Origin of the sequence: Actinomadura sp. WAC 06369, from assembly GCF_003947565.1 — a bacterium.
GTDB lineage: Bacteria > Actinomycetota > Actinomycetes > Streptosporangiales > Streptosporangiaceae > Spirillospora > Spirillospora rifamycini.
This window is the reverse complement of sequence record NZ_QHJN01000007.1, coordinates 54,491-111,325: the sequence shown is the minus strand read 5'-3', so window position 1 is coordinate 111,325 and position 56,835 is coordinate 54,491. Positions and strand designations below refer to the sequence as shown.

At 74.1% G+C, this 56,835-nt stretch carries 51 protein-coding genes (1 of these 51 running past the window's edge); 29 read left to right on the top strand and 22 right to left on the bottom strand.

The features are described from left to right. On the bottom strand, positions 1–851 hold an 851-nt coding region (locus DMH08_RS03535), incomplete at its 3' end, for a DUF3097 domain-containing protein (RefSeq protein WP_148108578.1). 213 nt (positions 852–1,064) lie between these two features. Between DMH08_RS03535 and hrcA the strand changes: the two genes are divergently transcribed. From hrcA to DMH08_RS03520, 3 genes are all read left to right on the top strand, one after another. After that, a complete protein-coding gene (gene hrcA, locus DMH08_RS03530; protein ID WP_026405568.1) occupies positions 1,065–2,078 on the top strand; it encodes a heat-inducible transcriptional repressor HrcA in 1,014 nt (337 codons plus the stop codon). Between the two features lies 1 nt (position 2,079). Continuing rightward, positions 2,080–3,216, top strand: coding sequence for a molecular chaperone DnaJ (gene dnaJ, locus DMH08_RS03525; RefSeq protein ID WP_125611666.1), 1,137 nt, complete (start codon positions 2,080–2,082; stop codon positions 3,214–3,216). Between the two features lie 101 nt (positions 3,217–3,317). Beyond that, positions 3,318–4,049, top strand: a complete 732-nt coding sequence (locus DMH08_RS03520; RefSeq protein ID WP_125611664.1) for a 16S rRNA (uracil(1498)-N(3))-methyltransferase — start codon at positions 3,318–3,320, stop codon at positions 4,047–4,049. Between the two features lie 24 nt (positions 4,050–4,073). On the opposite strand, the gene DMH08_RS03515 is transcribed toward DMH08_RS03520, so the two are convergent. Both DMH08_RS03515 and DMH08_RS03510 read right to left on the bottom strand, forming a co-directional pair. Next, positions 4,074–4,790, bottom strand: a complete 717-nt coding sequence (locus DMH08_RS03515; RefSeq protein ID WP_125611662.1) for a hypothetical protein — start codon at positions 4,788–4,790, stop codon at positions 4,074–4,076. Then, entirely contained in the window at positions 4,787–5,329 is a 543-nt protein-coding gene (locus DMH08_RS03510) for a SigE family RNA polymerase sigma factor (RefSeq protein WP_051301494.1), read from the bottom strand. The genes DMH08_RS03515 and DMH08_RS03510 overlap by 4 nt, the downstream gene beginning before the upstream one ends. Positions 5,330–5,672: 343 nt before the next feature. Here DMH08_RS03510 and DMH08_RS03505 point away from each other — a divergent pair, with 343 nt between their 5' ends. The 4 genes from DMH08_RS03505 to DMH08_RS03490 all read left to right on the top strand — a co-directional run bounded on the left by DMH08_RS03505 (position 5,673) and on the right by DMH08_RS03490 (position 9,064). Beyond that, a complete protein-coding gene (locus DMH08_RS03505) occupies positions 5,673–6,017 on the top strand; it encodes a histidine triad nucleotide-binding protein (protein WP_026405572.1) in 345 nt (114 codons plus the stop codon). Between the two features lie 181 nt (positions 6,018–6,198). Then, complete coding sequence (locus tag DMH08_RS03500; RefSeq protein WP_034521270.1) at positions 6,199–7,254, top strand: PhoH family protein; 1,056 nt, start codon at positions 6,199–6,201, stop codon at positions 7,252–7,254. Further along, positions 7,251–7,730: an rRNA maturation RNase YbeY gene (gene ybeY, locus DMH08_RS03495; protein WP_026405573.1), complete on the top strand. Its 480-nt coding sequence runs from the start codon at positions 7,251–7,253 to the stop codon at positions 7,728–7,730. The genes DMH08_RS03500 and ybeY overlap by 4 nt, the downstream gene beginning before the upstream one ends. Next, entirely contained in the window at positions 7,727–9,064 is a 1,338-nt protein-coding gene (locus DMH08_RS03490; protein ID WP_199747594.1) for a hemolysin family protein, read from the top strand. Before ybeY ends, DMH08_RS03490 begins: the two co-directional genes overlap by 4 nt. A gap of 63 nt (positions 9,065–9,127) precedes the next feature. Here DMH08_RS03490 and DMH08_RS03485 read toward each other — a convergent pair whose 3' ends face one another. After that, positions 9,128–9,460, bottom strand: coding sequence for a cytidine deaminase (locus DMH08_RS03485; RefSeq protein ID WP_026405574.1), 333 nt, complete (start codon positions 9,458–9,460; stop codon positions 9,128–9,130). 152 nt (positions 9,461–9,612) lie between these two features. On the opposite strand from DMH08_RS03485, the gene DMH08_RS03480 reads away from it, so the two are divergent. The 3 genes from DMH08_RS03480 (at position 9,613) to era (ending at position 16,192) form a co-directional block, all read left to right on the top strand. After that, positions 9,613–11,751 carry an MMPL family transporter gene (locus tag DMH08_RS03480; protein WP_125611660.1) on the top strand — a complete coding sequence of 713 codons (2,139 nt, stop codon included), beginning with the start codon at positions 9,613–9,615 and terminating at the stop codon, positions 11,749–11,751. 47 nt (positions 11,752–11,798) lie between these two features. Next, positions 11,799–15,188 (top strand): BTAD domain-containing putative transcriptional regulator, encoded by a 3,390-nt coding sequence (locus tag DMH08_RS03475; protein ID WP_125611658.1) that lies wholly within the window; start codon positions 11,799–11,801, stop codon positions 15,186–15,188. 68 nt (positions 15,189–15,256) lie between these two features. Next, complete coding sequence (gene era / locus DMH08_RS03470; RefSeq protein WP_084551159.1) at positions 15,257–16,192, top strand: GTPase Era; 936 nt, start codon at positions 15,257–15,259, stop codon at positions 16,190–16,192. Positions 16,193–16,198: 6 nt separating this feature from the next. Here era and DMH08_RS03465 read toward each other — a convergent pair whose 3' ends face one another. Then, positions 16,199–17,035 carry a hypothetical protein gene (locus DMH08_RS03465; protein WP_125611656.1) on the bottom strand — a complete coding sequence of 279 codons (837 nt, stop codon included), beginning with the start codon at positions 17,033–17,035 and terminating at the stop codon, positions 16,199–16,201. A gap of 275 nt (positions 17,036–17,310) precedes the next feature. Here DMH08_RS03465 and leuA point away from each other — a divergent pair, with 275 nt between their 5' ends. Further along, a complete protein-coding gene (gene leuA, locus DMH08_RS03460; RefSeq protein ID WP_125611654.1) occupies positions 17,311–19,014 on the top strand; it encodes a 2-isopropylmalate synthase in 1,704 nt (567 codons plus the stop codon). 126 nt (positions 19,015–19,140) lie between these two features. On the opposite strand, the gene DMH08_RS03455 is transcribed toward leuA, so the two are convergent. Both DMH08_RS03455 and DMH08_RS03450 read right to left on the bottom strand, forming a co-directional pair. After that, on the bottom strand, positions 19,141–19,395 hold the full coding sequence (locus tag DMH08_RS03455) for a protealysin inhibitor emfourin (RefSeq protein WP_026405580.1): 255 nt from the start codon (positions 19,393–19,395) through the stop codon (positions 19,141–19,143). A 3-nt stretch (positions 19,396–19,398) separates the two neighbouring features. Next, a complete protein-coding gene (locus DMH08_RS03450) occupies positions 19,399–20,451 on the bottom strand; it encodes a M4 family metallopeptidase (RefSeq protein ID WP_125611652.1) in 1,053 nt (350 codons plus the stop codon). A 182-nt stretch (positions 20,452–20,633) separates the two neighbouring features. Here DMH08_RS03450 and recO point away from each other — a divergent pair, with 182 nt between their 5' ends. Both recO and DMH08_RS03440 read left to right on the top strand, forming a co-directional pair. Then, positions 20,634–21,422, top strand: a complete 789-nt coding sequence (recO, locus tag DMH08_RS03445; RefSeq protein WP_051301496.1) for a DNA repair protein RecO — start codon at positions 20,634–20,636, stop codon at positions 21,420–21,422. Then, a complete protein-coding gene (locus DMH08_RS03440) occupies positions 21,419–22,216 on the top strand; it encodes an isoprenyl transferase (protein ID WP_026405581.1) in 798 nt (265 codons plus the stop codon). The genes recO and DMH08_RS03440 overlap by 4 nt, the downstream gene beginning before the upstream one ends. Before the next feature lie 96 nt (positions 22,217–22,312). On the opposite strand, the gene DMH08_RS03435 is transcribed toward DMH08_RS03440, so the two are convergent. Further along, positions 22,313–22,738, bottom strand: coding sequence for an OsmC family protein (locus DMH08_RS03435; protein ID WP_026405582.1), 426 nt, complete (start codon positions 22,736–22,738; stop codon positions 22,313–22,315). Between the two features lie 147 nt (positions 22,739–22,885). On the opposite strand from DMH08_RS03435, the gene DMH08_RS03430 reads away from it, so the two are divergent. Further along, a complete protein-coding gene (locus DMH08_RS03430) occupies positions 22,886–23,869 on the top strand; it encodes a hypothetical protein (protein WP_125611651.1) in 984 nt (327 codons plus the stop codon). 81 nt (positions 23,870–23,950) lie between these two features. Here the strand turns inward: DMH08_RS03430 and DMH08_RS03425 are convergent, their stop codons facing one another. Genes DMH08_RS03425 through DMH08_RS03405 form a run of 5 tightly spaced genes read right to left on the bottom strand, consistent with a single transcriptional unit; the run spans position 23,951 to position 27,252 of the window. Next, positions 23,951–24,331, bottom strand: a complete 381-nt coding sequence (locus tag DMH08_RS03425; protein WP_026405583.1) for a Fur family transcriptional regulator — start codon at positions 24,329–24,331, stop codon at positions 23,951–23,953. Beyond that, on the bottom strand, positions 24,328–25,218 hold the full coding sequence (locus tag DMH08_RS03420) for a metal ABC transporter permease (protein WP_026405584.1): 891 nt from the start codon (positions 25,216–25,218) through the stop codon (positions 24,328–24,330). Before DMH08_RS03420 ends, DMH08_RS03425 begins: the two co-directional genes overlap by 4 nt. After that, the gene (locus DMH08_RS03415) at positions 25,215–25,925 is read right to left on the bottom strand and encodes a metal ABC transporter ATP-binding protein (RefSeq protein WP_442778623.1); all 711 of its coding nucleotides are present in this window, start codon (positions 25,923–25,925) and stop codon (positions 25,215–25,217) included. The genes DMH08_RS03420 and DMH08_RS03415 overlap by 4 nt, the downstream gene beginning before the upstream one ends. Continuing rightward, entirely contained in the window at positions 25,922–26,908 is a 987-nt protein-coding gene (locus tag DMH08_RS03410; protein ID WP_125611650.1) for a metal ABC transporter substrate-binding protein, read from the bottom strand. The genes DMH08_RS03415 and DMH08_RS03410 overlap by 4 nt, the downstream gene beginning before the upstream one ends. Positions 26,909–26,940: 32 nt before the next feature. Further along, positions 26,941–27,252, bottom strand: coding sequence for a DUF6703 family protein (locus DMH08_RS03405; RefSeq protein WP_125611649.1), 312 nt, complete (start codon positions 27,250–27,252; stop codon positions 26,941–26,943). A gap of 46 nt (positions 27,253–27,298) precedes the next feature. On the opposite strand from DMH08_RS03405, the gene DMH08_RS03400 reads away from it, so the two are divergent. From DMH08_RS03400 to DMH08_RS03390, 3 genes are all read left to right on the top strand, one after another. After that, entirely contained in the window at positions 27,299–27,583 is a 285-nt protein-coding gene (locus DMH08_RS03400; RefSeq protein WP_026405586.1) for an antibiotic biosynthesis monooxygenase family protein, read from the top strand. A 218-nt stretch (positions 27,584–27,801) separates the two neighbouring features. After that, on the top strand, positions 27,802–29,133 hold the full coding sequence (locus DMH08_RS03395) for a DUF1906 domain-containing protein (protein WP_125611647.1): 1,332 nt from the start codon (positions 27,802–27,804) through the stop codon (positions 29,131–29,133). Positions 29,134–29,370: 237 nt separating this feature from the next. Beyond that, positions 29,371–30,738, top strand: a complete 1,368-nt coding sequence (locus DMH08_RS03390; protein WP_026405587.1) for a glycine--tRNA ligase — start codon at positions 29,371–29,373, stop codon at positions 30,736–30,738. 135 nt (positions 30,739–30,873) lie between these two features. Here the strand turns inward: DMH08_RS03390 and DMH08_RS03385 are convergent, their stop codons facing one another. Further along, on the bottom strand, positions 30,874–31,548 hold the full coding sequence (locus tag DMH08_RS03385; protein ID WP_125611645.1) for a hypothetical protein: 675 nt from the start codon (positions 31,546–31,548) through the stop codon (positions 30,874–30,876). Positions 31,549–31,837: 289 nt separating this feature from the next. On the opposite strand from DMH08_RS03385, the gene DMH08_RS03380 reads away from it, so the two are divergent. Both DMH08_RS03380 and secD read left to right on the top strand, forming a co-directional pair. Further along, complete coding sequence (locus tag DMH08_RS03380) at positions 31,838–32,335, top strand: hypothetical protein (protein WP_125611642.1); 498 nt, start codon at positions 31,838–31,840, stop codon at positions 32,333–32,335. A 61-nt stretch (positions 32,336–32,396) separates the two neighbouring features. Continuing rightward, positions 32,397–34,673, top strand: a complete 2,277-nt coding sequence (gene secD / locus DMH08_RS03375; protein ID WP_026405590.1) for a protein translocase subunit SecD — start codon at positions 32,397–32,399, stop codon at positions 34,671–34,673. A 67-nt stretch (positions 34,674–34,740) separates the two neighbouring features. Here secD and DMH08_RS03370 read toward each other — a convergent pair whose 3' ends face one another. The 5 genes from DMH08_RS03370 to DMH08_RS03345 form a co-directional block, all read right to left on the bottom strand. Continuing rightward, positions 34,741–35,493 (bottom strand): septum formation family protein, encoded by a 753-nt coding sequence (locus tag DMH08_RS03370; protein WP_125611640.1) that lies wholly within the window; start codon positions 35,491–35,493, stop codon positions 34,741–34,743. Between the two features lie 413 nt (positions 35,494–35,906). After that, complete coding sequence (locus DMH08_RS03365) at positions 35,907–37,148, bottom strand: DUF4190 domain-containing protein (RefSeq protein WP_158642243.1); 1,242 nt, start codon at positions 37,146–37,148, stop codon at positions 35,907–35,909. Between the two features lie 80 nt (positions 37,149–37,228). Next, positions 37,229–38,356: a hypothetical protein gene (locus DMH08_RS03355; RefSeq protein WP_125611634.1), complete on the bottom strand. Its 1,128-nt coding sequence runs from the start codon at positions 38,354–38,356 to the stop codon at positions 37,229–37,231. Between the two features lie 88 nt (positions 38,357–38,444). Then, positions 38,445–39,734, bottom strand: a complete 1,290-nt coding sequence (locus DMH08_RS03350) for a septum formation family protein (RefSeq protein WP_125611632.1) — start codon at positions 39,732–39,734, stop codon at positions 38,445–38,447. A gap of 129 nt (positions 39,735–39,863) precedes the next feature. Next, the gene (locus DMH08_RS03345) at positions 39,864–41,750 is read right to left on the bottom strand and encodes a glycoside hydrolase family 15 protein (RefSeq protein ID WP_026405595.1); all 1,887 of its coding nucleotides are present in this window, start codon (positions 41,748–41,750) and stop codon (positions 39,864–39,866) included. Between the two features lie 330 nt (positions 41,751–42,080). Here DMH08_RS03345 and ppdK point away from each other — a divergent pair, with 330 nt between their 5' ends. The 8 genes from ppdK to DMH08_RS03305 all read left to right on the top strand — a co-directional run bounded on the left by ppdK (position 42,081) and on the right by DMH08_RS03305 (position 51,495). Continuing rightward, positions 42,081–44,771 carry a pyruvate, phosphate dikinase gene (gene ppdK / locus DMH08_RS03340; protein WP_125611630.1) on the top strand — a complete coding sequence of 897 codons (2,691 nt, stop codon included), beginning with the start codon at positions 42,081–42,083 and terminating at the stop codon, positions 44,769–44,771. A gap of 219 nt (positions 44,772–44,990) precedes the next feature. Further along, positions 44,991–45,674, top strand: coding sequence for a YdcF family protein (locus DMH08_RS03335; RefSeq protein ID WP_233617372.1), 684 nt, complete (start codon positions 44,991–44,993; stop codon positions 45,672–45,674). A 61-nt stretch (positions 45,675–45,735) separates the two neighbouring features. Continuing rightward, positions 45,736–47,010, top strand: coding sequence for a deoxyguanosinetriphosphate triphosphohydrolase (locus tag DMH08_RS03330; protein ID WP_125611626.1), 1,275 nt, complete (start codon positions 45,736–45,738; stop codon positions 47,008–47,010). A 111-nt stretch (positions 47,011–47,121) separates the two neighbouring features. After that, positions 47,122–48,348, top strand: a complete 1,227-nt coding sequence (locus tag DMH08_RS03325; protein ID WP_125611624.1) for an NAD(P)/FAD-dependent oxidoreductase — start codon at positions 47,122–47,124, stop codon at positions 48,346–48,348. Positions 48,349–48,407: 59 nt separating this feature from the next. Beyond that, positions 48,408–49,598, top strand: coding sequence for an MFS transporter (locus DMH08_RS03320; RefSeq protein ID WP_026405599.1), 1,191 nt, complete (start codon positions 48,408–48,410; stop codon positions 49,596–49,598). A 60-nt stretch (positions 49,599–49,658) separates the two neighbouring features. Beyond that, entirely contained in the window at positions 49,659–50,120 is a 462-nt protein-coding gene (locus DMH08_RS03315) for a GtrA family protein (protein WP_026405600.1), read from the top strand. 1 nt (position 50,121) lies between these two features. Continuing rightward, on the top strand, positions 50,122–50,985 hold the full coding sequence (gene sigJ / locus DMH08_RS03310) for an RNA polymerase sigma factor SigJ (protein WP_125611621.1): 864 nt from the start codon (positions 50,122–50,124) through the stop codon (positions 50,983–50,985). Between the two features lie 69 nt (positions 50,986–51,054). Continuing rightward, complete coding sequence (locus DMH08_RS03305; RefSeq protein ID WP_125611619.1) at positions 51,055–51,495, top strand: carboxymuconolactone decarboxylase family protein; 441 nt, start codon at positions 51,055–51,057, stop codon at positions 51,493–51,495. 105 nt (positions 51,496–51,600) lie between these two features. On the opposite strand, the gene DMH08_RS03300 is transcribed toward DMH08_RS03305, so the two are convergent. The 3 genes from DMH08_RS03300 to DMH08_RS03290 form a co-directional block, all read right to left on the bottom strand. Then, the gene (locus DMH08_RS03300; RefSeq protein ID WP_125611617.1) at positions 51,601–52,470 is read right to left on the bottom strand and encodes an LLM class F420-dependent oxidoreductase; all 870 of its coding nucleotides are present in this window, start codon (positions 52,468–52,470) and stop codon (positions 51,601–51,603) included. Positions 52,471–52,659: 189 nt separating this feature from the next. Then, positions 52,660–53,070 carry a hypothetical protein gene (locus DMH08_RS03295; RefSeq protein WP_199747592.1) on the bottom strand — a complete coding sequence of 137 codons (411 nt, stop codon included), beginning with the start codon at positions 53,068–53,070 and terminating at the stop codon, positions 52,660–52,662. Beyond that, the gene (locus tag DMH08_RS03290; protein ID WP_125611615.1) at positions 53,061–53,666 is read right to left on the bottom strand and encodes a TIGR03086 family metal-binding protein; all 606 of its coding nucleotides are present in this window, start codon (positions 53,664–53,666) and stop codon (positions 53,061–53,063) included. The genes DMH08_RS03295 and DMH08_RS03290 overlap by 10 nt, the downstream gene beginning before the upstream one ends. 80 nt (positions 53,667–53,746) lie before the next feature. On the opposite strand from DMH08_RS03290, the gene pdxR reads away from it, so the two are divergent. Together pdxR and DMH08_RS03280 are read left to right on the top strand one after the other, a co-directional pair. Further along, a complete protein-coding gene (pdxR, locus tag DMH08_RS03285; protein ID WP_125611613.1) occupies positions 53,747–55,153 on the top strand; it encodes a MocR-like pyridoxine biosynthesis transcription factor PdxR in 1,407 nt (468 codons plus the stop codon). 240 nt (positions 55,154–55,393) lie between these two features. Continuing rightward, on the top strand, positions 55,394–56,835 hold the 5' portion of the coding sequence (locus tag DMH08_RS03280) for a flavin monoamine oxidase family protein (RefSeq protein ID WP_233617371.1). Its footprint extends 73 nt past the window's final position; only the first 1,442 of its 1,515 coding nucleotides appear in the window; it begins with the start codon at positions 55,394–55,396; the stop codon falls past the right edge of the window.

Genomic DNA, 56,835 nt, shown 5'->3' with positions numbered 1-56,835 from the left:
GTGCTGACGGGCGGGCGGGCGATCAGGGGGGCGGTCACGAAGTCGATCAGTTCCTCGACGCGGCCCAGGAGGGCGGGTTCGAGGTCGGTGTAGGCGGTGACGGAGCCGAGGATGCGCTTCCCGGCGGCGCCCGTGTCGGGGGCCCAGCCGAGGGCGTCCAGGACGCCCTCCTTCCACGGGACGCCGCGGGGGACGCGGGGCCAGGCGGGGATGCCGACGGCGGCGGGCTTGACGGCCTCCCACACGTCGACGAACGGGTGGCCGGTGACCAGGACGTGCGGGGACGAGACCCGCGCGGCGATGCGGCTCTCCTTGGAGCCCTCGACGAGGTGGTCGACGAGGACGCCGAGGCGGCGGCCCTCCGCGGGGCCGAACTCGTCGACGATCGCGGGGAGGTCGTCCACGCCCTCCAGGTACTCGACGACGACGCCCTCGACGCGGAGGTCGTGGCCCCAGATCTTCTCGACCAGTTCCGCGTCGTGCACGCCCTCGACGTAGATGCGGCTCTCCTTGGCGACCTGCGCGCGCAGGCCCCGGACGGCGACGGAGCCGGATGCCGAGCGCGCCGGGCGGCGCGGGGCCGCCTCGGGGCGGACGAGCGTGACCGGGGCGCCGTCGATCAGGAAGCCCGCCTTGGTGAGCGGGAACACGCGCCGCTTGCCGAAGCGGTCCTCCAGGGTGACGCCGAACTTGTCGCAGGCCACGACGGCGCCGCAGAATCCGCTGTCCGGATCCTCGGCGACCAGCCCCGGCTCGGCCGGGATCTCGGGCACGAGGCCCTTGCGGGGCCTGCGCCAGTCGCCGGACAGCACGTCGTTGCCGTAGTCCTTACTCCGCACAGGTCCGCACATTAACCGGAGGGCGGCCGCGGGCGGCGTCGTCCCCGGTCGCTCGGCGTGGCGCCGATCCGGATAGGATCGCGCCGCCGCCGGGGCCGGGACCCTCCAGAAGAGCCCCCGCGGGTCGTACACTTGGCACTCAGGAGTAAGGAGTGCCAGCGGCACGGGGCCGGACGGCGCCGGTTGATCGGGGGGCCAGTGGCAGCGCACGAGGGAGGTGACAACGTGCTGGACGACCGGAAGCTCGCGGTCCTGCGCGCCATCGTCGAGGACTTCGTGTCCACGAACGAACCCGTGGGCTCCAAGTCCTTGGCGGACCGGCACAACCTCGGCGTGTCCCCCGCCACGATCCGGAACGACATGGCGGTTCTGGAGGAGCAGGGGTACATCGCGCAGCCGCACACGAGTGCGGGCCGCGTCCCCACCGACAAGGGGTACCGGCTGTTCGTCGACCGGCTGTCGACGATCAAGCCGCTGTCGGCGCCGGAGCGGCGCGCGATCGAGACGTTCCTGTCCGGCGCGTACGACCTCGACGACGTCGTCGGCCGGACGGTGAAGCTGCTCGCGCAGCTGACCCGGCAGGTCGCGGTGGTGCAGTACCCGTCGCTGACGCGGTCGACGGTGCGGCACGTCGAGCTGGTGCGGGTGGCCGAGAGCCGGCTGCTGCTCGTCCTGATCACCGACACCGGACGGGTGGAGCAGCGGGTCATCGAGACGCCCGGCGAGATCTCCGAGGAATCGATCGGGCACCTGCGGGCGTTGCTCAACACGTGCCTGGACGGGCTCGGGCTCGGCGAGGTGCCGACCGCCGTCGCGGACCTGCCGGACAAGGTCGGGCCGGACGAGCGGCCGGTGGCGGCCGCGGTGCTGTCGGTGCTGCTGGAGACGCTCGTCGAACGGCACGAGGAGAAGATCGTCTTCGCTGGCGCGGCGAACCTCGCGGCGGTGGACTTCTCGCAGAGCCTGCGGGAGGTGCTGGTCGCGCTGGAGGAGCAGGTGGTGCTGATGCGGCTGCTCGGCGAGTCCGGCGACTCCTCTACTGTTACGGTGCGGATCGGCACCGAGAACCCCGAATTGGGGCTCCGATCGACCTCGGTCGTCGCCGCCGACTACGGCGTCGGCGACCTCACGCTGGCCCGGCTGGGAGTGCTCGGGCCTACACGCATGGATTACCCCAGCACGATGGGAGCGGTACGGGCAGTGGCACGCTACGTGGGACAGATCCTGGCGGGGTCGTAAGGTGGCCAACGACTACTACGCGACCCTGGGGGTCGGGCGGAACGCGACCGCCGACGAGGTCAAGAAGGCCTACCGCCGGCTCGCGCGGGAACTCCACCCGGACGTCAACCCCGACCCGGATACCCAGGAGAAGTTCAAGGAGATCACCCAGGCGTACGAGGTGCTCTCCGACCCGAAGAAGCGGGAGATGTACGACCTGGGCGCGGACCCGTTCGCGCCCGGCGGCGGCGGGGGCGGCGCCGGCGGGTTCGGCGGCGCCGGGTTCCCCTTCAGCGACATCATGGACGCGTTCTTCGGGACGTCGGCGTCGCGCGGCCCCCGGTCGCGGGCGCGGCGCGGGCGCAACGCGACGCTGCGGGTCGAGCTCGACCTGTCGGAGACCGCGTTCGGCACCACCCGGGAGCTGACCGTGGACACCGCGGTCGCGTGCTCGGCGTGCGAGGCGACGGGCTGCGCGCCCGGCACCCACCCGGACACCTGCGACACCTGCCACGGGCGCGGCGAGGTGCAGCAGGTGCAGCGCTCGTTCCTGGGCCAGGTCATGACGGCCCGGCCCTGCCCGGCGTGCGGCGGCTTCGGCTCGGTGATCCGCACGCCGTGCACCGAGTGCTCCGGGGACGGGCGCGTCCGCACCCGGCGCACCGTCAAGGTCAAGATCCCGGCGGGCGTGGAGAACGGCATCCACATCCAGCTCGCCGGCGAGGGCGAGGTCGGCCCCGGCGGCGGCCCGCCCGGCGACCTGTTCCTGGAGATCGTGGAGCGCGCGCACCCGATCTTCGAGCGGGAGGGCGACGACCTGCACTGCACGGTCGAGATCCCGATGACGGCGGCGGCGCTCGGCACCAGCGTCACGATCGAGACGCTCGACGCGGCGGAGGAGATCGACATCAAGCCGGGCACGCAGTCCGGCCAGGTGATCACCCTCTACAACCGGGGCGTGCGGCACCTCAACGAGAGCGGACGCGGCGACCTGATGATCCACGTGAACGTGGAGACGCCCGGCAAGCTCGACGAGGAGCAGGAGGAGCTGCTGCGGCGGCTCGCCTCGCTGCGCGGCGAGGAGCGCCCGCCCGGCAAGTTCGCGCCGGGGCAGCGCGGGATGTTCTCCCGCCTGCGGGACGTGTTCAACCAGCACTGAAGAGAGACGGTGACGGCCTACCGGGAAGGCCGTGACGGTGCCGATGAGGACCCCGGGGACGCGCCCGCGCCCCCGGGGTCCGGTGACGTTGGGGGAGTGCGATGAGTCCGCCGGTGTTCCTCGCCGGGACGGCCGCGCTGGAACGCGACCGCGTCGTCCTGGACGGCCCCGAGGGGCGGCACGCCGCGACCGTGCGGCGGCTGCGGCCGGGGGAGCGCGTCGACCTCACCGACGGGGCGGGGCTGCTCGCGGAGTGCGTCGTCACGGCGGCCGACCGGGCGTCCCTCACGCTGGAGGTCGCGGCCCGGCACCGCGAGCCGCCGCCGGAGCCCCGCCTGGTCGTCGTGCAGGCGCTGCCGAAGGGCGACCGGGGCGAGCTGGCGGTGGAGACGATGACCGAGGCGGGCGTGGACGAGATCGTCCCGTGGGCCGCCGCCCGGTGCGTCACCCAGTGGCGTCCCGAGCGCCGCGAGAAGGCCCTGGCCCGCTGGCGGAACGCCGCCCGGGAGGCCGGCAAGCAGGCCCGGCGGAGCCGCCTGCCGCACGTGCCCGCGCTCGCGTCGACCGCCGACGTCGCGCGGCGGCTCGCGGACGCGTCCGCCGCGCTCGTCCTGCACGAGGGGGCCGCCGAGCCGCTCAGCGGCGTCCGTCCGCCCGCGTCGGGGGAGGTCGTCCTGGTGGTCGGGCCCGAGGGCGGGATCTCCGAGGACGAGGTGGCCGCGTTCGGCGCGGCCGGGGGACGCCCGGTGCGGCTCGGCCCGACGGTGCTGCGCACCTCGACGGCCGGGGTCGCGGCGGCCGCCGTCCTGCAGGCCGCGACCGGCCGCTGGTGACGCGCCGCCGGGGCGGCCGCCCGGTCAGGGACCGGCCTGCCCGGCGTCCTGCTGCTTCGTGGTCGACGGGGTGTCGCTGGGCGTCGGCGTCTGCTCGTCGCTCGGCTCCGGCGAGGGGTCGGGCGGGGTGGGCGTCGACGGCGGCGGGTCGGTGGGCGACGTGGTGGGCGTATGGCCGCCCGGGCACTGCGTCCCGCCGGACGGGGCGGACGTCGGCGTCGTGTCCGGCGACGGTGTGCCGGACGGGGCCGTGCCGCCGCGCGGGATGACGCACGAGGACAGCCCGGGCGACGACGACGGCTCCCCGGCCTCCTCGGACGTGCTCGGCGCGGTGGACGTCGTCGGCGCGGGCGACGACGGGTCCCCGGGGACGACGGGCGGCGGGTTCGCGCCGGTGCGGTCGCCGTCGGTGTCGTCGCCGCCGCCGCGGGACGGGCCGTCGCCGTTGACGGTGTGCTGGATCAGGTCGATCGTCTGCGGGCCCGCCGTGACGCCGAACCCGGCGATCGCGACGGCCGCGGCGACGGCGAGCACGGGGCGCGCCCAGCCCACGGTGAGGCCCGCCGGCCCGAACCGGGCGGGCCCGAACCGGCCGGGAAACCTGCGGCGGCGCCCGCCTTCGGCCGCGATCCGGGCCCGGATGCGCTCCAGGCCGTCGTCGGAGGGGGTGACCGATTCCGCCTCCGCGTTCAGAACCCGGCGAAGGATCTCGCCGTGGTCGTCGTGGGGGTCGGTGGTCATGAGAACTGCTCCAGGACGTTGCGTAGGGCGGTCATGCCGCGTGCGGTATGACTCTTGACCGCGCCGCGGGAGATCCCCATGGCGTTCGCGATCTCGGCTTCCGAGAGGTCACCGTAGTAGCGCAGGACGAGCGCCTCCCGCTGGCGCGGTGGGAGCCGGGAGAGCGCGTCGATCACCGCCGAACGCTCCAGCTCCCCGATGGCCCCGGCCTCCGCGCTCGGCATGTCCGGGAGCCCCTTGGGAGCGTACTTCTCGACGACGGCGCGGTGGCGCAGCACCGACCGGGACCGGTTCACCACCGACTGCCGCAGGTACGACAGGGCCTTGTCGGGGTCCCGGAGGCGCCGCCAGCCGCCGTGCATCGCGACGAACGCGTCCTGGACGACTTCCTCGGCCGTTCCCGCGTCCCGCACGAGCATCGCGGCGAGCCGCACCAGCGAGCGGTAGTTGGCGCTGTAGAGGGCGGTCACCGCCTGGTCGGCGTCCCAGGCGACGGCGACGGCGCCGGCCGCGCCCCTGGCCACGAGGGTCTCGGTCACGTCTGTGGGACGCCCGCCCTCCTCGTCCGGTTTACGAAAGGGCATCTTCTGGTCTGCCTCGGTCACCTATCCGCCGCCTTTGCCGTCCCCCGGCCGTCCTTTCGGTCGGCCACCCCGAGAGCGGCATGAATCGGGCGTTCCCGACCGAACCGAGGCGCGCCGCATGCCTGCGATCCGGGGGGTACGCCTTGAATTGACAACCCTAACCAGTGGCCGGTCGGAAACGGCTCGACAACCGGAGATCGATTCCGGAAAACCTTAGCGGCGGGGGGCGCCGCGGAGCACGGCGGCGCGGGTCTCGATAGGATTCCGATCGCGGTCGCCGCCGCGGGAGGGGAGACAGATGACCGACTGCCTGTTCTGCAAGATCGTGTCCGGGGACGTGCCGGCGAAGACGGTGCGCTCGTCCGACCGGGCCGTCGCGTTCCGCGACATCAACCCGCAGGCGCCCACGCACGTCCTGGTCATCCCCAAGGACCACCACCCGACGGTGGGCGAGCTCGCCGCGGCCGACGCCGAGCTGCTCGCCGAGGTGCTCCGCGAGGCCCACCAGGTCGCCGTCGACGAGGGCATCGCCGACACCGGCTACCGGATCGTCTTCAACACCGGCGCGCAGGCCGGGCAGACCGTCTTCCACGTGCACGCGCACGTGCTGGGCGGCCGCGGCCTGAACTGGCCGCCCGGCTGAGCCCGGCCGACCCGGGCCGGCGGGACGGGGCGGGGCGCGCCGTTTCGCGGGCCGCGGCCGGGCCGCGGCGAGCGGAAATACGGCGGCGCGCCGACGAGGGCGGTCGGTACCATGGAACCGACACACCTTGCACACCCGGAGCAGACAGAAGGCAGGTCTGAGAGGCCGCAAGGCCCGGCTGATGGTCGAATCAACTCACACGGGGCGCGACGGCCGCGCCCAGATCAAGATCGTGGTGCCGGACGACCATTCGATGGTGAGCCTGCTGGGCTCCCGGGACGAGTTGCTCCACGCGGTCGAGCGCGCGTTCGGCGACGGCATCGACATCCACGTCCGCGGCAACGAGATCACCGTGACCGGGTCCGAGACGGACACCGGCCTGGTCTCGCGCCTCTTCACCGAGATGCTCGAGCTGCTCAAGGGCGGCACCCAGCTGACGCCCGACGCGGTCGAGCGGAGCCTGGCGATGCTGCGCGGCGAGAGCGACGCCCGCCCGGCCGAGGTGCTCAACCTGAACGTGCTGTCGGGCCGCGGCCGGACGATCCGCCCGAAGACGCTCAACCAGAAGCGGTACGTCGACGCGATCGACAAGCACACGATCGTGTTCGGCATCGGGCCGGCGGGCACCGGCAAGACGTACCTGGCGATGGCCAAGGCCGTCCGCGCGCTGCAGGAGAAGCAGGTCAACCGCATCATCCTGACGCGCCCGGCGGTGGAGGCGGGGGAGCGGCTCGGGTTCCTGCCCGGCACGCTCTACGAGAAGATCGACCCGTACCTGCGGCCGCTGTACGACGCGCTGCACGACATGGTCGACCCCGACTCGATCCCGCGGCTGATGGCCGCCGGCACCATCGAGGTCGCGCCCCTGGCCTACATGCGCGGCCGCAGCTTGAACGACTCCTTCATCATCCTGGACGAGGCGCAGAACACCTCGCCCGAGCAGATGAAGATGTTCCTCACCCGGCTCGGGTTCGGCTCCAAGGTCGTGGTGACCGGCGACGTGACGCAGGTCGACCTCCCGAACGGGACACAGAGCGGGCTGCGCGTCGTCCAGGACATCCTGCAGGACGTCGAGGACATCTACTTCTCCCGGCTGTCCAGCCAGGACGTCGTCCGGCACAAGCTGGTCACCGACATCGTGGACGCCTACAACCGGTACGACGAGGCGCGGGTGCCCGAGTTCAAGAAGGACGCGGCGCGCGGCGGCGGGCCCGGTCGCAAGCGGGGTTCCCGGTGAGCATCGAGGTGCTGAACGAGTCGGGCGCGGCGGTCGACGAGAACGGCTTGGCGGAGCTGTCCCGGCACGTGCTGGACGGGCTCCGCGTGCATCCGCTCGCGGAGCTGTCGGTCCTGCTGGTCGACGAGGACGCGATGACCGAGCTGCACGTCAAGTGGATGGACGAGCCGGGCCCGACCGACGTGCTGTCGTTCCCGATGGACGAGCTGCGCCCCGGGCACCTGTCGGGCGGCGCCGACGAGGACGACGAGGTCGACCCGGGCCTGCTCGGCGACGTCGTCCTGTGCCCGTCGGTCGCCGAGCGGCAGGCCCGCACCGCCGGGCACAGCACCGGGGACGAGCTGGAGCTGCTGTGCACGCACGGCATCCTGCACCTCCTCGGGTACGACCACGCCGAGCCGGAGGAGCACAAGGAGATGTTCGGCCTGCAGGCCGAACTGCTCACCTCCTGGCGGGAGAAACGCGGCCGGCGGTGACCACGGCGCAGGCGTGGCTGGCGGGGCTGGCGGCCCTGCTGGTGGTGCTCGCGGGCCTGCTGGCCAGCACCGAGACGGCGCTCGCGCGCGTCTCGCGGGTGACCGTCGAGGAGTTCGCCAAGGAGCGGCGGCGCGGCTCGAAGAAGCTCGCGGAGGTCGTCGCCGACCCGGCCCGCTACGTGAACATGGTGCTGCTGCTGCGGATCGGCTGCGAGCTGGTCGCCACCGTGATCGTCGCGGACCTGTGCATCTCGTGGCTGGACGAGACGTGGCCCGCCTACGTCGTCGCCGCCACGTTGATGATCGTGGTGAGCTACGTGGCGGTCGGGGTCGCGCCCCGCACCCTCGGCATCCAGCACGCCGACCGGATCGCGCTCGCGGGCGCGGCCGCCCTGCACCCGGTGACCCGGGTGTTCGGGCCGCTGCCGCGGCTGCTGATCCTGCTCGGCAACGCGCTGACGCCCGGCAAGGGCTTCCGCGAGGGGCCGTTCGCGTCGGAGGCGGAGCTGCGCGACCTGGTCGACCTGGCCGAGCAGCGCAGCCTCATCGAGCCGGACGAGCGCGAGATGATCCACTCGGTGTTCGAGCTCGGCGACACGCTCGTCCGCGAGGTGATGGTGCCGCGCACCGACATCGTGTTCATCGAGCGGGACAAGACGCTGCGGCAGGCGATGTCGCTGGGGCTGCGCAGCGGCTTCTCCCGCATCCCGGTCGTCGGGGAGAACGAGGACGACGTCGTCGGCATCGCCTACCTCAAGGACGTCGTGCGCCGCAGCCACGAGCACCACGAGGCCGAGTCGGTCGAGACGGTCGACTCGGTGATGCGCTCGGCGACGTTCGTGCCCGACAGCAAGCCGATCGACGAGCTGCTGCGGGAGATGCAGGCCCGCCGGATCCACGTCGCGATCGTCATCGACGAGTACGGCGGCACCGCGGGCCTCGTCACCATCGAGGACATCCTGGAGGAGATCGTCGGGGAGATCACCGACGAGTACGACCGGGAGATCCCGCCGGTGACGTGGCTGGACGGCGGCGCCGCCCGCGTCACGGCCCGGCTGCCGGTGGACGACCTCGCCGAGCTGTTCGGCGTCGAGATCGACGCCGAGGACGTCGACACGGTCGGCGGGCTGCTGGCGCACGCCCTCGGCCGGGTCCCGATCGAGGGCTCGACGGCGGAGGTGGGCTCCGCGCCGCGCGGCCCGGACGACGATGACGACGACGTCCCGGGCGGGGCCGTCCTGTCGCTGAAGGCGGAGACGATCGCGGGCCGCCGCAACCGGATCGGCACCGTCGTCGTGCGCCGCCTCGACACCCGCCCGGGCGGGGCGGTCTGACGGGCGCCGGACGGACGGCGCCGGGCGCGGGACGCCGGCCGGAGGGGGTCGGTCCGAGGGCGGTCAGAGGGTGTCGCGGAGGGCCCCGTCGGGTCCGGCGACCAGGACGGGCGCCTTGGGGCCGAGGTCGCGGACCGCGGTGACGTCGGACGGGTCGGGCGCGTCGGCGGCGGTGACGACGGCGGCGGCCTCGAGGTCCTCGGCGCCGCTGGACACCGCCATCGCGACCGCGACCTTGAGCGCCGAGAGCCGCAGCGACGGCAGGTCCACGCTCGTCGCCGCGTAGGTGCGGCCGGTCTCGTCGCGCACGGCGGCGCCCTCGGCGGCCCCGGTGCGGGCCCGGGACGACCGCGCCAGGGTGATGATCTTCGCGTCCTCGGCGTTCAGCTCGCTCACGTCCCCGATCGTACGGGGCGGCCGCGGGGCGTGCGCGACCGGTCCCGGCGGGCGGCGGGCGCGCGGAGCGGGGCGGCAAGTCGGCGCCAAGTGGACGCCAAGCGGGGCGCGGCACCCTCAGAGTCTCGAATCCGGATCTCTGGGGGAACGTGATGTCCCGTCTGCTGTACCGCCTGGGCAGGGCCGCCGCCCTGCGCCCGTGGCGGTTCGTCGTCGTGTGGCTGGCGCTCGTCGCCGCGGTGGGAGGAGCCGCGGCGGCCGGCGGAGGCTCGCTGCAGGACGACTACACCCTCGAGGGGACCGGGTCGCAGCAGGCCACCGAGCTGCTGCGGGACCGGTTCCCGGCGCTGGCGGGCGCCGACGCCCGCGTCGTCGTGCACGCCCGGGACGGCCGCGTCGACCCGGCCGCGCTCGCCGCCGCGGGCGGCGAGCTGCGCGCGCTGCCGCACGTCGGCGCCGTCGACCCGCCGCTGCCCAGTCCGGACGGCCGCACGGCGCTGATCACCGTCCGGTACGCGGTGCCGGTGACCGACCTGGAGCCCGGACCGACGCTCGACGCCCTCCGCGACGCGACCGGCGGCCTCGAGGACGCCGGCCACCGGGTGGAGTTCGGCGGCCAGGTGCCCGAGAACATCACCGCGCCCGGCGGGGTCGCGGAGGCGGTCGGCGTGGTGGCCGCCCTGGTGATCCTCCTGCTGGCGTTCGGGTCGGTGGTCGCGGCGGGGCTGCCGCTGGTGGTCGCGCTGGCCGGCCTGGGCGCGGGCGTGTCGGGGATCACGCTGCTGGCGGCCGTGACGAACGTGGCGACGACCGCGCCGACGCTCGCGGTGATGGTGGGCCTCGGCGTCGGCATCGACTACGCGCTGTTCATCCTCACCCGGCACCGCGAGGGACTCGCCGCCGGGCTGGACGTGCCCGAGTCGGTGGGCCGCGCCATCGCCACCGCCGGGCAGTCGGTGCTCTTCGCCGGGTTCACGGTGCTGCTGGCGCTGTGCGGGCTGGTGGTCTCGCGGATCCCGGTGTTCATGACGATGGGGTTCGCGACCGGGCTGGTGGTGGCGGCGACGGTGGCGAGCGCGCTCACGCTGCTGCCCGCGGTGCTCGGGCTGGCCGGGCACCGGGTGCTGCGCCGCCGCGACCGCGCGTCCGGCGCGGCGCCCGCCGCCGACTCGCCGCGCATCCGCCGCTGGGCGCTGCACGTGGGGCGCCGCCCGTGGCCGTGGCTGCTGGCCGGGCTGGTGCTGATGCTCACGCTGGCCGGCCCGGCGCTCGGCATGCGGACGTGGCCGAGCGACGCGGGCAGCGAACCGTCGTCCAACACGGTCCGGCAGGCGTACGACCTGGTCGCCGAGGCGTACGGCCCGGGCGCGAACGGCCCGCTGCTGGTGGCCGTGGACCTGGCGGAGGCGGACCCGGCGGCGCTGCCGGGCCTGCGCGACCGGCTCGCCGCCGTCGAGGGCGTCGCGTCCGTCGCGCCGCCCCGGCTGTCGGACGCCCGCGACGCGGCGGTGCTCGTGGTGACGCCCGAGTACGGGCCGCAGGACGAGCGCGTCACGCCGCTCGTCGACGGGATCCGCGCGGACGTCCTGCCGCCGGGCGCGGAGGTCACCGGCATGACGGCCGCCTACGTGGACCTGTCGCGGCTGCTGTCCGAGCGGCTGTGGCCGGTGATCGGCGTGGTCGTGGCGACCTCGTTCGTCATGCTGGTGATCGTCTTCCGGTCGGTCCTGGCGCCGCTGAAGGCCGCCGCCATGAACCTGCTGTCGATCGGCGCCGCGTACGGGGTGCTCACCGCCGTGTTCCAGTGGGGGTGGGGCGCGGAGCTGCTCGGCCTGCCGCACAGCGTCCCGGTGTCCAGCTTCATCCTGCTGCTGATGTTCGCGGTGCTGTTCGGGGTGTCGATGGACTACGAGGTGTTCCTGCTGTCGCGCGTCCGGGAGGAGTGGCTGCGGACCGGGGACGCGCGCGGCTCGGTGTCGGCGGGCCTCGCGGCGACCGGCCGGGTGATCACCAGCGCGGCGCTGATCATGGTGGCGGTGTTCCTCGGGTTCGCCGCCGACCCCGGCCTGGTGATCAAGCAGATGGGCGTGGGCCTCGCGGTCGCCGTCGCGCTGGACGCGACGGTCGTCCGGCTCGTGCTGGTCCCGGCGGCGATGGCGCTGCTCGGCCGCGGCAACTGGTGGCTGCCCGGGCCGCTCGGCCGGATCCTGCCGGACGTCGACCTGCACGGCGGTTCGGTGCCCGCTGCGGCGGGCGCCGAGCCCCCGGCCAGGGAGCCCAGCCGCGCCTAGGGAGGCGATCACGGCGGTCGACGCGCCCCGGTTAGTCTGATCGGGACATGTCGACTGTTGTGGACGCGCCCGTCGTCAGCGTGCTCGGCGCCTTCGGCGCGACGGTGGACGGCGCGCCCGCCGACCTCGGCGGGCGCCGCCGCCGGTCGGTGCTGGCCCGGCTCGCCGCCGCGCACGGCCGGATGGTCCCGGCCGACACCCTCGTCGAGGACCTGTGGGCCGGGACGGCCCCGCCCCGCGCGGGCGCGGGGCTGCAGTCGTTCGTGTCGCACCTGCGGCGCGCCCTGGAGCCGCGCCGCCCGCCCCGCACGCCCGCCCGCGTCCTGGTCACGGCGCCGCCCGGCTACGCGCTGCGGCTCCCGGACGGCAATGTGGACGCGTGGCGGTTCGACGCGCTCGTCGACGAGGCGGGCGCGCTGCTCGCCGCGGGCGACCCGGCCGCCGCCCGCGGCCGCGCCGCGGACGCCCTCGCCCGCTGGGGCGGCCCCGCCTACGCCGAGTTCGCCGACCTGCCGTGGGCGGCCGCCGAGGCCGCCCGGCTGGACGAGCGCCGCCGGCTCGCCGTCGAGCGCCGCGCCGAGGCCCTGCTCGGGCTCGGGGGCGCCGCCGAGGCCGTCCCCGACCTGGAGGAGCACGCCGCCGCGAACCCGCTGCGCGAGGACGCGTGGCGGCTGCTGGCCCTCGCCCTGTACCGGGCGGGACGGCAGGGGGACGCGCTCGCCGCGCTCCGCCGGGTCCGCGCCGCGCTCGGCGCGGAACTCGGCGTCGACCCGGGGCCCGCGCTGCGCGGCCTGGAGGCCGACATCCTCGCCCAGGCCCCCGAGCTGGGCGAACCGCCGGCCGCGGTCCGTCCCGTGCCCCTGCGGCCGCCCCCGCCCCCGCCCCCGGCGGCGCGGCCGGAGCCGCCGGGGGCGTTCGTCGGACGGGAGGGCGAGCTGGCGCTGCTGGACGGCGCGGCCGGCCGGGGCGGCGTGGTCCTCGTCGGCGGCGACGCGGGCATGGGCAAGACGGCGCTCGCCGAACGGTTCGCGCGGCGGCTCGGCGACCGCGGCTGGACGTGCGCGTGGGGCCGCGCGCAGGAGACCGGCGGGGCGCCCGCCGCGTGGCCGTGGGCGGAGCTGCTGCGCGACCTCGCCGCCGCCCTCCCGCCGGACGCCGCCCTGGCCGCCCGGCTCGCCGCCCTCCTCGACGACGCCGCCCCCGGCCCCGCTCCCGCCGCCGGGCGCGGCGGCGCCGACGTCGCCACCGGGCGGTTCCGGCTGCACCTCGCCGTCGGCGACTACCTCGCCGGGATCACCGCGCGCTCCCCGCTGCTGCTCGTCCTGGAGGACCTGCACTGGGCCGACGACGAGACCCTCGCGCTGCTGGTCCGGCTCGCCGAGCGGCTCCGCGGCCGCCGCGTCCTGCTCGCCGCGACGTTCCGCCGCACCGAGGCGCCCGAGCGGCTCGCCGCCGCGCTCGCCGCCCTCGCCCGCCGCGAGCCGCTGCGCCTCGACCTCGGCGGGCTCGCCCCCGCCGAGGTCGCCGAACTCGTGCGCGCGACCTGCGCGACCGGCGTCGCCGACGCCGAGCTGGCCGACATCGCCGAACGGACCGGCGGCAACCCCTTCTTCGTCCGCGAGACGGCCCGGCTGCTGGACGCCGAGGGCCTGCCCGCCGCCGTCCGCCGCGTGCCCGCCGGGGTGGGGGACGTCCTCCGCCGCCGCATCGCGCGGCTCCCCGAGCCCGCCCGGAACGTGCTGCGCGACGCCGCCGTCGTCGGCGGCGACGCCGACCTCGCCGTCCTCGCGGAGCTGGCCGCGGGCGCGCACGGCGAGGAGACCGTCATCGACGCCGTCGACGCCGCCCTCGCCGCCGGACTGGTCACCGAGCCCGCGCCCGGACGGCTGCGGTTCGTGCACGCGCTCGTCCGCGACACCCTCTACGACGGGCTGTCGCGGGCCCGCCGCACCCGGCTGCACGGCCGGGTCGCCGCCGCGCTGGAACGGCACCGCCCCGCCGAGGTCGCCGCCATCGCGCACCACTACCTGGAGTCGGGCGCCGAACCGGACCGGGCCGTCCGCTACGCGCGGCTCGCCGCCGCGGCCGCCGAGGCCCGGTTCGCGCACGGCCCGGCCGCCGACCTGTGGGTCCGCGCCGCCGAGACGCTGCGCACGGGGCGCCCGGACGCCGTCCGCGACCGGCTCGAGGCGGAGGTCGCCGCCATCCGGGCCTGCGGCCTGTCCGGCGACGTCATGCAGGCCCGCGACCGGCGGCTGCACGCCGTCGCCGACGCCCGCGCGCACGGCGACGTCCGGCTGCTGGCCCGCGTCATCACCGCGTTCGACGTGCCCACGCTGTGGACGAGCCGCGAGTACGGCACCCGCGACCAGGGGATCATCGACGCCGCCGAGGAGGCCCTGCGCGCGCTGCCGGACGGCGAGGACGAGCTGCGCGTCCGGCTGCTGACCAGCCTGGCGATCGAGCTGGAGGGCGACTTCGACGACCGCGGCGTCACCGCGGCCGAGGAGGCGGTCGCGCTGGCCCGCGCCCTCGGCCGTCCCGACCTGCTCGCCGTCGCGCTCAACGGCCGCTACATCAACGGCCACCGGAGCGCCGGCGACCTCGCGCTGCGGTACCGCCTCGCCCGCGAGCTGCTCGACCTCGCCGAGCGGCACGACCTCGCCGCCTACCGCGTCCTCGCGCACCTGCAGCTGCAGCAGACGTCCGTCGCCGCGCTCGACCGGGCCGCGGCCTCCGCGCACCTGGAGGAGGGGCGGCGCCTCGCGGACCAGTACGGGCTGCCGCTGCTCGCGCAGATCGCGAGCTGGTACGCCGGGCTCGTGCACGTCCTCGCCTCCCGCTTCGACGCCGCCGAGCGGGCGTACGCGCAGGTCGGCGAGGACATCGGCCGCACCGGGATCTGGAGCAGCGAGGACGGCACCGTCGGGTTCGGCGCGTTCTGCCTGCGGCTCGTCCAGGGGCGGCCGGGCGAGCTGCTGGAGCGGGCCGCCTGGCTGTCGCGGCGGTGGCCGCACGTCGCCGCCACCGCCGACATCCACGCGCTCGCGCTGGCCGACGTCGGCCGCGTCGCGGAGGCCCGCGCGGCCGTCGCCGCGGCGGGTCCCATCCGCCCCGACTACTTCTTCGACCTCGCCACGGGCATCCGCGCCCACCGCGCGATCGTCCTGGACCAGCGCGACGTCGCCGAGCGGGCGTACGCCGACCTGCTGCCGTACGAGGGGCACTTCGCCGGCGGCTGCACCACCTTCGCGACGATCGGGCCGGTCGCGCAGATCCTCGGCGACCTCGCCGGGTACCTGGGGCGTCCCGCCCGCGTCGCCGCCGACCACTACCGCCGGGCCGCCCGCGCCGCCGACACCTTCGGCGCGCCGCTGTTCTCCCGGCGGGCCCGCGAGGCCCTGGCCGCGCTCGGCGACACCGCAGCCTCCGCCTGACCGCCGCCCGGCGGTCCGCCGGACGGGCGCCGGGACGGGCCCGTCGCCGGGTGGGGGACAATCGAGGGGTGACATCGACGGGAGATCTGACGACCGCGCCGCCGCCCGAGGGCTTCCGGGCGGGCTTCGCCTGCTTCATCGGACGTCCGAACGTGGGCAAGTCGACGCTGATGAACGCGCTCGTCGGCACCAAGGTGGCGATCACCAGCAGCCGCCCGCAGACGACGCGGCGGGCGATCCGGGGCATCGTGCACCGGCCGGACGGGCAGCTCGTCGTGGTCGACACGCCGGGCCTGCACAAGCCGCGGACGCTGCTCGGCGAGCGGCTCGACAGCCTCGTCCGGTCCACGCTCACCGAGGTCGACGTCATCGGGTTCTGCGTGCCCGCCGACCAGCCCGTGGGGCCGGGCGACAAGTACATCGCCCGCGAACTCGCCGGGGTGAAGAAGACCCCGGTCGTGGCGATCGTCACGAAGACCGACCTCGCCGCGCCCGAGCAGGTCGCGGAGCAGCTCCTCGCCGTGGGACGGCTGGGGGAGTTCGCCGACATCGTGCCCTGCTCGGCGGAGAACGGCTTCCAGGTCGACCTGGTCGGCGAGCTGCTGATCTCCCGGCTGCCGGAGGGCATGCCGCTGTACCCGGAGGGCGACCTCACCGACGAGCCCGAGCAGGTGATGATCGGCGAACTGATCCGGGAGGCCGCGCTCGAAGGCGTCCGGGACGAGCTGCCGCACTCGATCGCCGTCGTGGTCGACGAGATGGCGCCGCGCGAGGGACGGGACGACCTCGTCGACGTCTACGCGCACCTGTTCGTCGAGCGGCCCAGCCAGAAGGGCATCATCATCGGGCACCGCGGCGCCCGGCTGCGGGAGGTCGGCGCGGCCGCCCGGCGGCAGATCGAGGCGCTGCTCGGCACGAAGATCTACCTCGACCTGCGGGTCAGCGTGCTCAAGGACTGGCAGCGCGACCCCAAGCAGCTCCGCCGCCTCGGCTTCTACGACTGACGGGGCCTACGGCCGGTCGTCGCGGCGTTCCGCCGCCTCGCCGCCCGGCGCGGACTCGTCCGCCCGCTCCCACCCGCTCTGCCGCGGCCAGACCGCGTTCGGATCCCCGGCGTCCGGGCCGTTCCCGTACTGCGCGTAGTACTGCTCCTGGGCGTATTGCTCTTGGGGGTACTGCTCCTGCGGGTACTGGTCCTGCGGGTACTGGTCCTGCGGGTACGCCTGCGGCGGGTAGGGGGCGGGGCGGCCGCGCCCGCCCAGCCGCGCGGTGATCGGGCGCGCCAGGCTGAACCCGGTGACCAGCAGCCCCGCGGCGACCGCCACGTACCAGCCGTACAGCACGCTGATCTCGTAGCCGACGTCCAGGCCGCCCGTGGGCAGGTCCTCGCGGGCGTCGTCGAGCCGGAGCAGGAACAGCAGGCACGCCAGCAGCGACAGGACGCCCGGGACGGCCGCGAGACCGGTGATGCGGGTGTCGCGGGCGAGCAGGTCCCAGCAGGCCATGACGATCGCGACCACCGCGAACACCGGGACCGACAGCACCACGTCGTCGGCGTCGATGCCCGCCGCCGTGGCGACGTCCCGGGAGATCGCGCTGCCGAACAGGTCGACGACGACGGAGGCGCGCGCCCACGGCAGGAACGCCGACACCAGCAGCGCCGCCGCCGCGGCGATCAGGGCGATGCTCCAGCCGAGGCCGCCCCGCCGCGGCTCGGCCGGCGGGGGCCCGGGCTGCGGCTCCGGGACGGCGTCCCCGGGACCGGGCGGGGGGAGACCGTCGTCGGGCGGCAGGAACTGCGGGCGCGACCGTGCGCCGCCCGCGTCGGAACCCAGGTCACCGGTCATGGATTCAGCGTAAGGGGAGGAACCGCCGGGTCGCGGACGGGCGGGAATGTCCCGGACGGCAGATGACGTTCCCGTGACGGAAGAGGCCCCGGACGTCTCAACATGCGGACGTCGGTTTCCGGAACACGGATGTCATCTGTTACTTTGGCGGGCGTGTCTGGTGCGCTGCTCCTCCTTAGCGGCCGCAGCGGGGGCCTGTAACCAGGTCGGCTCCCTCGCTGCGGGACTCTGACGTGGACGTCGGCCGCACGGTTCGAGCAGGGAGATCCCACCGCATGTACCCGGCACAGCAGCCCTCCGGTATGCCCTTCGAGCGCTACCGCCCCTTCGCCCCCGTCAAGCTGGCGGACCGCACCTGGCCCGACGCCGCCATCACCCGGGCCCCGCGCTGGTGCGCGGTCGACCTGCGGGACGGCAACCAGGCGCTGATCGACCCGATGGACGCCCACCGCAAGCTGCGGATGTTCGAGCTGCTCGTCGAGATGGGCTACAAGGAGATCGAGGTCGGGTTCCCGGCGGCGAGCCAGACCGACTACGACTTCGTCCGGCAGATCATCGACGAGGGCCGCATCCCCGACGACGTCGTGATCCAGGTGCTGACGCAGGCCCGCCCCGAACTGATCGAGCGGACGTTCGAGTCGGTGCGGGGCGCGAAGCAGGCGATCGTCCACCTGTACAACTCGACCAGCACGCTGCAGCGCCGCGTGGTGTTCGGGCAGGACCGCGACGGCATCACCGCCATCGCCGTCGAGGGCGCGAAGCTGTGCGCCAAGCTCGCCGAGGACATGGGCGACACCGAGATCTTCTTCCAGTACTCGCCCGAGTCGTTCACCGGCACCGAGCTGGAATACGCCGTCGAGGTCTGCAACGCCGTCAACGACGTGTGGAAGCCGACCCCGGACCGGAAGGTCATCGTCAACCTGCCGGCGACCGTCGAGATGGCCACGCCGAACGTGTACGCCGACCAGATCGAGTGGATGAGCCGGAACCTGGCGTACCGCGACTCGGTCGTCCTGTCGCTGCACCCGCACAACGACCGCGGCACCGCGGTCGCCGCCGCCGAGCTCGGCTACATGGCGGGCGCCGACCGCATCGAGGGCTGCCTGTTCGGCAACGGCGAGCGCACCGGCAACGTCTGCCTGGTCACCCTGGGGCTGAACATGTTCACCCAGGGCATCGACCCGCAGATCGACTTCTCCGACATCGACGAGATCCGCCGCACCGTCGAGTACTGCAACCAGCTGCCCGTCCACGAGCGGCACCCCTACGGCGGCGACCTCGTCTACACCGCGTTCTCCGGCTCCCACCAGGACGCGATCAACAAGGGCTTCGAGCACCTGCGGCGCGACGCGGAGGCCGCCGGGACGCCCGTCGAGGAGTACCGGTGGGAGGTCCCGTACCTGCCGATCGACCCGCACGACGTCGGCCGCACCTACGAGGCGGTCATCCGGGTCAACAGCCAGTCCGGCAAGGGCGGCGTCGCCTACATCATGAAGACCGAGCACGCCCTGGAGCTGCCGCGGCGCCTCCAGATCGAGTTCTCCCGGGTCGTGCAGGAGCACACCGACAGCGAGGGCGGCGAGGTCGACCCCGCCCGCATGTGGGAGATCTTCGAGTCCGAGTTCCTGTCCAACGGCCCCCGCGTCGGGCTGCTGGCGCACCGCACGACGTCCCGCGTCGACGAGAAGGACGCCCTCAGCTGCGACGTCCGCGTCGACGGCGAGATCCGCGAGATCGAGGGCCTCGGCAACGGCCCGGTGTCGGCGTTCGAGGACGCGCTGTCGTCCGTGGGGATCAACGTCCGCGTCCTGGACTACGCCGAGCACGCGATGAGCGCGGGCGGCGACGCGCGCGCCGCCGCCTACGTCGAGTGCGACGTGGACGGCGCCACGGTGTGGGGCGTGGGCATCGACGGGAACATCGTCACCGCCTCCCTCAAGGCGATCCTGTCGGCCGTCAACCGCGTCGCCCGCCGGTGAGCGGAGCACCGGTCGCGGCGGGGCGCCCGGTCCGCCGGGCGTCCACGTCCGCGACCGGCGGGGTCCTCTGAGCGGGCCGCGGGGCCGAGGCCCCGCGGCCCCCGGCCCGCCGCGCCGTCCCGCGGGTCAGCGCGCCCGGCCGAGGACGTGGTGGACGAGCTCGCGCAGCGGGCCGCTCAGCTGCGCCTCGCCCACGGTCGTCCGCCGGCCGTCGATGTCGATCTCGTACAGGAACTGGTCGGGGATCCGCCCCGGCGGCGGCACCGAGTCGAGGTCGACGCGCCGGACGAGCCCGGCCAGCACCGGGTCACTCGTGCTGTCGGACTCGGCCCGCCGCTCGATCCCGGCGAACCCCCCGCTGCGGACGACTGTCACCTTCACCGCTCACCTCAACGCCTCCGCGGCCGCCGCGTCGATGGACACGCCCACCCCCGTCCATCCGCGCCGGACCGCCTCCGTCTCCGCCGCGTCCGCGCCGAAGCGGCGGGCGGCGGCGCGGACCGTCTCGGCGGCGAAGCCGGCGAAGTCGACGTCCACCGCCAGCGCACCGCCGGTGAGGACGTCATACCAGACGCGGCCCGCTTTGTCCCAGGCGTTGCCGCCGATCTCGACGGCCGCCAGGTGGAACGCGCGGTTCGGGATGCCGGAGTTGATGTGGACGCCGCCGTTGTCGCGGTACGTCTCGACGTAGTCGTCCATGTGGCCGGGCTGCGGGTCCTTGCCGAGCCGCGGGTCGTCGTAGGCGGTGCCGGGCTCCTTCATCGAGCGCAGCGCGACGCCCTGGACGCCGTCGGCGAGCAGGCCCACGCCGATCAGCCAGTCGGCCTGGTCGGCGGTCTGCCCGAGATGCCACTGCTTGACCAGCGACCCGAACACGTCGGACACCGACTCGTTCAGCGCGCCCGCCTGGCCGTAGTACTCCAGGTTCGCGGTGTGCTGGGTGATGCCGTGGACGAGTTCGTGGCCGGTGACGTCGAGCGGCCCGGTGAAGTCGCTGAACACCACCCCGTCGCCGTCCCCGTACACCATCTGCTCGCCGTTCCAGAAGGCGTTGGCGTACCCGTCGCCGTAGTGGACGGTCGAGACCAGCGGCAGCCCGGCGCCGTCGATGGAGTCGCGCCGGTAGATCTCCTCGAAGAAGTCGAAGGTGGCGCCGAGCCAGTCGTAGGAGCGGTCGACGGTGGCGTCGCCGGTCGCCGCGTCGCCCTCCTTCCGGACGGCCCGGCCGGGCAGCGTCTCGCGGCCCGCGGCGTCATGGATCGTCCGTTTCGGGACGAAGTCCTCTTCGGGGGAGCGGGCGGGCGCGGGCACCAGCCGCTCGACGTACCGGGCGGAGGTGAGGGCCATGGTGCGGCGGGCGCGGGCGCTCACGACCGGGTCGGCGGTGTCGCGGGCGAGGCGTTCCAGCATGTGCGGCGGCACGATGTGGCATCTCATGCCGCCACGCTGACAGGTTCCCGCCGGTCCGGCCACGGGTTTCGCCGCGCGGCGGCGGCCGGTTCCGGTCACGGTACGTGATTGTCACCCTGCGCAGCGGCACGATCGGGGGACTTGTGGAGATCCTGGGGAGATGCCCGTCCGGCAACGGAGCACCCGGCCGGGTGCGCCAGAATGAACGGGTGACCCTCTACCGCGACGAAGGCGTCGTCCTGCGCACCCAGAAGCTGGGCGAGGCCGACCGCATCGTGACGGTGCTGACCCGGCGGTCCGGCCGGATCCGCGCCGCCGCGAAGGGCGTCCGCAAGACGAAGTCCCGGTTCGGCGCCCGGCTGGAGCCGTTCACCCACGTGGACCTCCAGCTGTACGAGCGGCGGTCGCTCGACCTCATCACGCAGGCCGAGACGCTGCGCCCCTACGGCGAGCGCCTCGTCTCCGACTACCCCCGCTACACGGCGGGCATCGCGATGCTGGAGACCGCCGAGAAGCTCACCGCGGAGGAGGGCGAGCCCGCGCTCCGCCAGTTCCTCCTCCTGGTCGGCGGGCTGCGCACGCTCGCCGACCGCAGCCACGACGCCCGCCTGGTCCTGGACGCCTACCTGCTGCGGTCCCTGTCGGTCGCCGGCTGGGCGCCCGCGCTGGACGAGTGCTGCCGGTGCGGCGCCCGCGGCGGGCTGCGCGGCTTCGCGATCGCCGCGGGCGGCGCCGTCTGCGCGAACTGCCGCCGTCCGGGCGCCGCCACCCCGGCGCCGCCCACGTTCCGGCTCATGCTGGCGCTGCTGCGCGGCGACTGGGAGTACGCCGACGCCAGCGAGCCGCGCCACCGCGCGGAGACCAGCGGCCTCGTCGCCGCCTACCTGCAGTGGCATCTCGAGCACGGGATCCGCTCGCTGCGGCACGTGGAGCGCGACGGCTTCGACGAGACCGCCGGCGACCCCGCCGGCGGAGACGACATCAGGGAGAGAGTGTGAGCAGGGCTGTTCTGCCGCCGGAACCGCACCGGGACGGGGCGAGGCCGCCCGCGATCCCGGCGGATCTGGTGCCGCGGCACGTCGCCATCGTGATGGACGGCAACGGCCGCTGGGCCAAGGAGCGCGGGCTCCCGCGCACCGAGGGGCACAAGCGCGGCGAGGACTCGCTCTTCGACGTCATCATGGGCGCGATCGAGCTGGGCGTCCCGTACCTGTCGGCGTACGCGTTCTCCACCGAGAACTGGAAGCGCTCGCCGGACGAGGTGCGGTTCCTGATGGGCTTCAACCGGGACGTGATCCGCCGCCGCCGCGACCAGCTCCACTCGATGGGCGTCCGGGTCCGGTGGGCGGGCCGCCGCCCCCGCCTCTGGCGCAGCGTCATCAAGGAGCTCGAGACGGCCGAGGAGATGACGCGCGACAACGACGTCCTCACCCTGCAGTTCTGCGTGAACTACGGGGGCCGCGCCGAGATCATCGACGCCGCCGCGGCGATCGCCCGCGACGTCCGCGACGGCCGCCTCAACCCCGACAAGCTCGACGAGAAGGTGTTCGCCCGCTACCTGGACGAGCCGTCGATCCCGGACGTCGACCTGTTCCTGCGGTCGTCCGGCGAGCAGCGCACGTCCAACTTCCTGCTGTGGCAGTCGGCGTACGCGGAGATGGTGTTCCTCGACACCCTGTGGCCCGATTTCGACCGCCGCCACCTGTGGCACGCGTGCGAGCTGTACGCCTCCCGCGACCGCCGCTACGGCGGCGCCGTCCCCAACCCGGTGGAGCCCGCCGCCACCACCTGACCCTCCGCGGCACGCCTGCGCCGCGGCACGCCGGTCGGACGGGACGGGACGGGCCCGCACGCGTCCGCGTGCGGGCCCGTCCGCCGGTGCGGCGCCCTACACCAGCGCCGCGTCCAGCGTGATCTTCGTGCCCGCGAGGGCCTTGCTGACCGGGCAGCCGGCCTTGGCGTCCTGCGCGGCCTTCTCGAAGTCGCCCGCCGACAGTCCCGGCACGCTGGCCCGGACGGTCAGGTGGATCCCGGTGATGCCCTCGCCCGGCTGGAACGTGACCTCGGCTTTCGTGTCGACCTTCTCCGGCGGCGTCCCGGCCCCGGCGAGGGCGTGCGAGAGGGCCATGGAGTAGCAGGTGGAGTGCGCCGCGGCGATGAGCTCCTCCGGGCTGGTCTTCCCGCCCGGCTCCTCGGCGCGCGACGGCCACGTCACGTCGAACGTGCCCGTCTTGGAGGAGTCCAGCGAGACCGTGCCCTGGCCGCCCATCAGCGGCCCTTCCCAGTGCGCGTTGGCGGTGCGAGTCGTAGCCATGCGGGCATTCTCTCGTGATCGTGACGCGGACGTCACATCGGGTCCGCCCGCGCCCGGTCGGCTTTAGGTCGTCTTTCGGGGCCGGTTGATCAACTTGGCGCGTCGCCGGCCTTGCGGAGAGGCCGATCAATCCCGGAAAGGGAGCAGATGAGAAGAATCGCCTGCGCCGTGCTGGCCACGGTGCTGCTGGCGCTGATCCCCACGCCCGCGAAGGCCGACGCCGGCGCGGACCGCCTGCCCGACGCCCACGTCGTCCCCGGGGACCGCGCGTTCCCGACGGGCATGGCGTACGACCGCCGCACCGGCCACTTCTACGTCGGCAGCGCCGAGGACGGCACCATTTACCGGGGGCACGTGACGCGGCGCGACCTGGAGGTCTGGTCGCCCGACGGGACGGACGGCCGCAGCGTCACCTCCGGCCTGGCCCTGGACGGCGCCGGGCGCCTCTACGTGGGCGGCGCCGACACCGCCACCCTGCGCGTGTACGACGTGCGCTCGCGGCGGCTCCTCGCCACGCTGCACGGGACGGGCGGCGGGTTCGTCAACGAGATCGCCGTCGCCGGCGACGGGACCGTCTACGCCACCGACTCGTTCCGGCCGGTCGTCTACCGGATCACCCACCGGAACGGCGACTGGCGGATCGAGAACTGGCTGGACGTCGCCGCGACGCCGGTCGACTGGGTCGAGGGCCGGCACAACCTCAACGGCATCGTCGCCGTCGGCCGCCACCTGCTCACCGTCAACAGCGCCACGGGATCCCTGTGGCGGATCGACCCGCGCGACGGCGCGACGACCGAGGTCGACCTGGGCGGGCACCGGCTGCACAACGGCGACGGGCTCGCCTGGCGCGACGGCCGGCTGTACGTCGTCCAGGGCAACCTGAACCAGGTGCCCGGACTGGTGCCGCAGGTCGCGGTGGTCGCGATGCCGTCCGAGGTCGACCGGGGCCGGTACGTCGCCCGGTACGTGCCGCCGGGCGGGTTCCGCCACCCGAGCAGCATCGTGCTCACCCCGACGCGCGTCATGGTCGTCAACAGCCAGTACGACCGGTGGCTGGAGGGCCTCCCGCCGGTGACCCCGTTCACCGTCTCCAGCCTGCGGCTGGGCACCGCCGAGCCGGTCGCCGGCTGACGGCGCGCCCGGCGGCCGCGGCCGGACGGGCGCCCCGCGAGGGCGCTCCCGACGCGGCCGCCGGGCGGTTCCGGGCGCGGGTCAGGAGGAAGCGCAGTCGGCGCAGGTACCGAAGACCTCGACGGTGTGCGTGATGTTCGTGAAGCCGTGCTCGGCGCCGATCGCGTCGGCCCAGCGCTCCACGGCGGGGCCCTCCACCTCGACCGTCCTGCCGCAGCCCCGGCAGACCAGGTGGTGGTGGTGCTCCTCGGTCCGGCAGGCGCGGTAGACGGCCTCGCCCTCGTCGGTGCGGAGCACGTCGACCTCGCCCGAGTCGCTGAGCGCCTGCAGCGCCCGGTAGACCGTCGTCAGGCCGATCTTGGAGCCGTCGGCGCGCAGGTCGGCGTAGATGTCCTGGGCGCTGCGGAATCCCTCGCAGCCGGCCAGCGCCTGCCGCACCGCGTCCCGGCGGGCCGTCGTCATCCTCTGAGCACCTCCGCCTCGGCTTCCCTGCCGGGACCGGCCGGGTCCGGGATCACCTCCCGGGCCTCGCCCGTCCGGGCACGTCCGCGTCGAACCACGGTCCCCCCGGCGACCGCGACCGCGAACACCGCCAGGGCGAGCAGCACGATCGAGGGACCCGGGGGCAGATCGTACTCGAAAGAGCCCGCCAGCCCCGTCACGGCCGACAGTACCCCGACGCCCATCGCCAGCAGCATCGTCCCCCGGAACCCGCGGGTGACCTGCTGCGCGGCCGCGACCGGAACGATCATCAGCGCGCTGACCAGCAGCAGGCCGATCGCGCGCATGGCGATCACGACGGTCGCCGCGGCCGTCACCGCGATGAGGATGCTGAGGAACCGGACGGGCAGGCCCGCGGCCCGCGCGACCTCCTCGTCCTGGCACAGCAGGAACAGCTCCCGGCCGAACACGGCGATGACGCCGAGCACGACGACGGCGAGCCCCGCGACCACGTACAGGTCGGACGCCGTCACGCTGGTGATCGAGCCGAACAGGTAGGACTGGAGGCTCGCGCCGCCGCCCTCCCGGTTCGTCAGGATCACGCCCCCCGCGAGGCCGCCGTAGAAGATCAACGCGAGGGCGACGTCGCCGCCGCTGCGGCTGCGCGCCCGCAGCACCTCGATCGCGATCGCGCCGAGCACCGACACGGCCAGCGCGGCGAGCACCGGGGAGGTGCCGGTCAGCAGGCCGAGCCCGATGCCGGTCAGCGCGATGTGGCCGACGCCGTCGCCGAGCAGCGACAGCCGCCGCTGCACCAGGAACGTGCCGACGGCGGGGGCGGTCAGCCCGATCAGCAGCGCCATCGCGAAAGCGACGCGCATGAAGTCGTACTGCAGCATCTCGATCACGCGGGCCTCCCCAGCGGCTCGGTGTCGCGGACGACGCGGCCGTGCGCCAGCTCGACCGTCCGGGTGACGAGCGGAGCCATCGGGCCCAGCTCGTGCGCGACCAGGACGACCGTGCGGCCGGCCCCGGTCAGCGTGCCGAGCGTCGCGGCGAGCGCCTCCTGGCTGCCCGCGTCGACGCCGGCGGTGGGCTCGTCCAGCACGAAGGCGTCCGGCTCCCCGGCGAGCGCGCGGGCGATCAGCACCCGCTGCTGCTGGCCGCCGGACAGCAGGTGCGCGGTGTCGCGGGCCCGGTCGGCGAGCCCGACCGCGGCGAGGGCGCCGTCCACGGCGGCGCGGTCGGCGACGGACGCGGGACGCCACCGGGACCGCCGGGCGACGCGGCCGGACGCCACGACCTCGCGGACGGTCGCGGGGACGCCGCCGCCCATCGGCAGCCGCTGCGGCACGTACCCGACGCGCTTCCAGTCGCGGAACCGCGCGGGCGCCTCCCCGTAGATCTCGGTGCGGCCCGCCGCGAGCGGGACCAGCCCGAGCAGCGCCTTCACCAGCGTCGACTTGCCCGCGCCGTTCGGGCCGAGGACCGCGACGACGTCGCCGGCGGCGACCCGCAGGTCCACGCCGGCCAGCACCTCGCGGCCGTCCCGCCGGACGTGCCCGCCGGTCATGGCGAACGGCGGTGCGAGCGGTGCCGCGTCGTCTCGTTTCATGAGCATCCCAGGGCGGGTCGCAAGGTCTCCAGGTTCCTGTTCATGATCGTCAGGTAGTCGTCCGACGATCCCTCCTCGACGCCCTCGACGGGGTCGAGCACGGCGGTCTTCACACCGGCCTCCCGGGCGAGCGTCTCGGCGACCTTCGGGCTGACGAGCGTCTCGGTGAAGACGGTCGTCGCGCCCGCCTCCTTGACGTGCTCGGTCAGCTCGGCCAGCCGGGCGGGGGAGGGCTCGCTGGACGGGTCGACGCCGGCGATCGAGATCTGCGTGAGCCCGTACCGGTGCGCCATGTAGCCGAACGCCGCGTGCGCGGTGACGATTCCCTTGCGCTCGCAGGAGGCGAGACCGTCCTTGAACTTCGCGTCGAGGTCGGTGAGCCGCTTCGCGACCTCCTGCGCGCGGCTCTCGTACTCCGCGGCGTTCTCCGCATCGACCTCGGCGAGCCGGTCGCCGAGCGCGGTGGCCACGGCGGCCATGCGGCTCGGGTCCAGCCAGATGTGCGGGTCGTACCCGGCGTCGCCGTGGTCGTGGCCGTGCTCGCCTTCGTGGCCGTGCTCGCCCTCGTGGCCGTGCTCGTGGGCGTGCTCCTCCTCCTCGGCGGGCGGGGGCAGCGTCTTCACCGCGCTCGCGGCGTCGAGCGCCGACTTCTCCGCGTGCTCGCGGACGGCGTCGTCCACGGCCGGCTGCATGCCCTTCACGTAGAGGGCGAGGTCGGCCCGCTGGACGCTCGCGACCTGCTTGGCGGTGAGCTCCAGGTCGTGGGGCTCGGCTCCCGGCGCGGTGAGGGTGCGCACGTGGACGTCGTCGCCGCCGACCCGGCCGGCCAGCCACGCCATCGGGTAGAAGGACGCGACGACTTCGGCGGTGCCCGCGGGGGCGTCGCCGTCCGCGTCGCCGCAGGCGGTGAGGCCGGCCGCCAGCCCGGTCAGGGCGAGCGCGGCCGCGGGGAGGTTTCGCAGGGTTTTGCGGGATCTGAGCACGTCATCAGTATGCTCAAACCTGAAAATGATTGTCAAAACCGACCTATGATGCGCGCCACGGCGAACCCGGCCAGAACGGTCACCGCGACCACCCGCAGCAGCCGGCCCGGCGCCTCCAGTGCGGGCCAGTTGAGGTAGGCGAACCAGGCCAGGAACAGCGCCAGCACGAACAGGCCCGCCGCCGCGGCCCAGCCCGTCCCGGCCATGCCGAGCACCAGCAGCGCGAACACCGCGGCCAGGAGCGTCCAGCGCGGCAGCCGGTGCAGGAGCACCACCGGCGCGGCGCTCCACCGCTCCACCGCCGCCCGCAGGCCCGTCGATCCCGTCGCGCGCTCGCCCGGCATCCCGCCTCCCCTCTCCGTCCGCCCAACGTACTGCCAGGATGGGCGGATGATCGCGATAACCCGGTACCGGGTGCCCGGCGAGGACGCCGACGGCTTCGCCGCCCGCATGAGCGCGGTGCTCACCGCCTTGTCCGCCAGCCCCGGCTTCCGCACCGGCCGGCTCGCCCGCACCGTGGACGACCCCGTCCTGTGGGCCCTCGTCACCGAATGGGACGGGGCAGGATTTTACCGGCGGGCCCTCGGTGCGCCCGCCGTCCGGATGGAATTCATCCCGCTGGCCGCGTACGCCGTGGACGAGCCGGGCGCCTACGAGATCGTGACCACCGCGTGATCGTGACCACCGCGTAGCCCCCCGACGCGTAGCCCCCCACCGCGCCGTCTCCGCCGGGTGAACGGCGGCCCGCGACACGCGGAGGCGCGTCCCAAAACCGGGCAACCGGCGGGCAAGATCCTTCCGGGCGCCGTTTCGGCACCGCGTCCAAGGTGATCTTTGCCGCGTCACGATCATGTCGCGGGCCGCCGGGCCCGGCGATCCTCGGGGGAGACGCGATGCGCCATGCCGTCCTGCTCAGCGCCCTGACCGGGGCCGCGGTCCTCGCGCCCGTCGGCGCGGTCCTGTGGGAGGCGCCCGCGCGGCCGGCGGCCGGGGCGCCCGCCGCGCCGGCCGCCGCGACCGCCGAAGCGGGCACCGGGGGCGCGGAGCGCGTCGTCCGCTACCGGGGGCTGCGCATCCGGGTGCCGGACGGGTGGGAGGTGCACCGGCTCGACCGCGACCCCGCCCGCTGCGTCCGCTTCGACCGGCGGGCCGTCTACCTCGGACGGCCGGGGGAGCGGCCCGACTGCCCCGCCCGCGTCGTGGGCCGCGCCTCGGCCGTCCACGTCGCGCCGCTCGGCGACGGCCGGTCGTCTCGGACGGCCGTGCGCGCCGACCGGCTCGCCTCGTACACCGTCGAGCCGTCCGTCGACCGCGAGACCCGGGTCGCGCTGCCCGAGGCGGGCGTGGCGATCACCGGCGTGTACGGGGACGATCCCGCGGCGCTCCAGCGCGTGCTGCGCGGCGTCCGGCTCAGCGCGTCGTGGCCGGGGGAGGACGCCCCGGCGACCGGGCGCCGCGCCGACCCCGAGCCGCCCACGCCGCGGGCGTCCGGCAGCGGCGGCTCCGCGGCCGCGCCGCAGGCTTCCGGCGCGGCGCCGCGGCGGCCCTGGGCGCGCGGGCGCGGGTTCGACACCTGCACCGCCCCGTCCCTCGACACGATGGCGCGCTGGCGGGACGCCTTCGAGGTCACCAACATCTACATCGGCGGCGCGGCGCGCGGCTGCGCCCAGCCGAACCTCACCGAGGCGTGGGTGCGGGAGGTCCGCGGCATGGGCTACCGGATCACCCCGACCTACGTGGGGCTCCAGGCGCCCTGCGGGCCCCGCCCGCAGCGCTTCACCAAGCGCAACGCCGCGGAGCAGGGCCGCGAGAACGCCGTGGACGCCGCCCGCAAGGCGCGCGACCTCGGGATCCCGCCGGGCGAGCCGGTCTACCTGGACATGGAGGCGTACGACACCTCCAAGAAGGGGTGCCGCAAGGCCGTGCTCGACTTCGTCGACGCCTGGGTGGGCGAGCTGGAGAAGCAGGGCTACCGGCCCTGCATGTACAGCAGCGCGGCGTCCGGCGTCCGCGACGTGGCCCGCGCGTCCGGGATCAGGAAGCCCGACGGCATCTGGTTCGCCAACTGGGACGGCCGCGCCGACGTGTACGGCGACCGGTACTTCCCGGACGACCTGTGGTCGCCGCACCGCCGCATCAAGCAGTACCGCGGCCCCCACAAGGAGCGGCACGGCGGCGTCACGCTCAACATCGACAGCAACATCGTCGACGGCTACGCCTACTGACGTCCGAAAAGCGGTCGCGGATGTGCGGAGGCGTGTGCGAGCCTCACGGCAGGGGACCCGCTCCGGTGCCCTAAGCTGGGGAATGCTCGGAGGCGCCGGGGAGGACCGCGCCTCGGACGCAATCACCGGGGATCACACTCGCCGCCGTCCGCCGTTCCCGCGGACCGGGGGCGCACTCACTGTCCCGCCGACCGCCAGCCGGATGGAGAAGGATTCATGGCACGCCGTTCCGACGTGATGGAGACGATCGTCAATCTCGCCAAGCGGCGGGGTCTGGTCTACCCGTCGAGTGAGATCTACGGCGGGCTTCGCGCCTCCTGGGACTACGGCCCCCTCGGCGTCGAACTGAAGAACAACGTCAAGCGCCAGTGGTGGAAGTCCATGGTGCAGGGCCGCGACGACATCGTCGGCCTCGACTCGTCGGTGATCCTGGCCCGCGAGGTCTGGGAGGCCAGCGGCCACGTGCAGGCGTTCGTGGACCCGCTGACCGAGTGCCAGTCGTGCCACAAGCGCTTCCGGGCCGACCACCTGGAGGAGGCGTACGAGGAGAAGCACGGCCGCCCGCCCGCGAACGGCCTGCACGACCTCGCCTGCCCGAACTGCGGCGTGAAGGGCTCCTTCACCGAGCCGCGGATGTTCAACGGCCTGCTCAAGACCTACCTCGGCCCCGTCGAGGACGAATCCGGCCTGGCCTACCTGCGGCCGGAGACCGCGCAGGGCATCTTCATCAACTACAAGAACGTGGAGCAGTCCGCGCGGCGCAAGGTGCCGTTCGGCATCGGCCAGATCGGCAAGTCGTTCCGCAACGAGATCACGCCCGGCAACTTCATCTTCCGGACCCGCGAGTTCGAGCAGATGGAGATGGAGTTCTTCGTCAAGCCCGGCACCGACGAGGAGTGGCACCAGTACTGGATCGACGAGCGGTTCCAGTGGTACGTCGACCTCGGCATCCGCAAGGAGAACCTGCGGCTCTACGAGCACCCCGCCGAGAAGCTGTCCCACTACTCCAAGCGGACCGTGGACGTCGAGTACCGGTTCAACTTCGTCGGCGGCGAGTGGGGCGAGCTCGAGGGCGTCGCGAACCGCACCGACTACGACCTGTCGACGCACTCCAAGGCGTCCGGCGCCGACCTGTCGTTCTTCGACCAGGAGTCCGGCGAGCGGTACACCCCGTACGTCATCGAGCCCGCGGCCGGCGTCGACCGCTGCACGCTGACGTTCATGATGGACGCCTACGCCGAGGACGAGGCCCCGAACGCCAAGGGCAAGATGGAGAAGCGCACGGTGATGCGCCTCGACCGCCGGCTCGCCCCGGTGAAGGTCGCGGTGCTGCCGCTGTCGCGCAACGCCGACCTGTCGCCGAAGGCCCGCGACCTCGCGGCGCGGCTGCGCCGGCACTGGAACGTCGACTTCGACGACGCGGGCGCCATCGGCCGCCGCTACCGCCGGCAGGACGAGATCGGCACCCCGTTCTGCGTCACGGTCGACTTCGACACGCTCGAGGACGACGCGGTGACCGTGCGGGAGCGCGACACGATGAGCCAGGAGCGCATCGCGATCTCGCAGGTCGAGTCGTTCCTCGCGGCGCAGCTCGTCGGCTGCTGACCGCGGGGCGTCCGCGCGGCGTCCGGACACGATGAGGACGGGCCGCCCCCGGGAAGGGGGCGGCCCGCCGTCATGGGAGTCGGGGTTCGGTGGGAGCGGTTCGGCCGGCGACGTGCGCCGGCCGGGCGGCGTGCGTCAGCCGGTGACGTACAGCGACTGGTCGTAGGTGCCGGAGCCGGGCGTCGACTCGCCGAGCAGCTCGTAGGTGGCGGTGACGGTGGCCTTGGACGGGCAGAGGAAGCTGCCGCCCTGCTTGGAGACGGTCGCGCCCGCGACGCCCACCTGGGCCTGCCCGTTGCCCGTGTCGGGACGGTTCGGGTTGTCGCCGTTGAAGCCGTCGGCGGTCAGGGTGCCGCCGAAGACGCAGGTGATGCCGCCGAACAGGTCGACGACGGCCTGCACCCGGAAGTTGGCGATCGTGACGCTCGCGTCGCGGCCGCGGGTGCCGTTCGGGTCGTGGGCGACGGCGCCGCCCGTCCACGGCAGGTTCTGCGCGGTGATGGTGGACGACGTGGTCCCGGAGCACGGGCCGCCGTTCGCGCCGCTGAAGCTCGCCGACGCGATGGCGAGGTCGGTGCCGTCGGAGTCCACCGACCCGGTCATCGTCGACTCGTCGCAGGAGCCGCTGCCGATCGAGGTGGAGACCGTCGCGACGCCGAGCAGGGACGCCTGGACGTTGCCCGCGTAGGGGGCGGCGCCCGCCGAACCCGCGCGGATCGTGGTGGTCGCCGCGGAGGCGGGGGCGACGCCCGCGGCGAGGACGGCCACCGCGGCCGTCCCGATGACTGCAGCTTGCCTGATTCGTGCCACCGGATGCTCCTTTGTCCGGTTGGGGTGGGCATCGTGAAAGTAATTCGCTTTCAGATCCCCGGCAATACCGACCGGTAAGTACAGTGCCGACCGGATCCGGACACGCGGCCGTCCCCGCAGGTCGGGCGGACCTGGCCGGAATGGGAAGGCCGATGTGGCGGCGGACGCCCTTGACAGGAAAGTTCGTCGGTTGGTCAAACCCTCGGCGAACCCGGAGCGTCCGGCCGCCGGTGTGGGCTAGGTTTGCCAGAGCATCGCGGCGAGCCGAGGACCAACGACGGGAGGGACCATGCAGCGCCCTCCCAGCACGCCCGGCCGGGCGGGCCTGCGGGCGCGGGCCTCGCGGTACGCCGGGCGGCGCGCCGCCCCCGCGGGACTCCTCGCCCGGATGCTCGTCGTCGCGCTCGGCCTGCTCGGCCTCGTCGGCGGGCAGGGCCCGCACACCGCCGCGTCCGGCGGGTCCGGCGCGTCCGCCTCCGTCTCCGGGACCGGGCTGCGCACCGGCGCGGTCCAGGGCGTCCCGTCGCGCGGACGGCCCGCGCCCGCGGGCCTCGCCGACCGCGGCAACGCCCGGCACGCGGAGGCCGCCGCGGCGGCGCTGGCCCGGCAGACCGACGCGCTCGCCGCCCCCGACTGGCAGGCCGAGGCCGCGCCGCCGCCTCCGGACATCGACGTCCCGCCGCCGCACGCGCCGGCCGTCCGTCCGGCGGCCGCCCCCGACCGCCCGGCGGCGGTGCCCCGCGCCGCCCCGCGCGGGCGCGCCCCGCCCGTTTCCGCACGGATCTGACGACCGTTCGCGGCGCCGCGCCCCCGCGGCACCGACAACCCCGTGTGGAGAGGTTTCCCCTTTGACTCGCGCCACCCTGGTGCGGGCGGTACTGGCGTTCGCCGTGCTCGCCGCATCGCTGTACTTCGCGCTGAAAGAACCCGCCCGGCTCGGCCTCGACCTGCGCGGCGGCACGCAGATCGTCCTCGAGGCGCAGGACACCCCGCAGGTCGAGGCGAACCGGGAGTCGACCGACCGGGCGCGCGAGGTCCTGCAGCGCCGGATCGACGCCCTCGGCGTCGCCGAGTCGTCGCTCACCCGGTCCGGTGAGCGGCGGCTGATCGTCGAACTGCCCGACGTGCAGGACCCGTCCCGCGCCGCCGAGGTGATCGGCCGCACCGCCCAGCTCACCGTGCACCCCGTCCTGCCGCCCACCGCCGAGGAGCCGAAGCAGGGGCAGCAGCGGATCAACGACGAGAGCGGCCAGCCGATCCTCATCGGCCCGGCCAAGCTCACCGGCGACCAGATCGGCGGTGCCGAGGCCGTCTACGACCCGCAGAACCTCAGCGGGTGGGCCGTCACCATCGACTTCCGCGGCAACGGCGACGACATCTGGCAGCAGATGACCGCCGAGGCCGCCTGCAAGGCCGGCGACGAGCGGCGCGCCGCGATCGTCCTGGACGGACGGGTGATCTCCTCGCCCGGGGTCGTGCAGAGCGTCCCCTGCGGCGTCGGCATCAGCGGCGGCTCCACCCAGATCACCGGCGACTTCACCCCCGACGAGGCCAAGGACCTCGCCGCGCTGATCCAGGGCGGCTCGCTGCCCGTGCCCGTCAAGATCATCGAGCAGCGGGTGGTCGGCCCGACGCTGGGCGACGAGGCCATCGACGCCAGCGCCCGCGCGGCGGTCATCGGCATCGCGCTGACCGCCCTGTTCATCACGGCCGTCTACCGCCTCGCCGGCTTCCTGTCGATCATCGCGCTGTGCACGTACGCGCTGATCTCCTACGCCGCGCTCGTCGCCATCGGCGCGACCCTCACCCTGCCCGGCCTCGCCGGGTTCGTCCTCGCCATCGGCATGGCGATCGACGCGAACGTGCTGGCCTTCGAACGGGCCAGAGAGGAACGCGGCTTCGCCCCCGGGCGGCATCCGCGCCTGGCGCTGGACACCGGCTTCAACAAGGCGTGGTCGGCGATCGCCGACTCGCAGGTCACGACCCTGCTCGCCGCCGCCCTGCTGTTCTTCCTCGCGTCCGGCCCGGTCAAGGGCTTCGGCGTCACCCTCACCATCGGCGTCATCGCCTCGCTGATCTCGGCGATGCTGATCAGCCGGGTGCTGCTCGACGCCGCCGCGACGTGGATGCCGCGCGTGATGAAGTCCCGGGCCGGCGGCCTCAGCGGTCCCGGCCGCATCCGCCGGTGGCTGGAGAACAGCGGGCCCGACCTGATGAAGCGGCGCCGGCTGTGGCTCACGATCTCCGGGCTCGCGGTCGTCCTCGCCGTCACCGGCATCGCCACCCGCGGCCTGAACTTCGGCGTCGAGTTCACCGGCGGCCGCATCGTCGAGTACTCCACGGCCCGGACGGTCGACATCGACGTCGCCCGCTCCGCCGTCTCCGACGCCGGGTTCCCCCGCGCGATCGTCCAGACGTCCGGCGAGAAGGACATCTCCGTCCGCACCAGCGACCTGTCCAACCAGGAGGTCGAGAACATCCGCAAGGCGCTCGCGGAGGAGGGCGGCGAGGCCACCAAGCAGCGCGACGAGCTGATCGGGCCGAGCCTCGGCAGCGAGCTGCGGCAGAAGGCGCTGATCGCGCTCGGCGTCGCGCTGCTCGCCCAGCTCGCCTACCTGACCATCCGGTTCCGCTGGACGTTCGGGGCGGGCGCCGTCCTCGCGATGTTCCACGACGTGCTGATCGTCGTCGGCGTCTTCGCGTGGCTCGGCAAACCCATCGACGGCGTCTTCCTCGCGGCCCTGCTCACCGTCATCGGCTACTCGGTCAACGACTCGGTCGTCGTGTTCGACCGGGTGCGCGAGCTGTGGGGCGCCAACCCGAAGAAGCCGTTCGCGGAGATCGCGAACATGGGCGTCCTGCAGACGATCCCGCGGACGATCAACACCGGCATGGGCGCCCTGTTCATCCTCGCGGCCCTCGCCGTCCTCGGCGGCGACTCGCTCACCGACTTCGCGATCGCGCTGCTGATCGGCATCGTCGTCGGCACGTACTCCAGCGTGTTCACCGGGACGCCGCTCGCGATCGTGTTCGAGCGGTACGCCAAGTCGCCGCCGCCGCACGAGAAGAAGAAGTCCCGCCCGTCCCGTCCCCGCTCGGCGGACGACTCGGGCGCCGTCGTCTGACCGGCCCCGTGCGACCGGCCGCGCCGCCGGCGCCCACCAGGGCGCCGGCGGCGCGGACCGTCCGGCCTCACTTCGACACGATCGACTCCTTCAGATCGGCGCGGTCGAGCCTGCCGACAAAGCACAGGACGGGCGCGTTCCGTATCCCCTGCTCGGGCTTGCCGACGTACCGGGTGATCTCCAGTTCGACGGCGGGTGCGCCGGGGAGCTTCCGCTGCGCCTTCGCGACGCACTCGCGGTCGGCCTCCTCGTCGATCTCCTGCTGCGGGCGCGGGTACCACGTCGCGCCCTCGAAGGCCGGGACGCCGAAGTTCGCGAAGAGCTGGTAGCGGTGCGGCCGCGTGCACGGGACCGGCCGGGCGATCTCGACGGGCCACGTCTCGTAGTCGACGTCGTCGAGGTCCTCGATGCACTTGCCGACCTTCAGCGTCGCGTAGGTCGTCAGGTCCGGATCGAGAGTCTCGGCCAGCCGGGTGTCGAGCACGTCCGATCCGGTGTAGTGCATGGCGCAGGTGATCGTGGGCTCCGCGCCCGGAGCGCCTGAGCCGACGTGCACGTACGGCTTGAGATCCGGGAGGAAGCGGCTCTTTTCCAGGAACGCCGCCCGTTCGACGCACAGCGGGGCGGCCAGGTCGACCTGTGTCGAGTCTTCCCGCCGTACCCCTTCTGCTCGCGGCGCCGCGCTGAGCGGGGCGACCGCGATCACCTCGCCCTGGTGGGGCCCGTCGCAGGGCGCGGTCTTCACCGACGCCAGCCGGGTCGCGTTCGGTGCGACCCCCGTGTAGCAGTCGCCTTCGCCGAGCGTTGAGAGTGGAACCATGCCGTTCGCGGACGTCCCGCCGGACCGGCCGTCCCCGGTGGAGGGCGACGGCGCGACGAGGACGACGAAGGCCGTCCACGCCGCGACCCAGGCGAGGGCCGCGCCCAGCCCGCCGATGGCGAGCCCCCGGCCCCGGACGTCCCGCGCCGGGACCGGACGAGCGCGGCGACGCCGAACGCGACCGCGAGCGGGACGATCCCGAGGAGTCCGGTGACGAGGGCGGTGATCGCGAGCGGGCTCGCGCGGGGCGGCGGGGGCGCGTCGTCCGGGGCGGCGTCCGGGGGCCGTGCAGGGGATTCTTCGACGCTGTCAGCGTTCGGTGGCGTGGTCACGGAGCAGGAATCTAACGATCGCCGATAACGAACCGTGCATCGGCCATGTATGACGCCGAAATGTGATCAAACAGGGACGAATCACTTCGTCACGATCGACTTCGTCAACGGCCGCTCGCCGGAGAGGCTGACGAAGCAGAGGGCTTCCCGGCTCGCGTGCCACGTCTCCGGCGTCGGCGTGATGAACGTGAACTCGTACTCGACGCCCTCCTGCTCGTCGATCCCCTTCCAGAACCGGTCGTCGCAGCCCTTCTCGGCCTTCTTGTCGATGTACTCCTGGTCGGGGGCGCCGGCCGGGTCACCGCGGTACGGGACCTCGAAGGCCGCGTACACCTGGTACTGGTGGGGCCGCGTGCAGGGCAGCGACCTCATGTACGTGTACATCCGCATGCCGGACACATCCTTGAGGCACTCGCCGACCTGCAGATGTTCGAACTTCTTCAGGGAGTCGTCCAGGGTGTCTCCCAGCTTGGTCGTGATCGGCTCGTCGCCGATGTAGTGCATCGCGCAGATGACGGCTTCGTCGCCGTCCATGGTCCGCGGCGCGTGGATGTACGGCTCGAGTTCGTCGTAGTGGCGGCTCGTCTCGAGGTGGGCGGTCCGGTCCGGGCAGACCTCGGACCCGTCCAGCAGCGGTGTGGCGGCCGGCACCCGCGCGATCACCTCGCCCCGGTGCGGTTCGGTGCAGGGCACCGCTTCGACGAGCGCGATCTGGACGTCGTCCGGCCCGAAGCCCGTGTAGCAGTCGCCCTCGCGGAGCGCCGAGACGTGGACCTTGCCGCCCTCCGTGATCCGCCCGGCCGCGTCCCGGTCGACGGAGAACTCGGCCACGACCGCGGCCGCCGCGACGGCCGCCGCGGTCACCGTCCACACGAGCGAGGCGGCCAGCCCGCCGAACGCGAGGCCCTTCCCCTTGCGCGTCCGGCGCCGCAGGACGACCAGCGCCGCGAGGCCGAACGCGATCGCGAGCGGCACGAGGCCGAGCAGCCCGGTGACGAGCGAGACGATCGCCAGCCGGCTCGTCCGCCGCGGCCCGTCCGGCGCCGTCGACGCCTCAGGCCCGGGCGGCGGTACCGGCCCGGGCGGCGGCCCCGGCGGCACGGCCCCGGCCGGAGGAGGCGGCTGCGCGGGTCCGGGCGGCGGCCCCGTCGGCACCGACGCGGGCGGCGGGACGGGGGCGGCCGGTGGGGCGCTCCCGGCGTCCGGCGGCGCCCAGACGATCGGGGGCGAGGAATCCGGGGACTCGGCGGTTTCCCGGCTCTCGAGGCCGTTCTCGTGGGGAGGTTCGCCGGAGGCCGCGCCGGAGGTGGGTGGCGTGCTCACGGTTCAGCACGTTAACGATCTTGAATCACGAACCGTGCACCGTCGGCGCTCCGCGCCGCGGATGACCGGTACCGGACACCTCAGCCGGGCATGATCGAGCCCCGCATGCCCTCGCCGTCGGCGCGCACGGTGCACAGCACGGTCAGGATCCCGCGCTCGCGGTCCGCCGGAAGCGGCGGCAGGGCCTCGATCTCCAGGCCGGGCTTGGGCGGCACTTTCCGGAAGAGTTTCCTGGCTTCGGCGGCGCAACGCGCGAGCGCGTCCCGGTAGACGAGTTCGCTGGGGAGCTCCGGAAGGGTCCCCGGAGCGTAGGTGCCGCCCACGGAGATCTCGTAGGTCGCGAACACCTCGTTCCAGTGCGGCTCGCTGCACGGGACGGCGGACGTCACGATCGGCCTCTCGACCGTCCGGCTCTTGATGCACGTCCCGGGAGTGAGCTGGTAGTACGCCTTGAGCGAGTTGTCCACCGTCGCGGCGAGGGGCGTCCGGAGTCCTGTGCCCTTGTAGTGCTGGGCGCAGACGATCCATCGTTCGCCCGCCTTGCCCCGGCCGGTTTCCAGGACGCCGAAAAGGGGCGCGAGCTGCTTCTGCGCACGGCTTTTCTGCAAGTACATGTACTTGTCCGTGCACACGATGTTGGGCGTGCTGGGGGCCGCGTCGTCGGGGAGGGGGACGCGCGCGATGATCTCGCCGGTGTGGGGCGCCGTGCAGGGAACCGCCGTGACGGTTCCCAGGCTCTCGATCGGCGTCGGGAAGTCGTAGCCCCTGAAGCAGTCGCCGTCCCGCAGCTCCGCGAACGGGACCTCGGCGTTCGTCGTCACCGCGCCCGCCGCGTCGCGGTCGAGGGCCGGGTCGGACGACGCCAGGACCGCCGCCAGGGCCGCGGCCGCCGTCCAGGCGAGGGACGCCGCCAGGGCGCCGGCGGCCAGGGCCCGGCCCTTCCGTGTCCCCCGCCGGAGCCGGACGAGCGCCGCGACGGCGAACGGGACCGCGAGGGGGACCAGGCCGATCAGCCCGGTGATCAGCGCGACGACGGCGGTCCGGTCCGTTTCCCGGGCGGCCCGGTTCTCCGCAGGCGTCGGGGTCGCCGCTGCGGCGGCCCCGGCGGCCTCCGTGGCTTCGGTGGAGGCGGGAGGGAGGGCGTCCGGCGGGGTCCAGGAGCCGGCCGGGGCGGGGTCCGCCTCGCCGGCGTCGGGTGGCGTGGTCACGGGGCGGCAATGTAATGATCTTCCATCACGAACCGTGCGGCTTTCGGCGCTCGATGCCGAAACGTGACCGCCCTGGAGGGGGCGTCCGTCAGCGGGGGGCGAGGCTGCCGCGCAGCGGGTCGCCCGGGGAGGCGAGCAGGCACACGACCTTCCGGATCCCGCCCTCCCAGTCGTACGGGCCGGGCGGTACCGCGACGAGCTGCAGGCCGGCGGCCGGCGGCCGGGGCCAGGTGTCGGCCGCGATGGACTCGCACCGGTTCAGCGCCTGCGCCTCCAGGATCTCCTCGCCCGGATGCGGCGGGTACGTGAGCGGGGCGTGCTCCGCGTCGGGTTCGACCTCGTAGGTGGCGAAGACCTGGGCGGCGTGCGGTTTCGCGCAGGACACCGGCGCCACGAGGGGGAGCTTCTCCAAGGCCAGGTTCCTGACGCAGCGCCAGCGGGCCAGTTCGTCGAAGGTCCGCCGCCCGGGTTTCACCGTGTCGGCCAGCCGCCCCCGGTAGGCGCCGTCCGGGTGGTGCACGGCGCAGGCGGCCTCCCGGTCGCCCGTCTTCCAGTTCACGACGTTCGGCACCTCGAAGTAGGGCAGGAGGGACGGGTACGCGGTGCTCTTGCGCAGCCGGACGAGTTCGCGCCCGCACGCGACGCGGGTCGCCAGCTCGGCGCGCTCGCCGCCCGGCCACGGGCCGTCGGGCAGCGCCGCGCGCATGAGGACCTCGCCGGTGTGGGGTTCGGTGCACGGCACCGCCTCGACCAGGCGCAGCCGTTCGGGAAGGTCGTCGCCGGTGAAGCAGTCGCCTTTCCGCAGCACCGAGAACAGCGTGGTGCCGGGTTTCGAGATGGCGCCCGACCGGTCGCGCTCCACCGCGAACAGGGCCTCCAGGGCGACGGGCCCCAGCAGGTACACGATGGCGGACCAGGCGAGGGAGGCGGCGATGCCCGCGATGGCGAAGCTTCTGCCCCGCCGGTTCCCGCGCCGCAGGAGCAGTGCCGCGATGCCGAACCCGAGCGCGACCGGCACGAGGCCGAAGAGGCCGGTGACCAGAGCGATGACGGCGAACCGGGCCGTCCGCCGCTTGGCGGCCGGCGGGGGGGTCCCGGCGGCGCCGAGCCCGGCGGCGCCGAGCCCGGCGACGGGCAGGGGCGGCCCCTGGGACGGGGCGGCGTACGTCCCGGCGGGCGGCGGCGGTGACGCGTCCGTCTCGGGGAGGCCGGCGAAGGGCGGCGCTTCCGTTCCGGGCGCGTCCGCGAAGGGGAGGGCGCCCGAGAACGAGGCCGGGGCGGGGCTCGGGGCGTCCGGGAACGGGACGGCGCCCGTCGGCCGCCGCGTGGATCCGCTGGGGCTGTCGTCGGCGCCGGGGGCGTCCGGAGGCGTGGTCACACCGCGAACTTAATGATCTTGGACGGCGGACCGCGTTCGTTTTCGGAGGCGGCGGCGAATATGACCATTATCGGCCGTTGTGCTGAAACGTGCCGTGGCCGGGGCGGGGGCCCGGCCACGGCGGCGCGGTCAGGCGAGCGGCGGCTGGTCCTCGTCGTTCTCCGCCCGGATCACCTGCATGACCGCGTTGATCAGCGCCAGGTGCGTGAACGCCTGCGGGAAGTTGCCGAGGTGGCGGCCCGTGTGCGGGTCGATCTCCTCGGCGTACAGCTGCAGCGGGCTCGCGTACGACAGCAGCTTCTCGCACAGCGCCCGGGCACGGTCCAGCTCGCCGATCAGGACGAGCGTCGACACCAGCCAGAACGAGCAGATCGTGAACGTGCCCTCGTCGGACTCGAACCCGTCGTCGGTCTCGGACGCGCGGTAGCGCAGGACGAGATCGTCCTCGGAGAGCTCGTCGGCGATCGCCAGGACGGTCTCGCGGACCCGCTTGTCGTCGGCGGGCAGGAACCCGAGCAGCGGGATGAGCAGCGCGGACGCGTCCAGGGCCGTCGCGCCGTAGTGGGCGGTGAAGACCCCGCGGTCGTCGAGGGCGTTGGCGAGCACGTCGGCGTGGATCTCGTCGGCCGCGGCCTGCCAGCGGCGGGCGCGCTCGGCGTCGCCGCGGATGCGGGCCAGCCGGGCGCCGCGCTCGGCCGCCACCCAGCAGAACACCTTGGACGAGGTGAAGTGCTGGGGTTCGCCGCGCACCTCCCACATCCCGCAGTCGGGGGTGCGCCAGTTGGCGAGCGCGTCCTCCACCTGCTTCACGATGATCTTCCACAGCCGGTCGTCGAGCCGGTCGCGCTTGCGCACGAACAGGTACACCGACCCGATGATCGCGCCCCAGACGTCGTGCTGGGCCTGCATGTACGCCTCGTTGCCGATCCGGACGGGACGGGCGTTGTCGTAGCCCGACAGGTGGTCGAGCGTCGACTCGGGCAGCTCCTCCCGGCCGTCCAGCCCGTACATGATCTGCAGCTTGCCCTCGGCCGCCTCGGCGACGTCGGTGATGAAGTAGAAGAAGTCGTTGGCCTCCCAGTCGTAGCCGAGGGTGTAGAACGCCCACAGCGCCATGGTGGAGTCGCGGATCCAGGTGTAGCGGTAGTCCCAGTTCCGGTCGCCGCCGGGCGCCTCGGGCAGCGAGGTCGTCGCCGCCGCCGCGACCGCGCCGGACGGCGCGAACGTCAGGCCCTTGAGGGTGAGGGCGCTGCGCTGCAGGTGGGCCCGCCACGGGTGGTCGGGGAACCGGCCCCGGTCCAGCCAGTGCTGCCAGTGGTGGACCGTCCAGACGAGCCGTTCCTGCGCCTCCTTGTAGGTGGCGGGGGCGGCGTGCTCGCTCCAGGACAGGGCGACGAACCGGGCCTCGCCCTGCTTGAGCAGGGTGCGGGCGGTCGCCAGGGACCCCTCGAAACCGACGTTCATGTCGGTCGTGAGCCGCAGCCCGACGCCGTTCCCCCGCGCGACGGCCTCGTGGTAGCCGGCGCCGGTGTGCTCCCAGCGGGCGGGCGTCTGCCCGTAGTCGAACACCGGCATGCAGTCGAGCCGGACCTGCACCTGGCCGTTCACGCAGCGCACCATGCGGAGCAGGACGTGGTCGGCGTCGTAGTCCGTGGGGGCGCGGCGGTGCGTGTGGGACCGTTCCGTCTCGTGGTGCCAGGGCCCCATCAGCAGGGCGTCCGTCACCACCAGCCAGCCCCCGTGCACCCACCAGGTCGTCTCCATGACCATGGTGCCGGGGATGTAGCGCTGCGCCGCCGGGACCTCCACCCCGGCCGGGCCGACGCGGAAGTAGCCGGCGTCGCGGTCGAGGATGGACCCGAACACGCTCGGCGAGTCCATCTTGGGCAGGCACATCCACTCGATGTTCCCGCTGGGGGCGACCAGCGCGGTCGTCTCGCAGTCGGACAGGAACCCGTAATCGGCGATGGGGGCGAACGGATCTCCCGCCCGGCCGCCGGCGACCTTCGGCCTCACAGCCTCACCTCCTTGATCCTCCATCATTCCCTCTCGCGTCCGGTGGCTACGCCATCGACGGGCGCGAATGTCGCCCCGGGCGTGCTCCGCCCGGGGAATCTGTGACGCATGTCCGGAGTGTCCTAGTGGAATAGACCACTATCCAGCATCTGACCTGCGAGAACGCCCCTCCGGTGACCGGGCGCCGAACAAACCATCACAGCGCGGGTACAGTCCCGGCAAACAGGGCAGCGGACACGCGACTGCCTGGGGGAACGCGATGACGCGCGCCTCCGGGGGAGCGGGACCGGCACTGTCCCTGGCAGAAACCGGAGCGAGAAGGAGCTCCCCGTGGCGAAGTTCGTGTACGACTTCACTGAGGGCAACAAGGACCTCAAAGATCTGCTGGGCGGCAAGGGCGCCAACCTGGCCGAGATGACCAACCTCGGACTGCCCGTGCCTCCCGGGTTCACGATCACCACGGAGGCGTGCCGGCACTACCTCGAGCACGGGGGCCTCCCCGACGGGCTCCAGGACGAGGTGGACCGGCACCTGGCCGAGCTCGAGCGCGCGATGGGCAAGCGCCTCGGGCAGAGCGACGACCCGCTGCTGGTCAGCGTCCGGTCCGGCGCGAAGTTCAGCATGCCGGGCATGATGGAGACCGTCCTGAACGTCGGCCTCAACGACGAGTCCGTGCTGGGCCTCGCCGCCCAGGCGGGCGACGAGCGGTTCGCGTGGGACTCCTACCGGCGCCTCATCCAGATGTTCGGCGGCACGGTCCTCGGCATCGACGGCGAGCTGTTCGAGGACGCCGTGGACGCCGCGAAGAAGGCGCGCGGGACGGCCGACGACGTCGACCTCACCGCCGAGGACTTCAAGGGCCTCGTCGAGAAGTTCAAGGCCATCGTCCGCGAGCAGGCCGGGCGCGACTTCCCGACCGACCCCCGCGAGCAGATGGACCTCGCCGTCCGCGCCGTGTTCGACTCCTGGAACGCCCCCCGCGCGATCCTGTACCGCCGCCAGGAGCGCATCCCCGTCGACCTCGGCACCGCCGTGAACATCTGCTCGATGGTGTTCGGCAACCTCGGCATGGACTCCGGGACGGGCGTCGCGTTCACCCGCGACCCCGCGTCCGGGCAGCAGGGCATTTACGGCGACTACCTGCAGAACGCGCAGGGCGAGGACGTCGTCGCCGGCATCCGCAACACGGTCCCGCTGACCGAGCTGGAGCGCCTCGACAAGGCGTCCTACGACCGGCTCCTCCAGATCATGGAGAAGCTGGAGAACCACTACCTCGACATGTGCGACATCGAGTTCACGATCGAGCGCGGGAAGCTGTGGATGCTGCAGACCCGGGTCGGCAAGCGGACCGCCGCCGCGGCGTTCCGCATCGCCTGCCAGCTGCTCGACCAGGGGCTCATCGACGCCGACGAGGCCGCCCGCCGCGTCAAGGGCGACCAGCTCGCGCAGCTGATGTTCCCCCGCTTCACCTCCACCACCGACGGCATCGCCAAGCTGACGCGCGGCATGAACGCCTCGCCGGGCGCCGCCGTCGGCAAGGTCGTGTTCACCTCCGAGCGGGCCGTCGAGCTGGCCGAGCGCGGCGAGGACGTCATCCTCGTCCGCCGCGAGACCAACCCCGACGACCTCGCCGGGATGATGGCCGCCCAGGGCGTCCTGACGTCCCGCGGCGGCAAGACCTCGCACGCCGCGGTCGTCGCGCGCGGCATGGGCAAGACGTGCGTGTGCGGCGCCGAGGAACTCGACGTCGACGTCAAGGCGGGCCGGTTCACCGCCCCGGACGGGACGACCGTCGCCGAGGGCGACGTGATCTCGATCGACGGGTCGTCCGGCGACGTCTACCTCGGCGAGGTCCCGGTCGAGGACTCCCCGGTCGTCCGGTACTTCGAGGGCGGGCTCGCGGCCGCCGACGGCGACGACCTCGTCAAGGCCGTCGACCGCCTGATGCGGCACGCCGACGAGCGCGCCGCGCTCGCCGTCCGCGCGAACGCCGACAACCCCGAGGACTCGGCGCGCGCCCGCCGGTTCGGGGCGCGCGGCATCGGCCTGTGCCGCACCGAGCACATGTTCCTCGGCGACCGGCGGCGGCTCGTCGAGACGCTGATCCTGGCCGAGGACGACGCGGAGCGGCAGGCCGCCCTGGACGCCCTGGAGCCGCTGCAGCGCAGCGACTTCGAGGGCATCTTCGAAGCCATGGACGGGCTGCCGGTCACGATCCGGCTGATCGACCCGCCGCTGCACGAATTCCTCCCCGACCTCACCGAGCTGTCGGTGAAGGTCGCGCTCGCCGGCGACGGCGCGGACCCACGGGACCGCAGGCTCCTGGAGGCGGTCAACCGACTGCACGAGCAGAACCCTATGTTGGGATTGCGGGGCGTGCGGCTGGGTTTGGTGATTCCCGGCCTGTTCTCCATGCAGGTGCGCGCGATCGCCGAGGCCGCGGCGGCGCGGCGGGCCGCGGGCGGCGACCCGCGCCCCGAAATCATGATCCCGCTCGTCGGCGCGGTCCAGGAACTGGAGGCCGTCCGCGACGAGGCCCGCGAGGTCCTCGCGGACGTGGCCCGGGAGACCGGCGTGGACGTCCCCGCGCTGATCGGCACCATGATCGAGCTGCCGCGGGCGGCGCTGACCGCCGGGCAGATCGCCGAGGCCGCCGAGTTCTTCTCCTTCGGCACGAACGACCTCACCCAGACGACGTGGGGCTTCTCCCGCGACGACGTCGAGGCCGCGTTCTTCTCCCGCTACCTCGAACTCGGCATCTTCGGCGCGTCGCCGTTCGAGACGCTCGACCGCGACGGCGTCGGGCGGCTCGTCCGGATCGCCGCCGAGGAGGGGCGCCGCGCCCGCCCGGGCCTCAAGCTCGGGATCTGCGGGGAGCACGGCGGCGACCCCGACTCGGTCCACTTCTGCCACGAGACCGGCCTCGACTACGTGTCGTGCTCGCCGTTCCGGGTACCCGTGGCGCGGCTCGAGGCGGGCCGCGCCGCGATCATGGCGGCGGACGCGGCCGGCGGCCGCTGAGCGCGCCCTCCGCGCGGCGGCCGGGCGCGCCGGCCGCCGCGCGGAGGGCGGGGGACGGACGTGTGGTGCGGGCGACACGTCCGATCCGGGAACTTCGCACATCCGCCGGGCCATCTAACTAGCGTGGCCGACACGATGACGTTGGAACTGGAGCACCCGGAATCCGCAGGGGGGAGCCGGGGCGGACGGCACGGTCGGCGAGGCGGACCGTCCCGGGCGGTGATCCCGGTCGGTCTCGTCCTCGGCCTGCTGATCGTCGCCCTGCTCACCCCCCTCACCATCGCCGCGCGCATCTGGTACGAGGCGCGCCAGGACGAGCGTCCGCGCTCGGACGCGATCATCGTCCTCGGCGCCGCGCAGTACAACGGGAAACCGTCGCCGACGCTGCAGTGGCGCCTGCAGCACGCGCTGAACCTGTACCGGGACGGGGTCGCGCCCGCGATCGTCACCGTCGGCGGGAAGCAGCCCGGCGACACCTACACCGAGGCGGGATCGGGCCGCCGCTGGCTGGTCGAGAAGGGCGGGGTGCCCGCCGGGGACGTCGTGGCGGTGCCCACCGGCCGCGACACCCTGGAGAGCTTCGCGGCCGTCGGGCGGCTGTACGGCGAGCGCGGCTGGTCGTCCGGCGTGGTCGTCTCCGACCCGTGGCACTCGTTCCGGTCCGAGCGGCTGGCCGCCGACCACGGCATCGAGGCCGCGGCGTCCCCGACGCGCAGCGGCCCGAGCGTCCAGACCCGCGAGACGCAGGCGTACTACATCGTCCGGGAGACGGGCGCCTACCTGTCGTACGCGTTCCTCGGCGGCGACGGCGAGCCCGCCCCGCCCTCCGGCGGCGACCGGCCCGCCGGGGGCGGGGGCGACGGCGCGGCCGGGGACGGCGGCACCGGGACGTCCGCGCGGTGACGCGGAGCCGTCGCCCGCGGTCCGCCGCGGCGTCACGGCCGCCGCTTACCCTGGACGGGAGATGACCACCTACACCGAGCACGACCGGCGCCGCTGGGCGCCCGAGCCGTCCAAGCGGCGCGACCGCACCGCCTTCGAGCGCGACCGGGCGCGCGTCCTGCACAGCGCCGCGCTGCGCCGCCTGGCCGCCAAGACGCAGGTCGCGTCGCCGGGGTCGGACGCCGGCGACGACACCGTGCAGAGCCTGCGCACCCGCCTCACCCACTCGCTGGAGTGCGCCCAGGTGGGCCGCGAACTCGGCAAGGCGCTGGGCTGCGACCCCGACCTGGTGGAGACGGCCTGCCTGTCGCACGACATCGGGCACCCGCCGTTCGGGCACAACGGGGAGGCCGCCCTAGACGTCGTCGCGCGCGACTGCGGCGGGTTCGAAGGCAACGCGCAGAGCCTGCGCGTCCTGACCAGGCTGGAGCCGAAGTCGTTCGCCCCCGACGGCCCGCCCCTGCACGGCCGCAGCGTGGGCCTCAACCTGACGCGGGCCGCGCTGGACGGCGTGATGAAATACCCTTGGAGCAGAGCTTCCTCCCGAACCCATGCTCCCCACGCACGTGGGGATGGTCCTTTCGGCGTGTACGAGGACGACCTGGACGTAGCCGACTGGGTTCGGGAGGGTGCTCCCTCGGGGCGGCCCTGCTTCGAGGCCCAGGTCATGGACTGGAGCGACGACGTCGCCTACTCCGTCCACGACCTGGAGGACGCCCTGGTCGCCGGGCACATCGACTTCGCGCGGCTCGCCGACCCCGCCGAGCGACGCCTCGTCGCCGCGACCGCCCGCAAGCTGTACTGCGCCGACGCCGACATGGCCGAGCTCGAGGAGCGCTTCGCGATGCTGCTCGCCGAGCCGTACTGGCCGTCCCGCTACGACGGGACGCCGCGCAGCCTCGCCGCCCTGAAGAACCTCACGAGCACGCTGATCGGCCGGTTCTGCCTGGCCGCGGAGGACGCGACGCGCGCCGCGCACGGCGACCGCCCGCTGACCCGCTACGCCGCGGACCTGATCGTCCCGCGCGCGGCCCGGCTGGAGAACGCGCTGCTCAAGGGCATCACCGCGCACTACGTGTGGATCAGCCACGAGGAGGTCCGGGCCCGGCAGCGCACGCTGATCACCGAGCTGGCCGAGCTGATGCTCGCGGGCGCCCCGGGCACTCTCGAGCCGGGCTTCCGCGCCGCGTTCGAGGAGGCGGACGACGACGCCGGCCGGCTCCGCGCGGTCGTCGACCAGATCGCCTCGCTCACCGACATCTCCGCGATCGCCCGCCACCGGCTGCTCACCGGCTGACCTCGGGACGGACGTCCCGGCGGACGTCCCGTCCGACTCGCCTTCCTCTGGACCCTTGTCTCATCACGGATGTCACTGTGAGGATGACTCAAGGTGACCATAGGAGGCATCATGCCCGAGGGGACGTTCGTCATCGTGGGCGCCGGCCTGGCCGGCGCCAAGGCCGCCGAGACGCTCCGGGAGGAGGGCTTCGCGGGCCGGATCCTGCTGATCGGCGAGGAGATCGAGCGCCCGTACGAGCGGCCGCCGCTGTCGAAGGGGTTCCTGCTGGGCGCGGAGCCGCGGGAGAAGGCCCACGTGCACGATCCCGAGTGGTACGGCGAGCACGGCGTCGAGCTGCGGCTCGGGGTGGCGGTGGACGCGCTCGACGCCGCGGCGCACGTCGTCCGGCTGGCGACGGGCGAGCGGATCGGCTACGACCGGGCGCTGCTCGCGACCGGCGCGACCCCGCGGCGCCTCGACGTCCCGGGCGCGCGGCTCCAGGGCATCCACTACCTGCGGACGATGGCGGACGCGGCGGCGCTGAAGCAGGCGCTCGTGCACGGCGGCCGCCGGGTGGTGGTGGCCGGGGCGGGCTGGATCGGGCTGGAGACGGCCGCGGCGGCGCGCGCGCACGGCAACGACGTGACGGTCATCGAGCCTGAGCCGGTCCCGCTGCATCAGGCCGTCGGGCCCGAGATCGGCGGGATGTTCGCCGACCTGCACCGCGACAACGGCGTCGACCTGCGGCTGGAGCAGGGCGTCGCGGGGTTCTGGGGCGCCGGGCAGGTGTCGGCGGCGGTCACGTCCGGCGGCGCGGAGGTGCCCGCGGACGTCGTGGTCGTCGGGATCGGGGTGCAGCCGAACACCCGGCTGGCGGAGGCCGCGGGGCTGGAGGTGTCGGACGGCGTCCTCGTGGACCCGTCGCTGCGCACGTCCGACCCGGACGTGTTCGCGGCGGGCGACGTCGCGAACGCCTACAACCCGCTGCTGGGGCGCCGCGTCCGCGTCGAGCACTGGGCGAACGCGCTGAACGGCGGCCCGGCCGCGGCGCGCGCGATGCTGGACCGCGAGGTCGTCTACGACCGGATCCCGTACTTCTTCAGCGACCAGTTCGACCTCGGCATGGAGATGTCGGGGGTCGCCGCGCCGGGCGAGTACGACGAGGTGGTGTACCGGGGCGACCGCGCGTCCGGCGAGTTCGTCGCGTTCTGGCTGGCCGGCGGGCGGGTCGTCGCGGGCATGAACGTGAACGTGTGGGACGTCACGGCGGACGTCCAGGCGCTCATCCGGTCGGGACGGCCGGTGGACGCGGCGCGGCTCGCCGATCCGGGCGTCCCGCTGGCCGACCTGCGCTGACGGAAACGTGCCGGAACGGTCTCTGTCGGCCGTGCGGTAAGGGACGTACAGTCGGCCGGGTGATTACCGAGAAGATCGCGCCGCCGTCGCCGCGGGCGCGCCTCGCGGTCACGACCGCCTTCGCCGTGCACGGGCTGTTCACCGCCGCGTGGGTGGCCCGCATCCCGCAGATCAAGGACGATCTCGGGCTGAGCGAGGGGACGATGGGCCTCGCGCTGCTCGGCGCCCCGGTCGGGCTGGTGCTGGCGGTCCGGTCGGCGGGCGCGCTCATCGGGCGGTGGGGGAGCCGGTCGGTGACGCTCGCCACGGGCGTCGCCTGCGCGGTGTCGCTGATCCCGCTGGGCCTGGCGGGGAACCTCGGCGCGCTGGTCTGCTCGCTGGCGCTGATGGGCGCGTCGCTGGGGCTGATGGACGTGGCGATGAACGCGCAGGGCGTCGCGGTGGAGCGGTCGTACGGGCGCCCGCTGATGTCGGGGCTGCACGCCTGGTACAGCATCGGGACGCTGCTGGCCGCGCTGATCGGCTCGGCCGCCGCGCACGCGGCCGTCCCGGTCCCGCTGCACTTCGCGGCGGTCGCGGGCGTGCTGGTGCTCGTGCTGCTGCTCGGCTGCCGCGACCTCCTCGACCGGTCGGCGGACGCGACGCCCGCACCGGAGCCGGTCGCCCCGGGCGCGCCCGGCCCGGACGGGACGGCCCGGACGGCGCGGTGGTCGCTGGCGCTGCTCGGGGTCATCGGGCTGTGCTCGTTCGTCGGCGAGGGCGCCGTCGCCGACTGGAGCGCGATCTACCTGCGGGACGACCTCGGGACCGGGCCGGGCACGGCCGGGCTCGGCTACGCGGGCTGCGCGATCGCGATGACGCTCGGCCGCTTCACCGGCGACCGGGTCGTCGCGCGCTTCGGGCCGGTCCGGGTGCTGCGCGCCGGGTCCCTCGTCGCCGCCGCGGGCCTCGGGCTCGGGCTGGCGGTGCAGCACCCGGCCGCCGCCGTCGCCGGGTTCACGCTGTTCGGCCTCGGCGTCGCGGCGGTGGCGCCGGTGACGTTCAGCGCGGCCGGGAACCTGCCGGGGGTCCCCGCCGCGACCGGCATCTCCCGCGTCACCGCCGTCGGCTACCTGGGGGTGCTCGGCGGGCCCCCGGTCATCGGGTTCGTCGCGCAGGGCACCGGGCTCGGCTGGGCGCTCGCGGTCCCCGTCGCGCTCGTCGGGCTGATCGTCCTGCTCGCCCCGGCGACCGCGACGGCGGGCCGCTGACCACGTGTTTCTCGAGGGTCCTCCCAAGGTATGAGGATCCCTCGGGTAAGGTCTGGGCGAGTGAGCACCATACAACGGTCGAGACCGCCCGAAACGGTCGCGACCGTCCGGCCGAAACGCGCATTCCTGCGCGAACTGCTCACCTTCGGTTTCGTCGGGTGCGTCGGCACCCTGATCATGATCCTCGGCGCCAACCTGATGCGCGCCTGGCTCGGCGGCAGCCCCATCACGAGCGTCGTCGTGCCCGGGATCGCCTCCACGCTGACGTCCTACCTCGCCAACCGCTTCTGGACGTTCCGGCACCGCGACAGCGACGGGTCCGGCCGCGAGGTCGCCGTCTTCTTCACGCTGAACGGCATCGGGATGCTCATCCAGGTGGCGTGCACCGGCTTCACCCACTACACGCTCGGCCTGCAGAGCGGCGTCGCCTACAACGGGGCGCTGCTGGCGGGCGTCGGCCTCGGCGCCGCCTGGCGCTACTGGTCGTACAAGAGGTGGGTCTTCACTCCCGCCGCCGGCTGACATGGGCCGGCTGGACGACGAGTGGGCGCTGCACCGCCCGGCGGTGTTCGGCGCGGCGTACCGCATCACCGGCTCGGTCGCCGACGCCGAGGACATCGTCCAGGACACGTGGCTGCGCGCCGCGAAGGCGTCCCTCGGCGACGTCCGCGATCTGCGCGCCTGGCTGATCACGGTCGCCGCGCGCCGCGCCTACGACGTCCTCGGCTCGGCGCGCGCCCGCCGCGTCGACTACGTGGGCCCGTGGCTGCCCGAACCGCTGCTCACCGGTCCGGACGCCGCCGAGCCGGTGCTCGTCGACGACACGCTCGGCACCGCGATGCTGCTGGTGATGGAGGAGCTGTCGCCGCCCGAGCGGGTCGCGTTCGTCCTGTACCGGGCGTTCGGCGTCCCGTACGACCGGATCGCGGAGGTGCTCGGGAAGACGCCCGCCGCGTGCCGGCAGCTCGTGTCCCGGGCGCGCCGCAAGGTCGCCGCGGCCCCGCCGCCGTCCGGCGGGCCCGAGGGCGCCCGCGTGCTGGCCGCGTTCCGCGCCGCCTACGAGCGTCGCGACGAGGCCGCGCTGCTCGCACTGCTCGACCCGGACGCCGCCTACACCACCGACGGCGGCGGCCGCGTCTTCGCCGCCCGCAAGATCATCCGCGGTGCCGCCCGGGTCGCGACCGCGCTGCTGCGGACGGCCGCCCGGCACGGGTTCCGGGCGGTCCCCGCCGAGGTCAACGGCGGACCCGGCCTGCTGATCCTGCGCGACGGGCGGCTCGCCGCCGTCGACGCGCTCGAGATCGCGGACGGCCGCGTCGTCGCCTACCGCCGCGTCCTGAACCCCGCCAAGTTCCGCGCCCCCGGGCTGCGGGACGGGACCGGCTGAACCGGTCGGCCCGGGCGCGTCACAACCTGCGGGGGTGCGCCGTCTCCCTGGCGACGAAAGGAGACGATCATGCCGCGCATGCTGCTGAAGGACGCGAGCCCCGAGGTCTACCGGGGGATCATCAAGACCGCCGCGGTGATCCACGGCGGGCCGCTCGACCGCGCCGTCCAGGAGCTGATCAAGTTGCGTGCGTCCCAGCTCAACGGGTGCGCGTTCTGCGTCGACATCCACTCCCGGGACGCGCGCCGGAACGGCGAGCGCGAGGAGCGCCTGCACCACCTCCCCGTCTGGCGGGAGTCGCCGCTCTACACCGGCGCCGAGCGGGCGGCGCTCGCCTACACCGAGGCGGTCACGCGGCGGGAGCCGGTGACCGACGCGATGTGGGCGACGCTGCGCGAGCACTACCCGGACGACCGGGAGGCCGGCGACCTCGTGGGGCTGGTGGCGCTCATCAACGCGCTGAACCTGTTCGGCGTCCCGCTGCACTACCACGAGATGATCGAGGGCTGACGAGATAATCGAAGGCTGACGAGATGATCGAAGGCTGACGAGATGATCGAAGGGTGACCGCCGGGGACGTCCCCGCGCCCGGTGCGCGGGGGCGTCCGGCCCGCCTCATCGGCCCGCGGGGACGATCTTCTCCGTCTGCGCCCGCGCCTCGGCGAGCGGGCCGACCAGGTCCCGGCCGGTGCCCCGGGAGAACATCACGTGGTCGACGCCCGCCTCGGCGAGCCGGCCGATCGTGTCGACGGCCGCGTCCACCGACGGCACGTCCCGGAACTGCGTCAGCGCCGTCTTCTCGATCTCGGCGTAGTCGCGGCCCTGCCGCTCGCAGTGCTCCCGCAGGACGTCCAGTTTGTGCGGCAGTTCGTCGCCGTCGAAGACGTTGCAGGCGTCGGCGTACTCGGCGACGAGCCGCAGGGTCTTCTTCTCGCCGGCGCCGCCGACGAGGATGGGCGGGTGCGGGCGGCGCAGCGCGGGCGGCGAGTTGAGCGGACGCTCCAGCCGGTAGTGGCGGCCCTCGAACGGCGATTCGTCGCCCTTCCACATCCGGTGCGCGATCCGCAGCGTCTCCTCCAGCCGCTCGTACCGCTCCGGCCTCGGCGGGAACGCGACGCCGAGCCCCCGCGACTCCTCCTCGTGCCACGCGGCGCCGATGCCGAGCCACGCCCGTCCGCCCGACAGGACGTCCAGGGTGGTGACCGTCTTCACGAGGATCCCGGGGTGCCGGTAGGTGACGCCGGTGACCAGGGTTCCGAGGGTGATGTTCTCCGTGAGCGCCGCCGCGTACGCGAGCGCCGAGTAGCCCTCGAGCATCGGCTCCTCGGCGGCGCCGACCATGCCGATCTGGAAGAAGTGGTCCATCACCCACAGCGAGTGCAGCCCGGCCTGGTCGGCGTCGCGGGCGACGCCCCCGAACTCCGGGCCGATCCGCTCGGGCCCGCCGGGGAAGGTGTAGCTGGGAACCTGAAGTCCGATGCGCATGGGTGCCCCTCGTCGTGCCGGTCGTCGTCGTGCCGGTCTCGTCGGTGCCGGCCGCCGTCGTCATCGCCGCCGCGATCCGGAGCGCGCTCCAGGCCAGGCGCGCTCCGGGCCCCCTACCCGCCGCCGGGGCGCGCGAACGCCCGTCCTGGAGCGGACGCGGAGTCCGCGCGGCTCCGGGAAGACCGGCCTCTACCGGGGCCCGCGCCGCGGCGCGGCCTCCGGCAGATCGAGGAAGCGCGCGGCGCGCTCCCACGTCGCGGCCCGGTCGAAGGCGTCGGCCTCCCAGGTCACGGCACGGATCTCGCCGCGGCCGCGGTACCGCCGCATGATCGCGACGTGCTCCGGCAGCCGCACGAACCCGCGCAGCGCGGCCTCGTCCGTCCAGACCGACACCGAGCCGCTCCGGCGTTCCAGCGGCAGCGACCAGAGCCAGAGCCCGACGGCGCCCGGCAGTTCCGGCCAGGAGCGGCGCAGGGCCATGCCGGCCCGGGCGACGCCCGGCAGGTCGCGCGCGCGGGCGCAGGTGAAGTCGGTGACGCTGACCAGGACCGGTCCCGGGGCCGCCGCGGGACCGGCGAGCCAGCGCGTCCTCACCGCCATGCGGGGGAGCGGCCGAGGAGGGCGAGCAGCCGGTCGCGCGGTGCGGCGCCGCCGGCGACCGGGACGGGCGGGGCGAACGCCTCGCCCGGCGCCCGCCCGTCCTCCGGGACGATCGCGGCGATCCGCAGCGACGCCTCGACGAGGTCGGCGTCCGGTTCCCACGGGACGCCGATCGCGACGGCCGCGTCCCACGCGTGGACGACGGCGTCCACGAGGTGGAACCCGATCGCGAGCGCGGCGGGGACGGTGGTGCCGTCGCCGATCTCGGGCAGGTGGAGCGTGTCGCGCGGGCCGGTCGCGGCGAACGCGGCGGTCACCAGGTCGGCGGACGCCGCCGCGGACGCGAGGGGATCGTCGCCGAGGTCGGCGCCGCGCCAGACGGACGGCCGCGCGCCCTCGCCCCGGGCGGCGGCGGCGAAGCCCGCGTCCTGGTTCAGCTGGTGCCGGATCAGGCCGTGCAGGGTCCAGTCCGGGCAGGGCGTGGGGAGGGCCAGCATGTCCGGCTTCACCTGCGCGACGGTGTCGAGCCAGAGGTCGAGGGCCCTCCGGTCGAGGGGGCGGAAATCGCTGGCGAGCAGCGTCTTCAGCAGACTCATGCGGCAACCGTAGGGTCGCGATCGGCCCAATGACAGGGCCAAATTTGCGGTGTTCGACTGAGCCGATCTACGGTCGTGCGGTGGACCTCCACGTGAGCCTGGTCGGCCGGAAGGACCTGTCCGGGCAGATCTACCGGCAGCTCCGGGACGCGATCCTGGACGGGCGGCTGCGGGCGGCCGAGCCGGTGCCGCCGACGCGGGAGCTGGCGCGGCGGCTCGCCGTCTCCCGCAACACCGTCGCCGTCGCCTACGACCGCCTCGCCGCCGAGGGGTTCCTGTACAGCCGGGTGGGCGCGGGCACGTTCGTCCAGGAGGCGGGCGCGGCGCCGCGCGGGGCCCCGGCCGCGTCGCCGCCGCGGCCGCGCCGCATCTGGGACGGCCTGGAGATCTGGCCGCGCCCCATGCCCGGGATCCGCTGGGACCTGCGCGCCGGGCTCCCGGACGTGCGGCTGTTCCCGTTCGAGGCGTGGCGGCGCATCACCGCCGGGGTGCTGCGCCCGTCCGGGCTGCGGGACGCCGCGTCGGCCGGCGACCCGGCGGGGCTCGCGGACCTGCGGGAGGCGATCGCGCGGCACGTCGGCGTGTCCCGCTCGGTGCGGGCGGGACCGGCGGACGTCCTGGTCACCTCGGGCACGCAGCAGGCGATCGACCTGATCGTCCGGGTGCTGCTGGAGCCGGGCGACGTCGTGGCCGTCGAGGACCCCGGCTACCCGCCGGTCGTGATGCTGCTGCGCGCCGCCGGGCTCCGGGTCGTCGGCGTGCCCGTCGACGCGGAGGGGCTGCGGGTGGACGGGCTGCCCGGTGCGGCCCGCGCCGTCTACGTCACGCCGTCCCACCAGTTCCCGCTGGGCATGCCCATGTCGCTGGCCCGCCGCCGCGCGCTGCTGGACTGGGCGCGGCGACGCGACGCCGTGGTCATCGAGGACGACTACGACACCGAGTTCCGGTACGGCGGGCGCCCGATCGAGCCGCTGCAGAGCCTCGACGAGGACGGCCGCGTGCTCTACACCGGGACGTTCTCCAAGGTCATGCGGCCGGTGCTGCGCCTCGGGTTCCTCGTCGCGCCGCCGACGCTGCACCGCGCGCTCCGGCTCGCCAGGTACGCGTCGAGCTGGCACGCCGAGCTGCCCGCGCAGGCCGCGCTCGCCCGGTTCATCGACGAGGGCCTGCTGGCCCGGCACGTCCGCCGGTCGCGCCGCGCCTACCAGGCCCGGCACGAGCGGGTGGCCGAGCTCGCGGGCCGCTGGTCGCGGCCCGTCCCGGCCGAGGCGGGGCTGCACCTGAGCGCGCCGCTGCCCGCCGGGACCGACGACGCCGCCGTCGCCCGGCGCGCCCTCGACGCCGGCATCGGACTGTTCGCGCTGTCGGAGTTCGCCGTGACGGGGCCCGCCGCGCCCGGCCTCGTGCTCGGCTACGGCGCCGCCGACGAGGCCGCGATCGGCGCGGCCCTCGCGCGGCTGGAGCGGATCATCGCCGGACGGGCGTGACGCGCGCCCGACCTGGGCGAACGGGACGGTGATCCACGAATCACCCTCAGTTAGTGATCATCTGGCAACACGGTACTTACGGAACCGACCCGCGACGATAACGGAACGCTCCAAGACTCCTCGCTGTCGAAATCTTGGAGGTGTTCCTTGGCGACAAGGGAACAGTCACAGGGAGTCAACCGCCGGTCGTTCCTCACCGGGGTGGGAAGGGCGGGCGGGGCGGGCGCGATGTTCGCCACCATGGGGGCACTGGGCCTGGCCCCCTCCGCCGAGGCCGCGACCAAGGCGCCCTTCCAGCCCCCGCGGCCCTCCGACTTCCGGCTGCGAGGGCGCGGAGCCGCCAGGGTGCTGATCCTCGGCGGGGGCGTGGCGGGCCTGGCGGCGGCCTACGAACTGGGCAAGGCCGGGTACCACTGCACGGTCCTGGAGGCCCGGGACCGGGTGGGCGGCCGCAACCTGACCCTGCGCGGCGGCGACCGGCTCACCGAGATGGGCGGCGCCGCGCAGCGGGCGGAGTTCGGCCGCGGCCAGTACATGAACGCCGGTCCGGCGCGCATCGCGCAGTGGATGACCACCATGGACTACTGCCGCGAACTCGGCGTCCCCCTGGAGGTGTTCACCAACACCAATGCCGAAGCGCTGATCTACAACGAGTCCGCCGGAATGGACGCGCCGGTCAAATGGCGCACCGCCAAGGCCGACGTGTACGGCTACATCTCCGAGCTTCTCGCCAAGGCCACCGACCAGGGCGCACTGAACGGACGGCTCACCGCGGACGACAAGGAGCGGCTGCTGTCGTTCCTGGCGGACTTCGGCGCCATCGGGCCCAAGTCCGGCGGATACGCCTACACCGGCACCGGACGGCGCGGCTACGCCGTGGACCCGGGCGCGGGAGCGCAGGCCGGCACGGTGCTGGGCCCGCCGCCGTCCCTGTCGGACGTCCTCGCCAGCGGGGTCGGCCGCTCCCTCTCCTTCGAGTTCGGCTACAGCCAGGCGATGCTGATGTTCCAGCCGGTCGGCGGCATGGACGCCATCCCGCGGGCGCTGGCCGAGGCGGTCGGCAAGGGCCGGATCAGGACCGGTGCGAAGGTCACCGGGATCACCGACCGGACGGGCGGGACCCGGGTCGAGTACGTCCAGAACGGCCGGACCCGCGCGGCCGAAGCCGACTACGTCATCGCCGCGCTCCCGCCGCACATCCTCGCCAGGATCCCGCACAACCTCGGCGCGAACGTCCAGGCGGCGCTGGGCACCCCGGTCCCGGCCTCCACCGGCAAGATCGGCATCGAGTACGACGGCCGCTGGTGGGAGCGGGACGAGAACATCTACGGGGGCATCACCAACACCGACCTGGACCTCGCCACCATCTGGTACCCCTCGTACGGCTACCACGGCCGGAGCGGGCTGCTCATCGGCTACTACAACTTCGGCTCCGCCGCCGACGCGTACGCCCGCATGACCCATGCGCAGCGGCTCCGGCGCGCCCTCGACCAGGGCGCGAAGATCCACGGCCCCCGGTACCGGCGGGGCGTCACGGCGTCGGTGTCGATCGCCTGGTCCCGGCAGGAGCACATCGAGGGCGGCTGGATCGGGTGGCCCGACCGCGGCGCCGAGTACCGGCTGCTCAACGAGCCGCAGGGCAACGTCTACTTCTGCGGCGACTGGCTCAGCCACGAGATCGC

What these genes read in the sequence shown, in the direction of transcription:
- DMH08_RS03400 (WP_026405586.1), top strand. Translation starts at nt 27,299, where the DNA reads ATGATCGCGATAACCCGGTACCGGGTGCCCGGCGAGGACGCCGACGGC.
- DMH08_RS03435 (WP_026405582.1), bottom strand. Translation starts at nt 22,738, where the DNA reads ATGGCTACGACTCGCACCGCCAACGCGCACTGGGAAGGGCCGCTGATG.
- DMH08_RS03305 (WP_125611619.1), top strand. Translation starts at nt 51,055, where the DNA reads ATGCCGCGCATGCTGCTGAAGGACGCGAGCCCCGAGGTCTACCGGGGG.
- DMH08_RS03290 (WP_125611615.1), bottom strand. Translation starts at nt 53,666, where the DNA reads ATGAGTCTGCTGAAGACGCTGCTCGCCAGCGATTTCCGCCCCCTCGAC.
- DMH08_RS03330 (WP_125611626.1), top strand. Translation starts at nt 45,736, where the DNA reads ATGACCACCTACACCGAGCACGACCGGCGCCGCTGGGCGCCCGAGCCG.
- DMH08_RS03520 (WP_125611664.1), top strand. Translation starts at nt 3,318, where the DNA reads ATGAGTCCGCCGGTGTTCCTCGCCGGGACGGCCGCGCTGGAACGCGAC.
- leuA (WP_125611654.1), top strand. Translation starts at nt 17,311, where the DNA reads ATGTACCCGGCACAGCAGCCCTCCGGTATGCCCTTCGAGCGCTACCGC.
- sigJ (WP_125611621.1), top strand. Translation starts at nt 50,122, where the DNA reads ATGGGCCGGCTGGACGACGAGTGGGCGCTGCACCGCCCGGCGGTGTTC.
- DMH08_RS03325 (WP_125611624.1), top strand. Translation starts at nt 47,122, where the DNA reads ATGCCCGAGGGGACGTTCGTCATCGTGGGCGCCGGCCTGGCCGGCGCC.
- DMH08_RS03425 (WP_026405583.1), bottom strand. Translation starts at nt 24,331, where the DNA reads ATGACGACGGCCCGCCGGGACGCGGTGCGGCAGGCGCTGGCCGGCTGC.
- DMH08_RS03390 (WP_026405587.1), top strand. Translation starts at nt 29,371, where the DNA reads ATGGAGACGATCGTCAATCTCGCCAAGCGGCGGGGTCTGGTCTACCCG.
- DMH08_RS03465 (WP_125611656.1), bottom strand. Translation starts at nt 17,035, where the DNA reads ATGACCGGTGACCTGGGTTCCGACGCGGGCGGCGCACGGTCGCGCCCG.
- DMH08_RS03500 (WP_034521270.1), top strand. Translation starts at nt 6,199, where the DNA reads ATGGTCGAATCAACTCACACGGGGCGCGACGGCCGCGCCCAGATCAAG.
- DMH08_RS03515 (WP_125611662.1), bottom strand. Translation starts at nt 4,790, where the DNA reads ATGACCACCGACCCCCACGACGACCACGGCGAGATCCTTCGCCGGGTT.
- DMH08_RS03370 (WP_125611640.1), bottom strand. Translation starts at nt 35,493, where the DNA reads ATGGTTCCACTCTCAACGCTCGGCGAAGGCGACTGCTACACGGGGGTC.
- DMH08_RS03405 (WP_125611649.1), bottom strand. Translation starts at nt 27,252, where the DNA reads ATGCCGGGCGAGCGCGCGACGGGATCGACGGGCCTGCGGGCGGCGGTG.
- DMH08_RS03480 (WP_125611660.1), top strand. Translation starts at nt 9,613, where the DNA reads ATGTCCCGTCTGCTGTACCGCCTGGGCAGGGCCGCCGCCCTGCGCCCG.
- DMH08_RS03380 (WP_125611642.1), top strand. Translation starts at nt 31,838, where the DNA reads ATGCAGCGCCCTCCCAGCACGCCCGGCCGGGCGGGCCTGCGGGCGCGG.
- DMH08_RS03505 (WP_026405572.1), top strand. Translation starts at nt 5,673, where the DNA reads ATGACCGACTGCCTGTTCTGCAAGATCGTGTCCGGGGACGTGCCGGCG.
- DMH08_RS03475 (WP_125611658.1), top strand. Translation starts at nt 11,799, where the DNA reads ATGTCGACTGTTGTGGACGCGCCCGTCGTCAGCGTGCTCGGCGCCTTC.
- DMH08_RS03300 (WP_125611617.1), bottom strand. Translation starts at nt 52,470, where the DNA reads ATGCGCATCGGACTTCAGGTTCCCAGCTACACCTTCCCCGGCGGGCCC.
- DMH08_RS03415 (WP_442778623.1), bottom strand. Translation starts at nt 25,925, where the DNA reads ATGAAACGAGACGACGCGGCACCGCTCGCACCGCCGTTCGCCATGACC.
- DMH08_RS03395 (WP_125611647.1), top strand. Translation starts at nt 27,802, where the DNA reads ATGCGCCATGCCGTCCTGCTCAGCGCCCTGACCGGGGCCGCGGTCCTC.
- DMH08_RS03430 (WP_125611651.1), top strand. Translation starts at nt 22,886, where the DNA reads ATGAGAAGAATCGCCTGCGCCGTGCTGGCCACGGTGCTGCTGGCGCTG.
- DMH08_RS03450 (WP_125611652.1), bottom strand. Translation starts at nt 20,451, where the DNA reads ATGAGATGCCACATCGTGCCGCCGCACATGCTGGAACGCCTCGCCCGC.
- DMH08_RS03295 (WP_199747592.1), bottom strand. Translation starts at nt 53,070, where the DNA reads ATGGCGGTGAGGACGCGCTGGCTCGCCGGTCCCGCGGCGGCCCCGGGA.